Origin of the sequence: Pseudomonas sp. IT-P253 (assembly GCF_949768125.1) — a bacterium.
Lineage (GTDB): Bacteria > Pseudomonadota > Gammaproteobacteria > Pseudomonadales > Pseudomonadaceae > Aquipseudomonas.
This window is the reverse complement of record NZ_CATKPT010000027.1, coordinates 1-55,778: the sequence shown is the minus strand read 5'-3', so window position 1 is coordinate 55,778 and position 55,778 is coordinate 1. Positions and strand designations below refer to the sequence as shown.

Below are 55,778 nucleotides of genomic sequence, written 5' to 3'. Positions count from 1 at the left end.
GCGAACGCTTCGTAATCCAGCGGCGTGTCGAATTCACTTGGTGGTACCCACGCGCCGAGCGGGCCGCCGACCTGTGCGGCTTTCAGCGGCCGGCCACTGGCGGTGCCACCGCCGTAGTCTTCCACCAGTTCCCGCAGGGTCAGGCCAAAGGCCCGTTCCACCAGGCCGCCGTGACGAATATTGCCCGCCAACTGGAAGGGCATGGTGCCCAGGGAACGGCCCATGCCGTAATCGCGGTAGAACTGCGCGCCCTTGGCCAGAATCAGCGGCACCGAAGCCAGGGTCAGCACGTTGTGCACCAGCGTCGGCTGGCCGAACAGCCCCTTCAAGGCCGGAATGGGCGGCTTGGCGCGGACGATCCCACGCTTGCCTTCCAGAGAATCCAGCAGCGCGGTTTCCTCACCGCAGATATAAGCGCCGGCACCGACCCGCACTTCCATATCGAAGGCCAGGCCGCTGCCACCGACATTGGCGCCGAGGTAACCGGCGGCCCGGGCGATGTCCAGCGCTGCACGAAGTGTGTCCACGCTTTGTGGATATTCCGAGCGCACATAGATGTAGCCGTAACTGGCGCCGACGGTGATACCGGCAATGGCCATACCTTCGATCAGCAGGAACGGGTCGCCTTCCATCAACATACGGTCAGCAAAGGTGCCGGAATCGCCCTCGTCGGCGTTGCACACAATGTATTTCTGCGCCGCCTGGGTAGCGCGCACCGTGCGCCATTTGATCCCGGCCGGGAACGCTGCGCCGCCACGGCCACGCAGGCCTGAATCGAACACCTCGGTGGCGGTTTGCTCGCTGCCAATGTCGACGGCCCTTTTTAAACCCTCGAAACCGCCGTGGGTTCGGTAATCGTCCAGCGACAGCGGCCGGGTAATACCGGCGCGGGCGAACAGCAGGCGTTGTTGCGTCTTCAGATAAGGCAACTCCTCCACCAAGCCCAAGGCCAGCGGATGAGCGGACGGCTCACCTTGCAGCGCATCGAGCACGGACGGCACATCAGCAGCGGTCAACGGGCCAAAGCCGATACGGCCTTGCGGGGTGTCCACTTCCAGCAGCGGTTCCAGCCAGTACAGGCCGCGAGAGCTAGTGCGTTGCAACTCCAGAGGTACAAAGCGTCCCCGGGCATGGGTGATAAGGGCTACTGCAACCTCTTCGGCACCCACGGCACGGGCCAGCGAATCACAGGACAGATAGAAGGCCGGCATCATGCGTCCTCCTGGCAGGCGTCGAGCAAGGCATCAAGGCGTTCGGCGCTGAGCCGTGCATGCACCTGACCATCCAGTTCCAGCGCGGGCGAGCAGGCGCAGGCGCCGAGGCAATACACCGGGCGCAAACTGATGCTGCCGTCGGCGCTGCTGCCGTGGTCGTCAAGTTGCAGGCGTTCACGCAACTGCGCCGCGAGCTGCTCAGCGCCACGGCTCTTGCAGGACTCTGCCCGGCACAGACGCAGGATATGCCGGGCCGGTGGCGCGGTGCGGAAGTCATGGTAAAAGCTGATCACCCCGCGAACCTCGGCCTGACTCAGGTTTAGCGCATGGGCGATCTCGGGGATGGCGGCGTCGGGGATGTAACCGATGCCCTCCTGAATATCATGAAGAATGGGCAACAGTGCGCCCGGGGAGCCTTTATGGCGCTCCAGCAGGCTGTTGACCATCGGCAGGTGCAACATCTCATCAGGCATACAGCATTCCTCACGGTCACGGACAAACCAGGCGGTTGTCGGTCGTCCGAAAGTGTCGGCTGCGGCACTCACACCACGTCACGGAATCGTGGCATTTTCAGGCCGTTGGCCAGGGCACCCTGAATGGGCATCTTGTAGGTCCCGGTGCGGTCTTTGCCGCACCTCATAAGGGCATTAAGGCAGCTTGCCACGCTGCTTTTGATTCATCAGCACCAAAGCGACGTGTTCGGTTCTTTCTACGACCACCCGTTAAGTCTAGACGAGGCGTAGCCGAAGGCACCCGATGCAGCTGGCACTCGGGATTCACATTCAAAAAACAGGGAATAGCAAATGATTGATTTCAACAACAAAGGCTTCTTCAAGCTCAAGCAAAACGAAGAATACGCAGAACGCGTCAGCGCACTGCTGTTGGAAGGGGAGCAAGTCATTGACGCCTACAAATCCATGCGCGACGGCGTGGTGTTCACCAACAAACGCATCATCGCCGTCAACGTGCAGGGCCTCACCGGCAGCAAAAAAGACTTCACCTCGTTGCCCTACAAAAACATCGTCGCCTACTCGGTGGAAACGGCCGGCACGTTCGACCTGGATTCCGAGTTGGAGATCTACTTTTCGTCGCTGGGAAAAGTGAAGTTTGAATTCACCGGCAAGACATCAATGGTAAAAATCTCAAAGCTGATTTCCCAACACCTGCTCTGAGCTAAACAATTAAAAGCCCCGAAAACCCGGGGCTAAAATCCCTCTCAGAAAACCATAATCCCTACCTGTAGGAGCGAAGCTTGCTCGCGAAAGCGCCAGATCAGCCAACATCAATCCTCAATGCACTACCACCATCCCAAGCCACCCGCTCCCCCCATTGTTCAACCACTACCCCCCAGACTTAGCCGCCGCCCGCTTAGGCGTAACAGTGCTATCCCGATGGCGAGTCAACACCTTCACCGCATCATCAACCACCGCCTTACTCATCGCCGTCAAATAATGCGCGGCCCAGGCGTGGCGGTCAGTGTCTCTGGCGTAAGCCGCATCTTCAGTAAGCGCCTTGGCCAGAAACAGAAAATCAGAAGCCATGGCTAACGCATCGCCGAGAGGGACGTCGCGAGTGACGTGGAACAGTGGTTGATCGGAGCAGTAGATGGCGGGGGTTAGGCCGATGGTTTTGAGTTCTGATTGATCGGTCATTGGGCATCTCCGGGGATGGAGAGGCTGTGGGGGAGGGTGAATGGTGGGGCGATACGCGATTGGGAAATGCGTTGAGGGAACAGCCAAATTTCGTACGGATTCATGCTGCGCATTATCAGACTCCTTGATATGAGGAGCTGCCACGTTCGTTTCCACACGAATGGGTGACAGCTGTGCGCAGGGTGGAAAACCGGGAATCAAGGAAACCGGTACGCCCGAAGACGTCCCACGCACAGCCGCCATAACTCACGCCGCAGGCATAAAAAAACGCCGGCAAACGTGATGGGGGCGCTGTTGCGCCTTGAATTACACGGGTTTCCACACCCGGTCGCTGAATTGGCAGCGACGAAGGGAGGGTATCGTGCAGGCCCTTTTCCTGCAACCTTCGAGAGCGGTGGGTGATTATGTGGTCAGTCACTGTGGAGATTCGGGTGATGAAGGCGCGGTGGCGGGCTGGGGAAAGGTGTACTTGCGTCATGAAACGCATTGAAACAGGTCAATACCATCTGTCTGCGGGTTACATATTCGCGCTTCGGGTCGTTGCGAATTTACCTCATAATCGCGCGCTCCTACCGTCGGTAGCTCTGCTTTCCGACTAATCTGTAGTCGCTGCAACCGGACCTCAAACAGCCAAGGAGAAAGGCAATGCCAGATAACTGGAACCAGCGTCAGTCGGCTGCATCTGCCAAGGATGCTCTCGAGCGTTTGCTGGCCCCATCTGATTTGCCTGCGACCCTATGAGCCAAGCCGCCTTAGTCAATCCAAGCCTGCTCACCTGGTCTCGTGAGCGCGCAGGTCTCTCCACTGAGCAGGTTGCTAAAAAGCTGCCAGTGAAACCTGATCGAGTAGAGGAATGGGAGGCTGGCGAGACCAAACCAACATTCCTTCAGGCTCAAAAGTGGGCGAGTCTCGCTCACATTCCTTTTGGTTTCCTGTTTCTCCCGCAGCCGCCCGTCGAGCAACTTCCTTTACCTGATCTTCGGACCGTCGGTGGGATTGCGCCTCAACGTCCCAGCCTGGAATTGTTGGACACCGTCAGGGATTCCATGCGTAAGCAGGACTGGTACCTGGAGTATCTGCAACACCAGGAGCATCGGCCGCTGGCATTTGTCGGTCGCTTCAATAGCCGATCTCAAGTCGCAGAGGTGGTGGACGATATCCGCCGAATCCTCGGCGTGAACCCTGACATTGCTCGATTGGATTACGACAAATACAGCCGTGCCTTGATCGAGTCTGCAGAAGCGGCTGGCATTTTGGTTATGCGCAGTGGCATTGCGCTAGGAAATACTCATCGCAAACTTGAAGTGTGCGAGTTTCGGGGGTTTGCCATCAGTAATGCCTATGCCCCCGTTGTATTCGTCAACAGTTCCGACGCACCCACCGCCCGGCTGTTCACCTTACTTCACGAGCTGGCCCATATCTGGATTGGTAGCAGTGGAGTGTCTGACGGAAACACCGCTAATGGTCGAGACGAGGAACGATTCTGCAATGCAGTTGCAGGTGAATTTCTTGCTCCCGAAGCGCAGTTCCGCGCCCTGTGGAACGCAGATACTAACTGGGACGACAACTTGGCTCCGCTAGCCACTCGGTTTCACATCAGTAAATTGGCTATTGGTCGTCGCGCATTGGATCTTGGTTATATAAGCCAGGCTCATTACAGCGCTTACTATCGAATGATCCTCAAGGCTTTCCAGGATGAAAAAGGTGGAGCGGGTGACTATTACCGTAACGCCACCGCGAAAAACAGTCCTCGCCTAAGCAAGGCAGTGCTGACTGAAGCAATGAGTGGCCGGATGCTGCTACGCGAGGCGGGAAGTTTGCTCGGCGTGCAACCTGCTAAATTAAGGACTCTCGCCAGCAAGATTACGTGATGAATCATTTACTAGACGCTAACACGCTGATCGAAGCAAAGAACCGTTACTACGGTATGACTATCTGTCCTGGTTTTTGGCAATGGTTATTGCTGAAAAATAAAGCATTGGCTTTAGCCAGCATTGCACCTGTAATGGATGAGCTAACAAAAGGGCATGACGATCTGGCGGGTTGGGCTAAGGACAATTCTGATTTCTTTCACTCCACCACCGATCAGGATACGCAACTTGCATTCGCGCAGGTTGCGGGGCTTGTGGCTGATCAAGCGCCTAAGATGAAAACAGGCGCTATGGAAGAATTTTTAGCGGGTGCTGACCCTTGGCTAATTGCGAAAGCGATGACTACAGGGGCTATAGTCGTTACTCATGAAGTGCTGAATTTCGATGCTAAACGAAAATTCATCATTCCCAATATTTGTAAGGAGCTTAATGTTCCATTTTTAAATACGTTTGAGTTATTGCATAGGCTTGAAGCAAGATTTGTGTTGCCTGCTTGAAATAAGTGTATTGCTGAAATCGTTTGGGTTTGGAAGTTTTAGCCGGGTGAAGGGAAACGAATCCGCTCCCTTTTTCCATGGATGATTAAACCTACATGCGGATTAAGCGAACGACAGGTTGCATAGGGTCAGGGACTAGAAGCACGTTCCACCCGCCCGGAGCAGCGTAGTTATGAATGGGACGTAAAGCGGAGCTGCTAACGGCAGGTTGCAACTGGCCGGGGATGAGTTGCACGTTCCACTCGCTAGTAACAACAAAGGGGGCAGATTTATTCTTGACTAGGATGCGTCTCTAGTAGCGGAGCCCGCTTAGGAGGTAAATAAATCCTTCCCTTTTCGCAAGTTGTTAGGGGGCTTGATGGTTCACAATTGTATTACACGCACCTTTCGGCTCTCCTTTTTTGAGTCGCGCCAAACCTCTACGCGAAATTGTTGGCCAATAGGTGGTTCTGGCTTAGGGCGCGGTAAGCGCGGTTGGCGCTTTTTATCGCCGACTTGTAGAAACACATCTTGCTCAAAAGTGTTTAGAGGTAACTTTAATTGCTTTGCTAGTAGAGGCGTGTTTTCAAATGAACTTTTCATTTCATTCATGAAGTCTGGTTCGGATTTCGCTTCGTCGCCGAACATGACTTCAGCCTCAAGCATTGCTTGCTCAGCCGTAATTTTTCCTTGTTGAACTTTAAAAAATAATCGTTGTAGTTCACCTAAGGAGCCACTATGTTTTTTGATTCTTGGTTTGACTTCATTAGAAGAGAAAGGCGTAGTCGCGTGAGTAGCCAGAAAGTCGCCTATTGAGCTTATTTGGCCTTGTATTGTTTGAATTCCTGATGTGAACGAGCCATATTGGCCTATGCCCATATAAAGTGCGTAAAGAGCTGCTGCAATTTTAGCCCCGCCTTTTATTGAGCCCTCTTCAACTTCAAGCGTAAGTGCATAATCTGGGATTTTTAATACTTGCTCGACATATGCCTCCCACTCATCGAACAACTTAGTCGAATATTTCTCGAGCTCATGCCGTGGCAGGCTAGGTACGTCAATATAAAAGTCTGTGGCTCCGAGATCGATCATGTTTCATCCATGTACTGTATTGACGTACCCTTACTAAAATTAGGCGACATGCTATGTCGCATCCAAACGCGACATAGGCGACTCGATCCTTTTCGAGCATTTCTAACTGTAGGCTATCGTTTTGCCAGCATGGTGTCCACTGACGGCTCCTGCCCGGAAGCGGACTTGGCTAATGCTGGTAGGCGGTAAAAAAAACTGGGAAAGGGGATGTGAAAGGCAGTCGTGGATAAGGGGAAAGTTTTGTTATCGGATTAGAAGTGGCGACCAATGTCGGTCCAGCTGTCGGGCACTACCGCTTTTTTATGTCGCCCGCCGTCATTCATTGAATGTCTTTTAGGTAACCCTTGAGCGCGATAAGCGGGGCATCAAGCTGCTCCATGGTCCGCGCAGCACTGAAATCTGTCGCCAATCTATGCAGTTCGCGACCCAGGACGGTATCAACGCCGCCGATAGCGTTCAGCGCCAGAGTCAGGCATTCACCCACTTTCCTCTGAATCGCCTCAACATCCCCCCGACGCACCAGCAACCCAAAAACCTCCCGCTCATAATCACTCATCATCAGATCGTCACGCAGAATCGGACTTGAATCTTCCGTCTCGTAAGCGAGCTTTAGGGAGAAGAGGGCGACGGTTTCCAGCAGCAGTTCCATGAGGTGAATCCTTGAGAAAGGTCGTACCGGCCGAGGATACGAAGATCAAGAGCTCGCAGCCTTCGGCAGCTGCTACAGGACAGCGGCGGGGCGTGGTGGCTTTATTGCAGGCGAAAAAAAAGGCCTTGCTAAGCAAGACCTTTCTTAATTTTGGTGCCCCGAGGGAGACTCGAACTCCCACTCCTTTCGAAAACGGATTTTGAATCCGCCGCGTCTACCAATTCCGCCATCAGGGCTCAATGGCCGCGGAGTATAGAGATGAGATAACCGTTGGTCAATCAGGTACATGGAGAATTTTTGATATTTCCGCTAGACTTCCCGGCCCTGCTAGACGAACCCCATCATGCGCGTTGCTGACTTTACCTTCGAGCTCCCTGATTCGCTGATCGCCCGCCATCCTTTGGCCGAGCGTCGCAACAGTCGCCTGTTGACCCTTGATGGGGTCAGCGGCGCCCTGGCACACCGTCAATTCACTGATTTGCTTGAGCATTTGCGCCCAGGCGATTTGATGGTGTTCAACAATACCCGGGTGATTCCGGCACGGCTGTTTGGCCAGAAGGCTTCCGGCGGCAAGCTGGAAATCCTGGTGGAGCGGGTGCTCGACAGTCACCGTGTGCTGGCCCATGTGCGTTCCAGCAAGTCGCCGAAGCCGGGGTCGAAGATCCTGATTGATGGCGGTGGCGAAGCCGAGATGCTGGCGCGTCACGATGCGTTGTTCGAGCTGGGGTTCGCCGAAGAGGTGTTGCCGCTGCTGGATCGCGTCGGGCACATGCCGTTGCCACCTTATATAGACCGCCCGGATGAAGGCTCGGACCGCGAGCGTTATCAGACGGTGTACGCCGAGCGCCTGGGCGCGGTGGCGGCACCGACGGCGGGGCTGCATTTTGATCAGCCGTTGATGGAGGCGATTGCCGCCAAGGGCGTCGAGACCGCGTTCGTGACCTTGCACGTGGGTGCGGGCACGTTCCAGCCGGTGCGCGTCGAGAAACTCGAAGACCACCACATGCACAGCGAATGGCTGGAAGTCGGCCAGGACGTGGTGGATGCCGTTGCGGCCTGCCGCGCTCGCGGTGGTCGGGTGGTGGCGGTGGGGACCACCAGCGTGCGTTCCCTGGAAAGCGCTGCGCGCGATGGTGTGCTCAAGCCGTTCAGCGGCGATACCGACATCTTTATTTACCCGGGCCGCCCGTTTCACGTGGTCGATGCCCTGGTCACCAATTTCCATTTGCCTGAATCCACGCTGTTGATGCTGGTTTCGGCGTTCGCCGGTTATCCCGAAGCCATGGCCGCTTATAAAGCCGCCGTCGAGCATGGATACCGATTTTTCAGCTACGGTGATGCAATGTTTATCACCCGTAACCCTGCACCTACTGCCCCTAAAGAATCAGGCCCTGAGGAAACAGAATGAGTCGCACCAGTCGCATGTCCTTTGAGCTCCTTGCCACCGACGGCAAGGCTCGTCGCGGTCGGTTGACCTTCCCTCGCGGTACCGTCGAGACCCCGGCGTTCATGCCGGTGGGCACGTACGGCACGGTCAAGGGCATGCTGCCGCGGGACATCGTCGCGACGGGCGCGGAAATCATTCTGGGCAACACTTTTCACTTGTGGCTGCGTCCTGGCACCGAAGTGATCAAGAAGCACGGCGACCTGCACGATTTCATGCAGTGGAAAGGCCCGATTCTGACTGACTCCGGCGGTTTCCAGGTGTTCAGCCTGGGCGCCATGCGCAAGATCAAGGAAGAGGGCGTGACCTTCGCCTCGCCGGTTGATGGCGCCAAAGTGTTCATGGGGCCGGAAGAATCGATGCAGGTCCAGCGTGACCTGGGCTCCGACATCGTGATGATTTTCGATGAATGCACGCCGTACCCGGCTGACGAAGACGTCGCTCGCGTGTCCATGGAGCTGTCGTTGCGTTGGGCCAAGCGTTCGAAAGAAGCCCATGGTGACAACACGGCGGCGCTGTTCGGCATCGTTCAGGGCGGCATGCACCAGGATTTGCGCATGCGCTCCCTGGAAGGCCTCGACCAGATTGGTTTCGACGGCCTGGCCATCGGCGGTCTGTCGGTGGGCGAGCCCAAGCACGAGATGATCAAGGTGCTGGATTACCTGCCGGGCCAGATGCCGGCGGACAAACCTCGTTACCTTATGGGCGTTGGCAAACCGGAAGATCTGGTTGAGGGTGTGCGCCGCGGTGTGGACATGTTCGATTGCGTGATGCCAACCCGTAATGCCCGCAATGGGCATCTGTTCATCGATACCGGCGTGCTCAAGATCCGAAACGCGTTCCATCGCCATGATGATTCGCCGCTCGATCCGACCTGCGATTGCTACACCTGCCAGAACTTCTCCCGTGCTTATCTGCACCATCTGGACAAGTGCGGCGAAATGCTGGGTAGCATGTTGAATACCATCCACAATTTGCGCCATTACCAGGTGCTTATGGCTGGTTTGCGCGAGGCTATTCAACAGGGTACATTGGCCGCCTTTGTCGATGCCTTCTACGCCAAACGCGGGTTACCTGTTCCGCCTTTGGACTGAGTTTTCTGACCCCAAGATTCAACATTTGCAACTGGAGTGCTAAATGAGCTTTTTTATCTCTAATGCCATGGCTGATGCTGCTGCACCTGCGGCAGGCCCTATGGGTGGCGGCTTTGAGTGGATTTTCCTGGTCGGTTTCCTGGTCATTTTCTACCTGATGATCTGGCGTCCACAGGCCAAGCGCGCCAAAGAGCAGAAAAACCTGCTGGGCAGCCTGCAGAAAGGCGACGAAGTTGTGACCACCGGTGGTATCGCCGGCAAGATCACTAAAGTGGCCGACGATTTCGTTGTTCTGGAAGTTTCCGACACCGTCGAAATGAAATTCCAGAAGGGCGCCATTGCCGCCACGCTGCCGAAAGGCACGCTGAAAGCGATCTAAGTTCCAACTTCTACTCAATCGACGGGGCGCGCAAGGCGCCCCGCGTCATAAGCGGGCGGCGTGATGCTGAACAAATACCCTCTGTGGAAATACATTCTGATCCTGGCGGTGCTGGCGGTCGGTCTGATTTATTCCGCTCCCAATCTATATCCTGATGACCCGGCCATTCAGGTCAGCGGTGCAAGTACTGCGCTGTTGGTCAATCAGGCTGATCTGGATCGTGTGAGCACAGCGCTCAAGGAATCCGGGATCAACGTCAAGGCGGCCACTTTGGCGGCAAACGGCAAGGGCGGTCTGATTCGTCTGACCAAGGCTGAAGACCAGCTGCCTGCCAAAGACGTCGTGCGCAAGGCATTGGGTGATGACTACGTCGTTGCACTGAACCTGGCACAGACCACCCCGCAATGGCTGCGCAGCCTTGGCGCGCACCCGATGAAGCTGGGTCTGGACTTGTCCGGTGGTGTGCACTTCTTGCTCGAAGTGGACATGGACAAAGCCCTCGACGCACGCTTGAAAGTGTACGAAGGCGATGTGAAGAGCCTGTTGCGTAAAGAGAAACTGCGCTATCGCAGCCTGCCGCAACTCAACGGTGCCATTCAGCTGGGCTTCACTGATGAAGCGACCCGCGAAGAAGCCCGTGCGCTGGTCCGCAAGAACTTCAACGATTTCGACATTGTTCCGGCCGATCTGAATGGTCAGCCGGTGCTGCGTCTGGCGATGACCCCGGCCAAGCTGGCGGAAATCCGTGAATACTCCATCAAGCAGAACTTGACCACGGTCCGTAACCGCGTCAACGAGCTGGGTGTTGCCGAGCCGATTGTTCAGCGTCAGGGCGCCAACCGCATCGTGGTTGAGCTGCCGGGCGTGCAGGACACCGCAGAAGCCAAGCGTATCCTCGGCAAGACGGCCAACCTTGAGTTCCGTCTGGCCGCTGAGCCGGGTGCTTCGAAAGCCACTTCCGAAACCTTCGAGTTCCGTGAAGGCAAGCGTCCGCCGGCGCAGATCGAGCGTGGCCTGATCATCACCGGTGACCAGGTGACTGACGCCAAGGCTGGCTTCGGCGAGCACGGCACGCCAGAAGTGAACATTCGTCTGGATGGTCATGGTGGCGAGCTGATGAGTCGTGCGACTCGCAGCAACGTCGGTCGCAGCATGGCGGTGATCTTCATCGAGCAGCGTCCGGTCACCACTTACGTCAAGCAAGTGGTTGATGGCGTCGAGAAAGACGTGCCGGTCCAAAGCTTTAAAGAAGAGAAGAAGATCATCAGCCTGGCGACCATCCAGTCGCCGCTGGGTGCCCAGTTCCGCATCACTGGCCTGAACGGTCAGGGCGAATCGTCCGAACTGGCGCTGCTGCTGCGTGCCGGTGGTCTAGCCGCACCGATGTACTTCGCTGAAGAACGCACCATTGGCCCGAGCCTGGGTGCCGACAACATCACCAAAGGTATCGATGCATCGCTGTGGGGCATGCTGTTTGTCTCGCTGTTCATCATGGCCATCTACCGCTTCTTCGGCATCATCGCCACCGTCGCGCTGGCGGTGAACATGGTGTTGCTGCTGGCCTTGATGTCGCTGCTGGGTGCAACACTGACCCTGCCGGGTATCGCCGGTATCGTATTGACCATGGGTATGGCGGTCGACGCCAACGTTCTGATCTTCTCGCGGATACGTGAAGAGATCGCGGCGGGCATGACCGTACAACGGGCAATCAACGAAGGCTTCGGCCGGGCTTTCACCGCGATTCTCGACGCCAACCTGACCACACTGTTGGTCGGCGGGATTCTCTTTGCGATGGGCACCGGCCCGGTCAAAGGCTTCGCAGTGACCATGTCCCTCGGGATCTTTACCTCGATGTTCACGGCCATCATGGTGACCCGCGCGATGGTCAACCTGATCTTCGGCGGTCGTGACTTCAAGAAGTTGTGGATTTAAGGGGCTGCCATGTTACGTACAATCAACTTCATGGGCGTTCGCAACTTTGCGTTCGGCGTCACATTGTTCCTTACCGCACTGGCGTTGTTCAGCTGCTTCCACAAGGGCATGAACTGGGGCCTGGACTTCACCGGCGGTACGCTCATCGAGCTGACCTACGAGCGTCCGGCCGACGTCACCAAGGTGCGTGAGCAGCTGGTGACAGCGGGCTATCACGAAGCCATCGTGCAGAGCTTCGGTGCAACCACCGACCTGCTGGTGCGTATGCCGGGTGCTGATCCGCAGCTGGGTCACCAAGTGGCCGACGCCTTGAAAAAGGTCGGCGGCGACAACCCGGCGGTGGTCAAGCGTGTCGAGTTCGTCGGCCCGCAGGTCGGTGAAGAGCTGCGCGACCAGGGCGGCCTCGGCATGCTGATGGCGCTAGGTGGCATCCTGATCTACCTGGCTTTCCGCTTTCAGTGGAAGTTTGCGGTCGGCGCCATCGTTTCGCTGATCCACGACGTGGTCGTGACTGTCGGTATCCTGTCGTTCTTCCAGATCACTTTCGACCTGACAGTGCTGGCGGCGGTACTGGCGATCATCGGTTACTCGCTCAACGACACCATCGTGGTATTTGACCGGGTTCGTGAGAACTTCCGTGTGCTGCGCAAGGCGAGCCTGATCGAGAACATCAACATCTCGACCACGCAAACCCTGCTGCGGACCATGGCAACGTCGATCTCCACTTTGCTGGCGATCTCGGCACTGCTGTTCTTTGGTGGCGATAACCTGTTCGGCTTCTCGATCGCGCTGTTCATCGGTGTGCTGGCGGGTACCTACTCGTCGATCTACATCGCGAACGTGGTGTTGATCTGGCTGAACCTGAACAGCGAGGATCTGATTCCTCCTGCAGCTACCGAGAAGGAAATCGACGACCGTCCATAACGGCCATCGCTTTTCAGTTGTCAGCCAAAAAAGGCGCGAGTTGAACTCGCGCCTTTTTTTGTGCTCCAAGGCTGGGAGAAGCGCGGGTAAATCCCGCATGTGATGGTAAGGAGGTTCATGTGAACAAGTCGATGCTGGTTGGTGCGGTATTGGGTGCTGTTGCTGTGACTGCCGGGGGCGCTGTTGCCACCTACAGCCTGGTTAAAAAAAGCGGCCCTGAGTACGCGCAAGTTCTAGCCGTTGAACCGGTCAAGACACAAATCAAGACGCCACGTGAAGTTTGCAAGGATGTAGCCGTGACTCGGCAAGCGCCGGTCAAAGATGAACACCAGATCCTCGGTACGGTCGTCGGTGCGGTGGGCGGTGGTTTGCTGGGTAATATGATCGGTGGCGGTAATGGCAAGAAGCTTGCCACTGTCGCGGGCGCAGTTGGCGGCGGTTATGCCGGTAACAAGGTCCAGGAAGGCATGCAGAACCGTGATACCACCACCACGATGCAAACTCGCTGTAACACCGTAAATGACATCAGTGACAAGGTTGTTGGCTACGACGTCCGTTACTCGCTGGACGGCAAGGAAGGCAAAGTGCGGATGGATCGCGATCCGGGCAACCAGATTCCGGTCGACAAGGAAGGTAAGCTGATCCTGTCCCAGAACCCGCCAGCTCAGTGATTAGCTGATGCCAGGTCAAAAAAAGCACCCTGTGGGGTAATGCCAGTCAGTTAAGAAAATCTCAGGCGAAACACGCTTCCTGTAGCAGCAGGCTTCGCCAGCTGCTACAGGTCGCATTTACGGCTTAACTGATCGGCATTACCCTGTGGGGTGCCCTGCGGGGTGCTTTTTTTTTGTGCCCGAATTTAATGCCCACCACCCATCCCCTGTGGGAGCGAGCCCGCTCGCGAAAGCGTCGTCACATCCGGCAATGATGGTGACTGATACACCGCATTCGCGAGCAGGCTCGCTCCCACAGGGATCTGTGGTGTTCTTGGGCTTAAATTCCAGGCATAAAAAAAGCACCCTGCAGGGTGCTTTTTTTGTGGCCGGTCGCTTAGCGTTTCAGCGAGGCTGGCAGGTGCGGCTGAATGGCCGTCAGGACTGCTTTGAAGCACTTGGTGTTGCCGGCAACGATGTGACCTTTATCAAGGAAGTCGTGACCGCCGGTGAAGTCGCTCACCAAACCGCCGGCTTCCTGGATCAGCAGGGCGCCTGCGGCCATGTCCCACTCGGACAGGCCCGACTCCCAGAAGGCGTCGAAGCGGCCGGCGGCCACGTAGGCCAGGTCCAGGCTCGCCGAGCCCGCGCGGCGGATGCCGGCAGTCTGGCCAACCAGGGCGCGGAACATGCCCAGGTAGTTGTCGAGGTTGTCCATTTGGTCGTCACGGAACGGGAAGCCGGTACCCAGCAGGGCGCCGTCCAGGCTGGTGCGGCCGCTGACGCGCAGGCGACGACCGTTCAGTTGGGCGCCGCGACCACGGCTGGCGGTGAATTCTTCCTGGCGAACCGGGTCCAGAACAACAGCGTGTTCCAGGCGACCGCGGTATTTGCAGGCGATGCTGACAGCGAAGTGAGGAATGCCGCGCAGGAAGTTAGTGGTGCCGTCCAGCGGATCGATGATCCACAGGTACTCTTCGCCTTCGATACCGGTACCGGCGTGCATGCCGGTTTCTTCACCCCTGATCGAGTGATTCGGGTAGGCCTTGCGCAGCGCATCGATGATTTTCTGTTCGGCGGCGCGATCCACCTCGGATACATAATCCTTGGCGTCTTTTTCGTCGACCTTGATGGTATCCAGGCGCTCGATGGAGCGGAAAATCAATTCACTGGCGCTGCGGGCGGCGCGCAGCGCGATATTCAGCATGGGCTGCATGGATGTGTCACCTAAGGTTGTTAAAGAAAGCCGGGCATTCTATCAGAAAGTTTCTACAGGTGAAGGTCAGTGTTCGCTTTCATAGCTTAACGGTAGGTTGAGCTGTAAGATTCTGCTCCCCATTAAAGTGTTCGAGAGCGCCTCCCTTGCTGCAAAACATTCGTGTCGTCCTGGTCAATACCAGCCATCCCGGGAATATCGGCGGGGCTGCGCGTGCCATGAAGAACATGGGCCTGTCGCGGCTGGTGCTGGTCGAACCGCGGTTGTTCCCGCATCACGAGGCCGATGCTCGCGCTTCCGGTGCCGGTGACATCCTTGAAAACGCGCAAATCGTCGCCACCTTGGAAGATGCCTTGGTCGGCTGCAATCTGGTGCTGGGCACCAGTGCCCGTGATCGTCGCATTCCCTGGCCGTTGCTCGATCCCCGCGAATGCGGTGTGAAAGTCGTCGAGGAGGCTGCACAGGGTGCCGAGATTGCCTTGGTGTTCGGTCGTGAAGATTCCGGTCTGACCAACGAAGAGTTGCAACGATGTCATTATCACGTGCACATCCCATCAGACCCTGAGTTCAGCTCGCTGAACCTTGGGGCAGCGGTGCAGGTGTTGAGTTATGAAGTGCGCATGTCCTGGCTGGCGGCCCAAGGTCAGCCGAGCAAGGTCGAGAAGGATGAAGTGGCGTCCACCAAGAGCGGTGAACTGGCGACCATGGATGAGCTGGAGCGATTCTATGAGCACCTGGAGCAAACCCTGGTGGCCATTGAATTCCTCGATCCGGAAAAGCCACGGCATTTGATGGCGCGCCTGCGCCGGTTATACGGACGAAGCTCGGTCAGCCGGGCGGAAATGAATATTTTGCGTGGCATCCTCACGGAAACCCAAAAAGCGGCCCGTGGCGAGCTTCTAAAACGGAAGGATTGATGATGTTCGAGCGTTTGCGTGAAGATATTCAGAGTGTTTTCCATCGTGATCCGGCGGCGCGTAACGCTTTCGAAGTCCTGACGTGCTATCCGGGCATGCATGCCATCTGGATTCATCGCCTGTCGTCGGCCCTGTGGGGCATGGGCTGGAAGTGGTTGGCGCGACTGGTGTCGAACTTCGGTCGGTGGTTGACCGGGATCGAGATTCATCCGGGCGCCAAAGTCGGTCGTCGCTTCTTTATTGACCATGGTATGGGCATCGTCATCGGTGAAACGGCCGAGATCGGGAACGATGTCACCCTTTATCAGGGCGTGACGTTGGGCGGGACCAGCTGGAATAAAGGCAAGCGTCACCCGACGCTTGAAGATGGTGTGGTAGTAGGGGCGGGCGCCAAGGTGCTCGGCCCGTTTACTGTGGGGGCGGGCGCCAAAGTCGGTTCTAACGCTGTGGTGACCAAGGCGGTTCCACCGGGTGCGACCGTGGTCGGGATCCCTGGGCGGATCATCGTCAAGTCCGACGATGAGCAAGATGCCAAGCGCAAGGCCATGGCCGAGAAGATCGGTTTCGATGCCTACGGCGTCGGCGAAGACATGCCCGACCCGGTGGCTCGTGCCATTGGTCAGTTGCTGGATCACCTGCAAGCAGTTGATGGCCGTCTGGAGGGGATGTGCGGTGCGTTGAAGGATCTGGGCAGTAACTACTGCGCCAAGGATCTGCCTGAGCTGCGCGAAGAAGACTTTGCCTGTGTGAAGGGCAAGGACGAAAGCAAGGCCAGCTAAACCGCGTCGGCTTCTTCGCGGGCAAGCCTCGCTCCTACAGGATCAGCGCACCCCATGTAGGAGCGAGGCTTGCCCGCGAAGAACGATGACGCGCATTTGCTGGTGATACGCCGCCAGCCTTTGTTATGATGCGCGCGCTCTTTTGCGGGTAAACCTGACTAAAGTACTAGGTCTTATAGTTGACTTAAATACTCGGGAATTGCATACTCGCCCCATTCCGAACTCCGTGGTAATTGTCCATGCGACTGACTACAAAAGGCCGATATGCCGTAACTGCCATGCTTGACCTGGCGTTGCACGCGCAGCACGGGCCGGTGTCCCTGGCCGATATCTCCGAGCGCCAAGGCATCTCCCTGTCCTACCTCGAGCAGCTTTTTGCCAAATTGCGTCGCAGCAATCTGGTCTCCAGTGTCCGTGGGCCGGGCGGCGGCTATCAATTGTCCCGCGACATGCAGGGCATCCAGGTCGCTCAAGTGATCGACGCGGTAAACGAGTCGGTCGATGCCACCAAATGCCAGGGCCAGGGCGATTGCCATTCCGGCGACACCTGTCTGACTCACCACTTGTGGTGTGATCTGAGCCTGCAGATTCACGAATTTCTGAGCGGTATCAGCTTGGCTGACCTTGTCACTCGCCGTGAGGTGCAAGAAGTAGCCCAGCGTCAGGATCAGCGCCGTTGCAACAGCAAGGTGCCGCACCTGGACAAGATTGAAGCGTCCGCCGTCGAATGACAGCCAAAGAGCTAGCGGCACGCCAGCCAGCCTGATTTAGGAGATAGTCCATGAAATTGCCGATTTACCTTGATTACTCTGCGACCACCCCGGTTGATCCGCGTGTCGCGCAAAAGATGAGTGAATGCCTGCTGGTCGACGGAAACTTCGGTAACCCGGCGTCCCGTTCCCACGTCTTCGGCTGGAAAGCTGAAGAGTCCGTCGAAAACGCTCGTCGTCAGGTCGCTGACCTGGTTAACGCCGATCCGCGTGAAATCGTCTGGACCTCCGGCGCCACCGAATCCGACAACCTGGCAATCAAGGGTGCGGCGCATTTCTATGCCACCAAAGGCAAGCACCTGATCACCACCAAGATTGAGCACAAGGCTGTCCTCGACACCATGCGCCAACTGGAGCGCGAAGGTTTCGAAGTAACCTACCTCGAACCTCGCACTGACGGTCTGATCACGCCAGAGATGATCGAAGCTGCCCTGCGCGACGACACCATCCTGGTTTCGGTCATGCACGTGAACAACGAAATCGGCACCATCAACGACATCGCAGCCATCGGCGAACTGACCCGCTCCAAGGGCATCCTGTTCCACGTCGATGCGGCTCAGTCCACCGGCAAGGTCGACATCGACCTGTCGAAGCTGAAAGTCGACATGATGTCGTTCTCTGCCCACAAAACCTATGGCCCTAAAGGCATCGGCGCACTGTACGTCAGCCGCAAGCCGCGTGTGCGCATCGAAGCGACCATGCATGGCGGCGGTCACGAACGTGGCATGCGTTCCGGCACCCTGGCGACTCACCAGATCGTCGGCATGGGCGAAGCCTTCCGCGTAGCCAAGGAAGACATGGCTGCCGAGAACGTGCGCATCAAAGCCTTGAGCGACCGTTTCTTCAAGCAGGTCGAAGGCCTGGAAGAGCTGTACGTCAACGGCAGCATGACTGCCCGCGTACCGCACAACCTGAACCTGAGCTTCAACTATGTTGAAGGCGAGTCGCTGATCATGGCACTCAAGGATCTGGCGGTTTCGTCCGGTTCGGCGTGCACCTCGGCTTCGCTTGAGCCTTCGTACGTACTGCGCGCCCTGGGCCGCAACGACGAACTGGCACACAGCTCGATTCGCTTCACCTTCGGCCGTTTCACCACCGAAGAAGAAATCGACTACGCCGCGCAGAAAGTCTGCGAGGCCGTTACCAAGCTGCGCACTCTGTCGCCGCTGTGGGACATGTACAAAGACGGTGTCGACATTTCGAAAATCGAGTGGGCGGCACACTGATTTCAAGTCGCCGCGAACCGGCCCTGTAAAACTGCGGTTTGCAGGGCTTAAAGAGCGACTCTCTGATGAGTGAGGATTAAGAATCATGGCTTACAGCGAAAAGGTCATCGACCACTACGAAAACCCGCGTAACGTCGGCAAGATGGACGCGGAAGATCCTGATGTCGGCACCGGCATGGTCGGAGCTCCGGCGTGCGGTGACGTGATGCGTCTGCAAATCAAGGTCAACGAGCAAGGCATCATCGAAGACGCCAAGTTCAAGACCTACGGTTGCGGTTCGGCTATCGCCTCCAGCTCCCTGGCGACCGAGTGGATGAAAGGCAAGACTCTGGATGAAGCAGAGACCATCAAAAACACTCAGCTGGCCGAAGAACTGGCCTTGCCGCCAGTGAAAATTCACTGCTCCGTACTTGCTGAAGACGCTATCAAAGCGGCCGTTCGCGACTACAAGCAGAAGAAAGGCTTGATCTGAATTTCAAGATTTGGCGACGAGTAAGGAGTCACCGATGGCTATCAGCATGACAGAAGCGGCTGCTCAACACGTGCGACGCTCCCTCAACGGGCGCGGCAAAGGTGAAGGGATTCGTCTGGGTGTCCGCACCACAGGCTGTTCCGGCCTTGCCTACGTGCTGGAATTCGTCGACGAGGTGGTTGCAGAGGATCAGGTGTTCGAAAGTCACGGCGAGAAAGTGATCATCGACCCGAAAAGCCTGGCCTACCTGGATGGCACTGAGCTCGATTTCGTCAAGGAAGGGTTGAACGAAGGCTTCAAGTTCAACAATCCCAACGTACGCGGTGAATGTGGCTGCGGCGAAAGCTTCAACATCTGAGGCTGCTCGTGGGTACTCCTTGTCATTTCGCTTTATTTGAACTGCAGCCGAGTTTCCGTCTGGATCTCGAACAGTTGGCCACGCGCTACCGTGAGTTGGCGCGCGGTGTTCATCCGGACCGCTTTGCAGACGCTTCCGAGCGCGAGCAGCGGCTGGCGCTAGAGCAATCCGCGAGCCTCAACGAGGCCTATCAGACGCTCAAAAGTCCCCCAAAGCGCGCGCGATACCTGCTCGCCCTGGGCGGTCATGAGCTGCCGCTGGAGGTCACGGTGCATGATCCGGAGTTTCTTCTGCAACAGATGGAGTTGCGTGAAGAGCTCGAAGACCTGCAAGACAGCGCCGACATGGCGGGTATTGCCACGTTCAAGCGCCGCCTGAAGGTCGCTCAGGATGAGCTGAACGAAAGCTTCGCAGCCTGTTGGGATGATGCAGTGCAACGTGAACGGGCCGAACGCCTGATGCGTCGCATGCAGTTCCTCGACAAGCTCACCTACGAAGTGCGCCAGTTAGAAGAGCGCCTCGACGATTAACCCAGTGCCGCTCCGGTCGCACGCTTGATATACAGATAAGTCCTGATAACGATGGCCCTACTGCAGATCGCCGAACCCGGCCAAAGTCCTCAACCGCACCAGCGTCGTCTGGCTGTGGGGATCGACTTGGGCACTACCAATTCGCTGGTCGCTGCATTGCGCAGTGGTCTTTCCGAGCCTCTGGCCGACGCTGACGGGCAGGTCATCCTGCCGTCTGCCGTGCGCTATCACTCCGATCGTGTCGAAGTGGGCGAGTCGGCCAAGCGGGCTGCCGCTACCGACCCTTTGAACACCGTGCTGTCGGTCAAGCGCTTGATGGGTCGTGGTCTGTCCGACGTCAAGCAATTGGGCGATCAACTGCCGTACCGCTTTGTCGGCGGCGAGTCGCACATGCCGTTCATCGACACGATCCAGGGGCCGAAAAGCCCGGTCGAAGTCTCCGCCGATATCCTCAAGGTGTTGCGTCAGCGCGCCGAAGCGACGTTGGGTGGCGAACTGGTCGGTGCCGTGATCACTGTTCCGGCGTATTTCGACGATGCTCAGCGCCAGGCCACCAAGGATGCGGCCAAACTGGCGGGTCTGAACGTGCTGCGGTTGCTCAATGAGCCGACCGCCGCCGCTGTGGCGTACGGTCTGGATCAACACGCTGAAGGTCTGGTCGCCATTTATGACTTGGGCGGCGGTACCTTTGATATTTCGATTCTGCGCCTGACCGGCGGTGTGTTTGAGGTTCTGGCAACCGGTGGCGACAGCGCCCTGGGCGGCGATGACTTTGATCACGCGATTGCCGGCTGGATCATCGAGAGCGCCGGCCTTTGCGCCGACCTCGATCCGGGTGCGCAACGCAATCTGTTGCAAACTGCCTGTGCGGCCAAGGAAGCCCTGACCAATGTCGCGGTCGTCGAGGTTGCTTATGGCGACTGGAAGGCCGAGCTGACCCGCGAAGCCTTCAATGCGCTGATCGAGCCAATGATCGCCCGTAGCCTGAAAGCCTGCCGTCGTGCGGTGCGCGATTCCGGTATCGAGCTGGAAGACGTGCTCGCGGTGGTCATGGTTGGCGGCTCGACCCGCGTACCTCGCGTTCGCGAAGCGGTGGCTGATGCCTTCGGTCGCGAACCGCTGACCGAAATCGATCCGGATCAAGTGGTGGCCATCGGTGCTGCGATCCAGGCCGATACATTGGCTGGCAACAAGCGTGACGGCAGCGAACTGCTACTGCTCGACGTAATTCCGTTGTCCCTGGGGCTGGAAACCATGGGCGGTCTGATGGAGAAGGTGATTCCGCGCAACACCACCATCCCCGTTGCCCGCGCCCAGGATTTCACGACTTACAAAGATGGCCAGTCGGCCATGGCAATCCACGTCCTGCAGGGTGAGCGCGAGCTGATCAGCGACTGCCGTTCCCTGGCGCGCTTTGAATTGCGCGGTATTCCAGCGATGGTGGCTGGCGCGGCGAAGATTCGCGTGACCTTCCAGGTCGATGCCGACGGTTTGCTCAGTGTCTCGGCTCGCGAGTTGGGCTCGGGCGTCGAAGCCAGCATCCAGGTCAAGCCGTCCTACGGTCTGACCGACGGCGAAATCGCCAGGATGCTCAAGGATTCGTTCCAGCACGCCAACGATGACAAAGTCGCCCGTGTACTGCGTGAGCAACAGGTCGATGCCCAGCGCCTGATCGAAGCGGTGCAGGCAGCCCTCGACGTCGACGGCGATCGCCTGCTCGACGCCGAAGAGCGCATGGTCATCGAGTTGCAGATGCAGGAACTGGCGGAATTGATGAAAGGCACCGATGGTTACGCCATCGAGCAGCAGACCAAGCGTCTGTCGCAGGTGACCGATGCCTTTGCTGCCCGCCGCCTGGACTCGACGGTGAAAGCCGCCCTGGCGGGGCGCAACCTGAATGAAATCGAGGATAACTGATGCCGCAGGTCATTTTTCTGCCACACGAAAAGTTTTGCCCGGACGGCATGGTTGTAGAGGCTGAGCCTGGTATATCCATTCTCGAGCTGGCCCATGAGCACCATATCGAGATGGAAAGCGCCTGTGGCGGCGTCTGCGCCTGTACCACGTGTCACTGCATCATTCGTGAAGGTTTTGACTCGCTGGAAGAGGCGGATGAGCTGGAAGAGGACTTTCTTGATCGGGCCTGGGGTCTGGAAGCGCAATCGCGCCTAGGCTGTCAGGCGATCGTCGGGACTGAAGACCTGACCGTCGAAATTCCGAAATACTCGGTCAACCACGCAGCCGAAGCGCCGCACTGATTCAAGGAACTGTCATGAGTCTCAAGTGGACTGATGTGCTGGAAATCGCAATCCAGCTGGCTGAAAGCAAGCCCGAAGTGGACCCTATGTCGGTCAACTTCGTCGATCTGCGCAAATGGGTGATGGAATTGCCCGAGTTTGACGACATGCCTGAGCACTGTGGCGAGAAGATCCTGGAGGCCATTCAGGCCCGCTGGATCGAAGAACGCGACTGAGCCACGCTGCAGGTTAGGCAATACCCAAGAACCCGCGTATAATTCGCGGGTTTAATTTTTCACAAATTACCGTTTCTGGAGTTACACCATGGCTGTTCAACGTACTTTCTCCATCATCAAGCCTGACGCTGTTGCAAAAAACGTTATCGGCGAGATCACCACTCGTTTCGAAAAAGCTGGCCTGCGCGTTGTAGCTTCGAAACTGAAGCAACTGTCCAAAGCCGAAGCTGAAGGCTTCTACGCTGAGCACAGCGCTCGTGGTTTCTTCAACGACCTGGTTGCTTTCATGATCTCCGGTCCGGTTGTCGTTCAGGTTCTGGAAGGCGAAAACGCTATCGCTCTGAACCGTGAGCTGATGGGCGCTACCAACCCTAAAGAAGCTGCTGCCGGCACCATCCGCGCTGACTTCGCTGACTCGATCGACGCCAACGCTGTACACGGTTCGGACTCCGAAGCCGCTGCTGCTCGCGAAATCTCGTACTTCTTCGCAGCTACTGAAGTAACCACTCGCTAAGCATTGGCTTAAGAGTGAAGGTGAATCCATGACTACATCGACTGTAAAAACCAACCTGCTGGGTCTGACTCAGCTGGAAATGGAAAAATTCTTCGACTCAATCGGGGAGAAGCGTTTCCGTGCCGGTCAGGTAATGAAATGGATTCACCACCTTGGCGTCGATGATTTCGACGCCATGACGAACGTCAGCAAGGCCTTGCGCGACAAGCTCAAGGTTATTGCCGAGGTTCGCGGCCCCGAAGTTGTCAGCGAGGACATCTCCACCGACGGCACCCGTAAGTGGGTGGTGCGCGTGGCGTCCGGCAGCTGCGTCGAGACCGTGTACATTCCCCAGGGCAAGCGCGGCACGTTGTGCGTTTCGTCCCAGGCAGGCTGTGCCCTGGATTGCAGTTTCTGCTCCACCGGCAAGCAAGGTTTCAACAGCAACCTCACTACCGCCGAAGTCATCGGCCAGGTGTGGATTGCCAACAAATCGTTCGGCAGCATCCCGGCGACCGCCGACCGTGCCATCACCAACGTGGTGATGATGGGCATGGGCGAGCCGCTGCTGAACTTCGATAACGTCGTGGCCGCCATGCATCTGATGATGGATGACCTGGGCTACGGGATTTCCAAGCGCCGCGTGACCCTGTCCACTTCGGGCGTGGTGCCGATGATCGATGAGCTGTCCAGGCACATCGACGTCTCCCTGGCGTTGTCGCTGCACGCACCCAATGACGCATTGCGTAACCAATTGGTGCCGATCAACAAGAAATACCCGCTTAAGATGCTGCTCGAGTCGTGCCAGCGCTACATGTCGTCCCTTGGCGAAAAGCGCGTGCTGACCATCGAGTACACCTTGCTCAAGGACATTAACGACAAGGTCGAACACGCGGTCGAAATGATCGAGTTGCTCAAGAACATTCCGTGCAAGATCAACCTGATTCCGTTCAACCCGTTCCCGCATTCCGGTTACGAGCGCCCGAGCAACAATGCGATTCGCCGGTTCCAGGATCAGCTTCACCATGCAGGCTTCAATGTCACTGTCCGCACCACCCGCGGTGAAGACATCGATGCGGCATGTGGTCAATTGGTAGGACAGGTGCTGGATCGCACCCGTCGCAGCGAGCGTTATATCGCCGTGCGCGAGTTAAGCGCCGAAAACGATATCGCACAGAACGCTGCGAACAATAATTAAGAGAGGATCTCCATGTCCCTGCGCTTTGCGCTGCTGTTGCTGTTGGCCAGCCTCTGTGCTGGTTGTGTCCTGTCGGGCGATTTCAACCCGATGAAGACCAGCAAGGGCCGTGATGAAGCGCGTACTGCCTATGTGCAGTTGGGCTTGGGGTATTTGCAGCAAGGCATGACCGAACGCGCCAAGGTGCCGCTGAAGAAAGCGCTGGACCTGGATGACTCGGATCCGGACGCCAATGCGGCGCTGGGCCTGGTGTTCCAGGCCGAGATGGAACCGGAGCTGGCGGACCAGCATTTTCGCAAGGCGCTGTCTTCCCGACCCGGCGATGCGCGAATCCTGAACAACTACGGTAGCTTTCTTTTCGAAGAAAAACGTTACAAAGAGGCCTACGAGCACTTTGAGCAGGCCGCTGCCGATACTCTGTATCCTGAGCGTTCACGGGTGTTCGAGAACCTTGGCATGACCGCTTCGAAGCTTGGCCAGCGTGATCTGGCCCAGCTGCAACTGGAAAAAGCCCTGCGTTTGAATCGTCAACAGCCACGCGCATTACTGGAAATGGCTGAGTTGTCCTTCGAAGACAGGCATTATGTGCCCGCGCGTGACTATTACGACCGTTTTAGCCTGCTCACCGAACAAAATGCACGTAGTCTATTGCTCGGCGTTCGGCTGGCAAAAGTGTTTGAAGATCGCGACAAGGCCGCCAGTTTTGGCCTGCAATTAAAACGACTCTATCCCGGTACGCCGGAATATCAGCAATACCTGTCGGAGCAATGATGAAAGCGGCGCATCCCGAAGTTGTAGCAGCGAATCGCGTTAACCCCGGTGAGACCCTGCGCCAGGCCCGCGAAAGCAATGGCTGGTCGCTGGCCGAAGTGGCCCTCAAGCTCAACCTCACCGTCAATTCCCTGAGCAATCTGGAAGCCGGCGCTTTCGACAAGCTGCCTGGGCATACCTTTGCTCGCGGTTATATTCGCGCGTACGCCAAGTTGCTGGGCATGGATCAAACCGTGCTGGTGCAGCAGTTCGATCAATCCACCGGAACCGATTCCAAGGGCAGCAGTGTTCACAGCCTGGGTCGTATCGAAGAGCCTGTTCGGGTGTCCCACACCATTTTGCGAATTGTCAGCCTGCTGTTGCTGATCGCGGTGATTGGCGGTGGTTTTGTCTGGTGGCAGGATCAAACCTCGTCGCGTACCAAGGAATTGACCAGCCTGAGCCCGGAACACGTTGAAGTTGAAGGTGCCGACGGCACCACGCAGATCCATCCGCTGGACGAGCCGGAAGACCAGGCCGTCGCGGCAGGTCAGGCCGAAGGCGCTACTGCGCTCGCGTTGCCGCAAGCCGAGACTTCAACCCAGGCGCCGGCCGCCGCTGAAGCAACCCCGCCTGCTGCCGCACCGGCTACGCCTGCACCCACAGCGCCGGTTCACAGCGCTGCTCCGGTAGTCCCGGCGCCAGCGAATCCGGCTCCGACTGCTCCTGCAGTACCGGCCCCGGTCGTGACGGCTCCGGCTGCCTCGAACGCGCCTGTTTCACCTGCGGCGGCTCCAGTGGCCGGCCAGGGTCAGGTTCAACTGCAATTCACCGCTAATTGCTGGACGCAAGTGACCGACGGCACGGGCAAGGTGCTGTTGAGTGGTCTCAAGCGTAAAGGCGAAAACGTTACCGTCAGTGGCAAGCCACCATTTGCCGTGCGTCTAGGCTACGCCCGTGGCGCGCAAGTCAGCTACAACGGGCAGGTGGTTGATGTCGCTCCGTTCACCAGTGGCGAGACTGCTCGCCTGAAGTTGGGTCAATAAGTCATGCACGGCGAATCTCCAATCAAACGTCGCGAATCCCGCAAGATCTGGGTCGGTAACGTCCCGGTTGGTGGCGATGCGCCCATCGCTGTGCAGAGCATGACTAACAGCGATACCAATGATGTGGCTGCCACCGTAGCCCAGATCAATCGCCTGGAAGCGGCTGGCGTCGATATCGTGCGCATTTCGGTGCCGGACATGGACGCCGCCGAAGCTTTCGGCAAGATCAAGCAACTGGTCAAAGTCCCTCTGGTGGCCGACATTCACTTCGACTACCGGATCGCTTTGCGCGTGGCCGAGCTGGGTGTTGATTGCCTGCGGATCAACCCGGGCAATATCGGTCGTGAAGACCGCGTGCGTGCGGTGGTCGATGCCGCCCGTGATCGCGGGATCCCGATCCGTATCGGCGTCAACGCCGGTTCCCTGGAAAAAGACCTGCAAAAGAAATACGGCGAGCCGACGCCGGCCGCGCTGGTCGAGTCTGCCCTGCGTCACGTCGAGCACCTTGAGCGCCTGAACTTCCAGGACTTCAAGGTCAGCGTGAAAGCTTCCGACGTGTTCATGGCCGTCGAAGCCTATCGTCTGCTGGCCAAGGAAATCGTCCAGCCGCTGCACCTGGGCATCACCGAAGCCGGTGGTTTGCGCTCAGGCACGGTGAAATCCGCCGTGGGCCTCGGTATGCTGCTCGCCGAAGGGATTGGCGATACTATCCGCATCTCGTTGGCGGCCGACCCGGTCGAGGAAGTGAAAGTCGGCTACGACATTCTCAAATCCCTGCACCTGCGCTCCCGTGGTATCAACTTCATCGCCTGCCCGAGCTGCTCGCGGCAGAACTTCGATGTGGTCAAAACCATGAACGAGCTGGAAGGGCGCCTCGAAGACCTGCTGGTGCCGCTGGATGTCGCGGTCATCGGTTGCGTGGTCAACGGGCCGGGCGAAGCCAAGGAAGCCCATATCGGCTTGACCGGCGGCACGCCAAACCTGATTTACATCGACGGCAAGCCGTCGCAGAAACTGACGAATGACAATCTGGTGGATGAGCTTGAACGCTTGATCCGCCAGAAAGCGGCCGAAAAGGTCGAAGCCGACGCAGCAGTAATCGCTCGCGGCTGATCGAACGAATTTAAGGATTTATAGTGAGCAAGTCTCTGCAAGCCATTCGTGGCATGAACGACATCCTGCCTGAACAGACTCCCCTGTGGCGTCATTTCGAGGGCACCGTCTCGCGTCTGCTGGATAACTACGGTTATAAGCAGATCCGCATGCCAATCGTTGAATTCACCGAGCTGTTCAAGCGCTCCATCGGTGAAGTGACCGACATCGTCGAAAAAGAGATGTACACCTTCGACGACCGCAACGGCGATTCCCTGACCCTGCGCCCTGAAGGCACAGCCGCCTGCGTGCGTGCGGTGCTTGAACATGGGATCACCGGCGGTGGCCAGGTGCAGAAACTCTGGTACATCGGTCCGATGTTCCGCCACGAGCGTCCGCAGAAAGGCCGTTATCGCCAGTTCCACCAGATCGGTTGCGAAGTGTTCAACCTCGACGGTCCGGACATCGACGCCGAACTGATCGTGCTGACCTGGCGCCTGTGGGGCGAGCTGGGTATCCGCGATGCGGTCAAGCTCGAACTCAACAGCCTGGGCACCAGCGAGTCTCGCGGTCGCTATCGCGAGGCCCTGGTCGAGTTCCTGTCCGCTCACCTGGACAAACTGGACGAAGACAGCCAGCGCCGCCTGAAGACCAACCCGCTGCGCGTGCTGGACACCAAGAACGCCGACACTCAAGCGATGCTGGTCGATGCGCCGAAAATGGCCGACTACCTCGACGAAGAATCCCGCCTGCACTTCGAAGGCCTCAAGGCTCGCCTGGACGCCGCCGGTATTCCTTATGTGATCAACCCGAAGCTGGTTCGCGGGCTGGATTACTACAGCAAGACCGTTTTCGAATGGGTCACCGACAAGTTGGGCGCCCAAGGTACCGTGTGTGCCGGTGGTCGTTACGACGGTCTGGTCGAGCAGATGGGCGGCAAGCCGACCCCGGGCGTTGGTTTCGCCATGGGCATCGAGCGCTTGGTGCTGCTGCTTGAAACCCTGGAGCAAATCCCCGACGAGATCTCCCGTCAGGTCGACGTCTACCTCTGTGCCTTTGGTGAAGCTGCAGAGCTTGCCGGTCTGGCCTTGAGTGAACGTGTTCGTGATCAATTGCCCAACCTGCGCCTGCAAGTCAATGCCGGTGCCGGCAGCTTCAAAAGCCAGTTCAAGAAGGCCGACAAGAGCGGTGCGCTGTATGCGCTGATCCTCGGTGACGACGAAATGGCCCAGCAAGTGGTAGGTTTCAAACCCCTGCGTGGCCAGGGCGAGCAACAAAGCATTGCCTGGGATGCGCTTGCTGCACACCTGGCCACCTGCGTCGTGCAGGGTTGAAGCTGTCTAAACAGCCGAATTAGCGATTAAGGAGTATTGGGGTGTCGAGTACCGAAGACGAACAGCTGGCGGATTTGAAGGACTGGTGGACACGCAACGGCAAGCCCCTGGTCACTGGCGGCCTGTTGGCCCTGGTCATCGTGTTCGGCTGGCAGGCCTTTCACAAGTATCAGAGCAATCAGTCGCAAAGCGCCTCAATGCTCTATCAGCAATTGCTCGAAACCACGCTGACGCCTGACGGCAAGCCTGATGCAGCACGCGTTTCGGACCTGTCCGCCAAGCTCAACAGCGAGTTCGGCGGCACCGCTTATGCGCAATACGGCAGCCTGTTCGTGGCGAAAGTCGCAGTCGACAGCGGCAAGCTGGATGACGCAGCCAGCGAGCTGAAAGCTATTGTTGCCAAACCGGCTAACCCGGCACTGGGCGAAATCGCCCGTCAGCGCCTGGCGCAGGTATTGGCCGCGCAGAACAAGGCCGACGAGGCCCTGAAACTGCTCGAAGGTGATGCAGACAAGGCGTTCCTGGCCACTCGCGAAGAACTCAAAGGCGATTTGCTGGTGCAACTGGGTCGTACTGACGAAGCGAACGCGGCCTATCAAAAAGCCAAGGCGGCACTGTCGGATGAAGCGGCGGTCGGTGGCCTACAAATCAAGCTGGATGACCTGGCCAAAGGGGATGCGTGACGTGATTCGTTGGAAGCATGCAGCATTGCTGGCTCTGGCCATATTGGCCGCGGGTTGCAGCAGCAACGGCAAAAAAGAATTGCCCCCGGCCGAGTTGACCGACTTCAAAGAAGAAGTGGTTCTGCACAAGGAGTGGAGTCGTTCGATCGGTAATGGCCAGGGCGAGATCTACAACATGCTCGTCCCGGCGATCGATGGCGATACCATTTATGCCGCCGACCTCACCGGTATCGTGATGGCGATGGATCGCAGCAATGGTGATGTCAAATGGAAGAAGAGCCTCGACCTGCCTGTTTCCGGCGCCATAGGCGTGGGTTACGGTCTGGTCACGTTCGGTACGCTCAAAGGCGAAGTCATTGCGCTTGACGCGATCAACGGTGAAGTGAAATGGCGCGCTCGCGTGTCCAGCGAAGTGCTCGCTCCACCGGCCAACAACGGCGACGTTGTGGTGGTCCAGACTCAGGATGACCGTCTGATCGGTCTGGATGCCGCCACCGGCAACCAACGCTGGTTGTATGACAGCACGCCTGCGGTCCTGACCTTGCGCGGCACCAGTGCGCCGATCGTGACCAACCGCCTCGCGGTGGCTGGCCTGTCGACCGGTAAAGTGGTCGCTCTCGATATTTCCAACGGCGTGCCGGTGTGGGAACAACGTGTAGCGATTCCACAAGGTCGTTCGGAGCTGGAGCGCGTTGTCGATATCGACGGTGGCTTGCTGCTGTCCGGCGGTACGCTGTATGTCGCCAGTTATCAGGGCCGCGTTGCGGCACTGGATCTGCAAAGCGGTCGTCAGCTCTGGCAGCGTGATGCTTCCAGTTATGCCGGCGTCGCCCAGGGTTTCGGCAACGTTTACGTGAGCCTGTCTTCGGGCACCGTTGAAGGCGTCGATGAGCGTTCCACCACAGCCTTGTGGAGCAACGATTCGCTGGCCCGTCGTCAGCTGTCGGCTCCGGAAGTGTTCTCCAGCTATGTTGCAGTCGGTGACATGGAAGGTTACCTGCACCTGCTGAGTCAGGTGGACGGTCGTTTCGTCGGCCGCGAGCGCATCGACAGCGACGGCCTGCGTGCCCGTCCGCTGGTGGTGGGTGACACGATTTATGTGTATGGCAACAGTGGCAAGCTGGAAGCCCTGACCATTAAGTAAAGGTTTGACTATGCTTGGGTTGATCCCAAGCGGCTTCACCGTTTGTAGGACTGTAGGAGCGAGCTTGCTCGCGATGGACGTCAACGATTACACGTTGGCGACCTGGATAAACGCGGGGTCTTGGCGTTTTTCGCGAGCAAGCTCGCTCCTGCAAGAAAACACACAGTGATTGCCCCGAGCACCAGCCGCTGCCTCGCAGCGGCTTTTGTATTTTCTGAAATAACGAAGTGGAGAGCCGCATGGTTCCCGTAATCGCCCTGGTGGGCCGACCGAACGTCGGCAAATCCACCTTGTTCAACCGCCTGACCAGGACTCGCGACGCCATCGTTGGTGACTTGTCCGGTCTGACCCGTGATCGCCAATACGGTGAGGCCAAGTGGCAAGGGCGTTCCTACATTCTGGTCGACACCGGCGGTATTTCCGGTGACGAGCACGGTATGGACGAAAAAATGGCCGAGCAGTCGCTGCTGGCCATTGAAGAAGCCGATGTCGTTCTGTTCCTGGTAGATGCCAAGGCCGGTTTCACCGCCGCCGACCAGATGATCGCCGAGCATTTGCGCAAACGTAACAAGCGTTCTTACGTGGTTGCCAACAAGGTCGACAACATCGACCCTGAAATGGCCCGCGCTGAATTCGCCCCGTTGGGCATGGGCCACGCGATTCCGATCGCCGGTGCTCATGGTCGTGGCATCACCCAGATGCTGGAAATCGCCCTGAGCGACTTCCCGAAAGACGAAGAAGAACCGGAAGACGGCGAAGAAGAGGACGTTGCCGAAGGTGAGGAAGCCAAGCGCATTCCTGGCCCGAGCGAAAAAGACGGGATCAAGATCGCCATCATCGGCCGCCCGAACGTTGGCAAGTCGACCCTGGTTAACCGCATGCTCGGTGAAGACCGGGTTATCGTGTATGACCAACCCGGCACCACCCGCGACAGTATCTACATCCCGTTCGAGCGTAACGACGAGAAGTACACGCTGATCGACACCGCCGGTGTGCGCAAGCGCGGCAAGATCCACGAAGAAGTCGAAAAGTTCTCCGTGGTTAAAACCCTGCAAGCGATCAAAGACGCCAACGTGGTGATCTTCGTGATGGACGCTCGCGAAGGCGTGGTGGACCATGACCTCAACCTGCTGGGCTTTGCCCTTGAAGCAGGTCGTGCACTGGTTATCGCGATCAACAAGTGGGATGGCATGACGCCGGGCGAGCGCGACTTCGTGAAGGTCGAGCTGCAACGTCGGCTGTTCTTCGTCGACTTCGCCGATATCCACTTCATCTCGGCCTTGCATGGCACTGGCGTGGGCAACCTCTACGCCTCCGTACAGAACTCGTTCAAGTCTGCGGTCACCCGCTGGCCGACCAACCGCCTGACCCAGATTCTGGAAGATGCGGTTGGCGAGCATGCGCCGCCAATGGTCAACAACCGCCGGATCAAGCTGCGCTATGCCCACTTGGGTGGTGCTAACCCGCCGATCATCGTGATCCACGGTAACCAGGTCGAGCGCGTTCCGAAGTCGTACGTCCGTTACCTGGAAAACACCTACCGTCGTGTACTCAAACTGGTCGGTACACCGATCCGCATCGAGTTCAAAGGCGGCGAGAACCCGTACGAAGGCAACAAGAACACGCTTACTGACCGTCAGGTCAACAAGAAGCGTCGTTTGATGTCACACCACAAGAAAGCCGACAAGAAGCGCCGCGACAAGCGCTGATTATCGACTGCCTGGCTCCTGTAGGAGCGAGGCTCGCCCGCGAAGAACGATAACGCGGTGTTGCCTGATACACCGCAACGCGGCATTCGCGGGCAAGTCGGATCGCCGCACCGCTCGCTCCTACAGGACCGGGTTGAGGAAAGGGCGCTTTATGCGCCCTTTTTTTATGGGCGCCGTTTGGCTATCCTCGGGCTCTCCCGTGCCGCCGTTAGAGCCGGGTGTAGAGCAGGGAATCACCGATGATCACCAGTAAGCTGCCGAATGTCGGCATCACTATCTTCACTCAGATGTCTCAGCTGGCGGCGCAAACCGGCGCGCTGAATCTGTCCCAGGGTTTTCCCGATTTCGATGCTCCGCAGGCGCTGTGCGATGCGGTCGGTCGCCACATCGCCAACGGTCACAATCAGTATTCGCCAATGACCGGCCTGCCGGCATTGCGTCAACAGATTGCGGCGAAAATCGCCCGCAGCTACGGCGTGCATGTCGATGCCGACAGCGAAGTGACCGTCACCCCCGGCGCAACCCAGGCGATCTTCTGTGCCATTCAGGCCGTTATCCACAGCGGCGACGAAGTGATCGTGTTCGATCCGGCCTATGACAGTTACGAGCCTTCGGTCGAGCTGGCCGGTGGTCGCTGCGTGCATGTGCCATTGGGCCTGAATGATTTCAGTATCGACTTCCAAAAGCTCGGCGAAGCCCTGAGCCCTCGCACGCGAATGATCATTCTCAATAGCCCGCACAACCCCAGTGGTGCACTGATCAGTCGTGCGGAACTGGATCAGTTGGCGGCGTTGATTCGTGATCGCGATATCTATGTGATCAGCGATGAGGTCTACGAACACCTGGTGTTCGATGGCGTGTCTCACGCCAGCGTATTGGCCCATGAAGAGCTGTATCAACGCGCCTTCGTGGTCAGTTCCTTCGGCAAGACCTATCACGTTACTGGCTGGAAAACCGGCTATGTGGTTGCACCGCCGGCCCTCACGGCGGAGCTGCGCAAGGTTCATCAATACGTCAGTTTCTGCGGCGTGACGCCGCTGCAATACGCGCTGGCCGACTTCATGGCCGAGCATCCGGAACATGTTGAAGAACTGCCGGCCTTCTATCAGGCCAAGCGCGATTTGTTCTGCGATTTGTTGGCGCCGTCGCGCTTTAGCTTTACCCGCGTCACCGGTACTTATTTCCAGCTGGTCGATTACTCGCAGATCCGCCCGGACCTCAATGACGTCGAGATGGCGCTCTGGATGACCCGCGAGCACGGCGTCGCGAGTATTCCGATCTCGGTGTTCTACCAGACGCCGCCTGAAGGCCAGCGCCTGGTGCGACTGTGCTTTGCCAAGCGTGAGGAGACCCTGCGTGAAGCAGCGGAAAAACTATGCGTGATTTGAGTGCACTGCCCAAGCTTAACATTGCGCTGATCCAGACCACGCTGGCCTGGCATGATCGACAGGCGAACCTTGAGCATTTCGAACAGCTGCTGGAGCAGGCGCGCGGGGCTGACCTGATTATCCTGCCAGAAATGTTCACCACCGGTTTCTCCATGGAATCCGAGACCCTTGCCGAGCCGGAAAACGGACCAACCAGTAAATGGTTGCGGGTTCAGGCGGCGAAGCTGGAGGCGGTGATCACGGGCAGTGTGATCGTGCAGGCGGCCGACGGTAGCCATCGCAATCGTCTGTTGTGGGCGCGACCGGACGGGGAGGTCTGGCACTACGACAAGCGTCATTTGTTCCGTATGGCTGGCGAGCATAACCATTACACACCAGGCGAGCGCCAGGTGCAGTTCGAGCTCAAGGGCTGGCGAGTACGGCCGCTGATTTGCTACGACCTGCGTTTTCCGGTGTGGAGTCGCGACGCGCAGGACACCGACCTGTTGCTGTACACCGCCAACTGGCCAGGCGCACGGCGCCAGCACTGGAACCGTTTGCTGCCGGCGCGGGCGATCGAGAACCTCTGCTATGTGGCGGCGGTGAACCGCATCGGCACCGACGGCAAAGGCTTCGCCTACACCGGAGACAGTCAGGTACTGGATTTCCAGGGTGAAACATTGCTCAGCGCCGGCGACGCCGATGGGGTATTTCAGGTGGTGCTGGACGCTGCGGAACTGGTGGCTTACCGCACACGTTTTCCGGCGAATCTGGATGCCGATACGTTCGAGTTCACCTGAGATTAGCGCTACCTGTGATGGCCCCTTCGCGAGCAGACTCGCACACATTGGAATGTGATCAACTGTGGGAGCGAGCTTGCTCGCGAAGGGGGCATATCAGGCAACGCAAAAATCCCAGACAAACAAAAGGCCCCGAGGTTCTCACCCCGGGGCCTTTTGTATTTCAGCGAACGCTTACGCCGCTTTCGCTTCCGGCTGGCTCAGGGAGCGGTTCAGCGCACTGAACAGCGCCTTGAAGCTGGCGGTGGTGATGTTTTCATCGATGCCAACGCCGTGCACTGCACGCTCACCATTCACCCGCAGTTCAATGTAGGCCGCGGCCTTGGCATTGGTGCCCGCGCCGATGGCGTGTTCGTTGTAGTCCATGATTTCCACCGGGATCGGCAGACCGGCCACCAGTGCTTCCAGGGCACCGTTGCCCTTGCCGCGCCAGTGCAGGTTGGTTTCGCCCTGGCCTTGGCTGGAGACTTCCACTTCCACGGCGCTGTGACCGTTCTCTTCCTGCAGGCGATGGCTGACCAGCGCGTACGGAGTGTTGGCCTGCAAGTATTCGCTGTGAAGCAGCGCGTGGATCTGCTGGGCGGTCATCTCCAGGCCCAGGCGATCGGTTTCACGCTGCACGACCTGGCTGAATTCGATTTGCATGCGACGTGGCAAGTTGATGCCGTATTCCTGTTCCAGCAGGTAAGCGATACCGCCCTTGCCCGACTGGCTGTTGACGCGGATCACCGCCTCGTAGCTGCGACCGATGTCGGCCGGGTCGATCGGCAAGTACGGTACTTCCCACAGCGCGTCAGGTTTCTGCTGCGCGAAGCCCTTGCGGATGGCGTCCTGGTGGGAGCCGGAGAACGCGGTGTGAACCAGGTCGCCGACGTACGGATGACGTGGGTGCACCGGCAGCTGGTTGCACTCTTCGACGACTTTGCGCACGCCGTCGATGTCGGAGAAGTCCAGCTCAGGGTTCACGCCCTGGGTGTAGAGGTTCAAGGCCACGGTCACCAGATCGACGTTACCGGTGCGTTCGCCGTTGCCGAACAGGCAACCTTCGACGCGGTCGGCGCCGGCCATCAGGCCCAACTCGGTAGCGGCAACACCAGTGCCACGGTCGTTGTGGGTGTGCAGGCTGATGATCACGCTGTCACGACGGTTGATGTGACGGCCGAACCATTCGATCTGGTCGGCATAGATGTTCGGTGTGGCGCATTCGACGGTCGCTGGCAGGTTGAGGATCATCTTGTGCTCAGGCGTCGGGTTCCAGACTTCGATCACCGCGTCGCAGACTTCCTTGGCGAATTCCAGTTCGGTGGCGCTGAAGGTTTCCGGCGAGTATTCGAAGGTCCACTCGGTGTCCGGCTGCTGGGCAGCGTATTTGACGAACAGCTTGGCCGCGCTCACGGCGATTTCCTTGATCCCGTCCTTGTCCTGGTTGAAGACGATGCGGCGGAACGAAGGCGAGGTCGCGTTGTACAGGTGGACGATGGCTTTCTTCGCCCCACGCAGGGATTCGAAGGTACGCTCGATCAGGTCTTCACGGCCCTGGGTCAGCACCTGAATCGTGGTGTCGTCCGGGATGTGGTTGCCTTCGATCAAGGTGCGCACAAAGTCGAAGTCGGTTTGTGAAGCCGCCGGGAAGGACGCTTCGATCTCTTTCACGCCCACCGACACCAGGGTTTTCCAGAAACGCAGCTTCTTGACCGCGTCCATTGGCTCGATCAGCGACTGGTTGCCGTCACGAAGGTCCGAGCTGCACCAGATCGGCGCGGTGGTGATGGTCTTCGACGGCCAGATGCGATCCGGAATATCAATGGTCGGGAAGGCGCGGTATTTCGAAGACGGGTCTTTGAGCATGCTCATCGGGAATTCCTTAATGTAGGGGCCGAAAAGAGGCGGCCTGCCGGTGGATCAATTGTTCTTGGGGAAAAGCGTAGGGCGAGGCATCGCAATTCAGCCTGGCAGTCGTGCGCTGACGAGGCACAGGCTGCGGTGCTGGCGAAGCTGAATGAGGGTGTGAGAGGTTTTCATGCCTTCAACCCTAACCGCGAGGGGGAAGGATGGCAAGCAGTCGAAAAAAATTGAGAGGAATACCCGAAAAGTCGTGTTTATCGAGATTTTATTGCTCTGATGGTCGGTGATTGTCTTGATGTTTGCGCGAGGTTTGAGCGATGCGCAATTGTAGGATTTGCGCGTCGGGCCGTTTCAGCACGGCTATTCTTAAAGCCTCAGCAAGACGACTGACAAGCAGGAGTCGGCAATGAACGAGTCGGATTGGAAGCGTTACAGCGCGTTGCGTCCTTTGGCCCACGAGCGGATGTGTGTGCGGATCATGGAAGAGGTCGAGCGCACGGTGATGGACAAGAGCCTGACGCCTTATGAGCGGATAGACGCCAGCGAAGAGTTGCTCAAGGCCGGACAAAAGGAACTGTATTGGGCGTTTGGTGTTTTCAGGTTTTCACGACATGAGGCCCGCTCTCACTTGCTCGGGCTGTGTGCCCGGGAGTTGATCACGCCTGAGGAATTGACCGGATTTTCAGAGGAGACCCAAGCCTGGATCAAACATTGCCTGGCGGACCGGGAAGTGCATGGGATTGAGGACTTGGAGGCGGAATAGTCGGCGCCAGTGAGGCCGCCTTCGCGGGCAAGTCGGATCGCCGCACCGCTCGCTCCTACAGGTTTTCGGTGACCGCAAAATCACATAAATCCTGTAGGAGCGAGGCTTGCCCGCGAAGGGGCCGCTAGCCCCAACGACAGTTTATGGCTGAAACGCACCAATGAAAATCGCCGGATCCACCCGCGCATCATTCAGGCTGACGTTCCAATGCATATGCGGCCCGGTCGCGCGCCCGGTCGAGCCGACTTTCCCAACCACACTGCCGCGAGCCAGTTGCTGACCCACCTGCACGTCGATTTTCGACATATGGCAAAACATGCTGATAAAGCCCTGGCCATGGTCGACAAATACCGTGTTGCCATTGAAAAAGTAGTTACCGATCAGGATCACTTTGCCCGCCGCCGGCGTCTTGATCGGCGTTCCGGCAGGCACGGCGAAGTCCAGGCCGGCGTGAGGATTGCGTTCTTCTCCGTTGAAGAACCGGCGCACGCCAAACTTGCTCGACAGCGGCCCGTTGACCGGTTTGTCCAGTAACAGGTTGCTCGGGGTGGTCGGGCTGAAGCTGCGGTAGGCCTGGATCTGCTCGGCCAACTCGCCCTCGATGCGCTTGAGATTCTCCGGGTTCGGATTGACCTGCTGCGTATTCTTCAGGGTGATGTGCTGCTCCGGGTACTTCTTGTTGCCGACCGTAAATTTCAGATTGCGACCGCCACTGCTGACCTGCTGGATGCCCGGCTTAACCGTCAATGGCACGCCGACAATGGCCAGCCAATTGTTCTGTTCCTTGACCACCAACACGGGTTTGCCCTGGTAGCTGGCTTTCGGCGCCTGGGCGGAGGTGCCCAGGTCCACCACGGCCACGCCGCCCGGTACCGGTTTATTCAGCAGGCGCGTGATGTAGCTGTCGGCGTGGGCGTTGAACGTCAGGCAGAGCAATAACAGCGGAATTAAAAAACGCGGCATGGATCAATCCAGTAAAGAAAGGGTGACAGGCGTCAGGTGATTGTCTTCGACCCGAACGTGCAGCTCGCCGTCGCCGAGTCTGGCTTTGAGGCGTTGGCCGGTATGGGTTTGCTTGGCACTGCGGATCGCGTTGCCGCGCTCGTCCAGCAAAATGCTGTAGCCACGGCCGAGGGTCGCCAAAGGGCTGACCACATGCAGCGTCTGCACCTGGGTTTGCAGTTGCAGGCGACGGGCCTTGAGGCCTTCGCGCATTGAACGCGGCAGGCGTTCGGCGAGGCTGTCGAGGCGCTGGCGGAGCAGTGCCAGTTGCCGTCCCGGATGTTGTCCTGCGAGGCGGGTTTCCAGGCGAATCAGCCGTTCGCGACGGGTATTAAGGCTGCGTTCGAACGCGCGGCGCATGCGCATGTCCAGGTCATCCAGGCGTTGCGCTTGCTGGCGCAGACGTTCGCCTGGATGACGCAGACGGCGGGAAATGCCTTCCAGGCGCAGTCGATCACGCATTAATCGGTCGCGGATACGCATCACCAATCGACGATGCAGGCTTTCGACCCGACGCACCAGATCGCTGGAGTCCGGCGCCAGCAGTTCGGCGGCGGCGGAAGGTGTGGGGGCACGAACGTCGGCCACGAAGTCACTGATCGACACGTCGGTTTCATGGCCTACGGCGCTGACAATCGGCGTCACGCAGGCATCCACGGCGCGAGCCACGGCTTCTTCGTTGAAACACCAGAGGTCTTCCAGCGAGCCACCGCCACGGGCCAGGATCAGCGCGTCGAAACCACGGGCATCCGCCAGTTTCAGTGCGCGGACAATCTGCGCAGTGGCTTCGCGGCCCTGCACGGCCGTGGGGATCAACGTCAGTTGGATCTGCGGCGCTCGGCGGCGGAACACACTGATGATGTCTCGAATCACCGCGCCGGTGGGCGAACTGATGATGCCGATGCGCTGCGGGTGCGCTGGCAATGGCACCTTACGGTCGGCGCTGAACAGGCCTTCGGCGCTGAGTTTTTCCTTCAGCGCATCAAAGGCCAGGCGCAATGCGCCATCACCGGCCGGTTCCACGGTGTCGAGAATCAGCTGATAGTCACCACGGCCCTCGAACAGCGAAACCTTGCCGCGAACCTTGACCGCCAACCCATCCTTGAGCGCCTGACGAACCCGTGCGGCGTTCTGCCGGAACAGCGCGCAACGGACCTGAGCGCCACTGTCCTTGAGGGTGAAATACACATGGCCGGACGCCGGACGGGCGAGGTTGGAAATTTCACCTTCAACCCAGATGTTGCTGAACACGTCTTCAAGCAACACCCGCGCGCGGCCGTTGAGCTGGCTGACAGTCAGGACTTCACGGTCCAGGCCGAGTCTTGCAAAGGGATCTTTAATCATGGGGCGCAGTTTAAAGGCATTCGCACGGGAATCTCTACGTTCGCGAATTCATGTAGCAGCTGGCGAAGCCTGCGTTCGGCTGCGCAGCAGTCGCTAATCCATCCACCGCGCTGCACCTGACACAACACGCAACCTGATTTACGACTGCTGCACAGCCGAACGCAGGCTTCGCCAGCTGCTACATAGGTCGAGATACAGTTCAGCGACCTGTACAGTCACCCAAGGTATTCAAGGAAGACGTGGGGATGAATGTGTTTGAACTGTTGCATCAATGGCCATTCGGCGCGACGGATTGGCTGGTGATCGGGTTGGGCATCGCCCTGGCCTACATCGTGTTCGGCATCGCCGGGTTCGGCACCGCGCTGGTGGCCGGGCCGATTCTGATTCTGTTCATGCCGCTGTCGAAGATCGTGCCGCTGCTGGTGTTGCTGGATTTTGTCGCGGCGTTCGGCAATCTGTTGCCCTCGCGCAAGGATGTGGCCAAGCCTGAATTACTGCGGCTACTGCCGTGCATGGCGGTGGGCTGTACGTTGGGCGTGATTTTTCTGCTGAATCTGAAATCCGATGTGTTGCTGCTATTGATGGGGCTGTTTATCAGTGCCTATGCGGTTTACAGCTTGTGGGTCAAAACCCGTCCGATGCAATTGTCTGCCGGTTGGGCGGTGCCAATGGGCACGGTGGGCGGGATGTTCGGGGCATTGTTTGGCAGCGGCGGCTTTTTATATGCGATCTATTTGAACAGCCGGTTGCCCAAAGAGGCGGCCCGTGCGACCCAAAGCGCGCTGATCAGTTGCAGCACCGTGGTGCGTTTGAGTTTGTTCACCATCGCAGGTGTGTATGCCGAGCTACCCTTATTGGTACTGGCGGTGTGTTTGTTGCCCGCCATGGCGCTGGGGCTGTGGATTGGCCGGCGGTTGACCCTGAAGCTGTCCCGGGAGGCGTTCGTGCGGCTGGTGACCTGGTTGGTGCTGGCCAGCGGGATTGCCTTGATCGGGCGGTATTTGAGTACTTGACCGGATTTCGTCAGGGATTAAGCTGCCGGCCGTTCGGACGCCTTCGCGGGCAAGCCTCGCTCCTACAGGATTTATGTCGTCGCAAAATGTATCGAACGACACCGAACCCGTAGGAGCGAGGCTTGCCCGCGAAGGCGTCATCCGGCGCACCGCAGAAAATCCATTTGACGCAGCAGGCTTGCACCATGAATTCCCAAAGCATCATCGTCCCGAAAATCTCCACATTGCCGGTACACGAACCCCGGGCCCGGGCGGTCGTGCGTTGGCTGGTGCGCAAGAACATCATCAAGGAAGAGCTGACCACCTGCGGCCGCACAGGTAATCGCATGGGCCACGCACTCGCCGACGGTGCCCGCGCCGTGGTCTTGCACCCGGAGGCGCTGCCGTTCGGCGAACCGGTCAACGGCCTGGAGATCATCACCAAACGCTGCATCTACACCCCGGCCAAGGGCTTTCTGGGCGAGGCGGGCTGCGCGGAATGCCGCAAGGAAATCGGCGAGGCGCTGTTCGAAAGCCTGGAAGAGTGGATGCCGGGGCGCACCGACAACTTCACCTGCCCCGAATGCGGACATGAAGATGACATCAACGGGTTTCTGTTCTTGCAGGAATGCGGTTTTTCCAACCTGGGATTCATCTTCAACAACTGGGCCGAGGCCGGGTTCAAGCAGAGTTTTATCGATGAGTTTGCCGACTGGCTGGATCAACCCGTGAGTTGGGTCAAGGTCGAATTGTAAACCCCGTAGGAGCTGCAACAATCCCCGTATGTCAGTAATGCCAATAATAGACAGAGTTTTACATTGAACCCGAGGGGGTGTCTGACTATAATGGCGCGCTTCCATTTTCCCGCTCGGGAGCCCCCGCGATGCTGCGTATCAGCCAAGAAGCTCTGACATTCGACGACATTCTCTTAGTGCCTGGTTATTCCGAGGTACTTCCTAACGAAGTCAGTCTCAAGACCCGCCTAACCCGTGGCATCGAGCTGAATATTCCTCTGGTTTCTGCCGCCATGGACACCGTCACTGAAGCCCGTCTGGCAATTGCCATGGCTCAGGAAGGTGGCATCGGCATTATCCACAAGAACATGACCATCGAGCAGCAAGCTGCCGAAGTTCGCAAGGTCAAGCGTTACGAAGCCGGCGTGGTCAAGGACCCGATCACCATCGAGGCTGACGCCACGGTTCGTGAACTGTTCGAACTGACCCGCATGCACAACATTTCCGGCGTTCCGGTACTGCACGATGGCGACCTCGTCGGCATCGTCACTTCCCGTGACGTGCGTTTCGAAAACCGCCTGGATGCCACCGTCCGTGAAGTGATGACGCCTAGAGAGCGCCTGGTCACGGTCAAGGAAGGCGCCGACAAGAACGATGTTCGCGAACTGTTGCACAAACACCGCATCGAACGCGTGCTGATCGTCGACGACAAATTTGCCCTCAAAGGCATGATGACCGTCAACGACATCGAAAAAGCCAAGGCGTATCCGCTGGCCAGCAAGGACGATCAAGGTCGTCTGCGCGTGGGTGCTGCAGTCGGTACCGGTAAAGACACCGGTGACCGCGTAGCCGCTCTGGTCCACGCCGGCGTTGATGTGGTGGTAGTCGATACCGCTCACGGTCACTCCAAAGGCGTGATCGATCGCGTTCGCTGGGTCAAACAGAATTTCCCTGAAGTGCAGGTCATCGGCGGCAACATCGCCACCGGCGCTGCTGCCAAGGCCTTGGCCGAAGCGGGCGCCGATGCCGTCAAGGTCGGTATCGGCCCAGGCTCGATCTGCACCACTCGCATCGTCGCCGGTGTCGGCGTCCCGCAAATCAGTGCCATCGCCAACGTCGCCGCGGCCCTTGAAGGCACCGGTGTTCCGTTGATCGCCGACGGCGGCATCCGTTTCTCCGGTGACCTGTCCAAGGCCATCGTGGCCGGTGCTTCCTGCGTGATGATGGGCTCGATGTTCGCCGGTACTGAAGAAGCACCAGGCGAAATCGAACTGTTCCAGGGTCGTTCGTACAAGGCTTACCGTGGCATGGGTTCGCTGGGCGCCATGTCCCAGGCTCAAGGTTCCTCCGATCGTTACTTCCAGGACTCCTCGGCAGGCGCCGAGAAGCTTGTACCTGAAGGGATCGAAGGGCGTGTGCCTTACAAAGGCACCCTGAGCGCCATCATCCATCAGCTGATGGGCGGCCTGCGTTCCTCGATGGGTTACACCGGCAGTGCCGACATCGAAGAAATGCGCACCAAGCCTGAGTTCGTGCGGATCACCGGCGCTGGCATGGCCGAGTCCCACGTCCACGACGTACAGATCACCAAAGAAGCGCCAAACTACCGCGTAGGTTGAGCCTTCCAGCAAAAAGTTAAGTAACCGGGGCTGTTTTATTCAGCCCCGAGTTGTTTCTGAATCACGACTGTTTCTGAATTACTTAGACGAGACTGAATCATGGCCCTCGACATTCACGCTCACCGCATCCTGATCCTCGACTTCGGTTCCCAGTACACCCAGCTGATTGCCCGCCGCGTGCGTGAAATCGGCGTGTATTGCGAACTGCATCCGTTCGACATGGACGACGAAGCGATTCGCGAATTCGCGCCGAAAGGGATCATCCTCGCCGGCGGCCCCGAGTCCGTACACGTCGCCGACAGCCCGCGCGCACCGCAAGCTGTGTTTGACCTGGGCGTGCCGGTTTTCGGTATCTGCTACGGCATGCAGACCATGGCTGAACAGCTGGGCGGCAAGGTTGAAGGTTCCGAGCTGCGTGAGTTCGGCTACGCCCGTGTCGACGTCGTCGGCAAGAGCCGCCTGCTGGACGGCATCGAAGACCACATCGACGCCGATGGCCTGTTCGGCCTCGACGTGTGGATGAGCCACGGTGACAAAGTTACCAAGATGCCGCACGAGTTCCACATCCTGGCCAGCACCCCGAGCTGCCCGATTGCCGGCATGTTCGACGATGCTCGCGGCTACTACGGCGTGCAGTTCCACCCGGAAGTGACCCACACCAAGCAGGGCGGTCGCATCCTCTCGCGCTTCATCCTCGACATCTGCGGCTGCGAAGCGCTGTGGACGCCGTCGAAAATCGCTGAAGACGCCATTGCCAACATTCGTGCCCAGGTCGGCACCGATAACGTACTGCTCGGCCTGTCCGGCGGTGTGGACTCCTCGGTCGTTGCCGCGCTGCTGCACAAAGCCATCGGCGACCAGCTGACCTGCGTCTTCGTCGACAACGGTCTGCTGCGTCTGCACGAAGGCGAGCAAGTGATGGCCATGTTCGCCGAGAACATGGGCGTCAAGGTGATCCGCGCCAACGCTGAAGAGCAGTTCCTGAACAACCTGGCCGGCGAGTCCGACCCAGAGAAGAAGCGCAAGATCATCGGCCGTACCTTCATCGACGTATTCGATGCCCAGTCCAACAAGCTGGACAACATCAAGTACCTCGCCCAAGGCACTATCTACCCGGACGTGATCGAGTCGGCTGGCGCCAAAAGCGGCAAGGCTCACGTCATCAAGTCGCACCACAACGTGGGCGGCCTGCCGGAAGAAATGAACCTCAAGCTGGTTGAACCCCTGCGCGAGCTGTTCAAGGACGAAGTCCGTCGTCTGGGCCTGGAACTCGGCCTGCCGTACGACATGGTCTACCGCCACCCATTCCCGGGCCCGGGCCTGGGCGTGCGGATCCTCGGTGAAGTGAAGAAGGAATACGCTGACCTGCTGCGTCGCGCTGACCACATCTTCATCGAAGAACTGCGCAAGGCCGACTGGTACCACAAGGTCAGCCAGGCGTTTGTAGTATTCCAGCCGGTGAAATCGGTTGGCGTAGTAGGCGATGGCCGTCGTTACGCCTGGGTTGTTGCCCTGCGTGCCGTGGAAACCATCGACTTCATGACCGCGCGTTGGGCACACCTGCCTTACGAGCTGCTGGAAACCGTCAGCGGCCGCATCATCAATGAAATCGAAGGCATCTCCCGCGTTACTTACGACGTGTCGAGCAAGCCGCCAGCGACGATCGAGTGGGAATGATCCCGATCTGACTGATCGCCTGTAACACCGCAAAGGCCCCGTGAGCGCGAGTTCACGGGGCCTTTTTGTGTGACCAGTCGCCGCGCCACCCTTACTGTTTCGCAATTGCAGGTGTATCGTATTCGCCTTTTGCCGGCCCCGTGCTTGCCGCTTATACGTGAGGTAGTTGAGTTCATGTCCTTTACCCGTCGCCAAATCCTCGGTGGCCTGGCCGGTCTTGTTGTCGTTGGCGTGGGCGCCGGTGGCGCATCGCGTTACTGGTTGGGCAAGATGGCGGATGCCAACGCGGGCCACGACTATGAGCTGATCGCCGCGCCGCTGGACGTTGAGCTGGTGGCCGGGCATAAGACCGAAGCCTGGGCGTTTGGCCCGTCGGCGCCGGGCACCGAGCTGCGCGTGCGTCAGGGCGAATGGCTGCGGGTGCGCTTCATCAACCACCTGCCGGTTGCGACCACCATTCACTGGCACGGCATCCGCCTGCCACTGGAAATGGATGGCGTACCCTACGTCTCGCAGCTTCCGGTGTTGCCGGGTGAATATTTCGACTACAAATTCCGCGTTCCCGACGCTGGCAGTTACTGGTATCACCCCCACGTGAGCAGCAGCGAAGAGCTGGGACGTGGGCTGGTCGGTCCGCTGATCGTCGAAGAGCGTGAGCCGACCGGATTCAAGTACGAGAAGACCCTGAGCCTCAAGAGCTGGCACGTCGATGAACAGGGCGCTTTCGTCGCCTTCAGCGTTCCTCGCGAAGCGGCCCGGGGCGGTACGGCGGGGCGCCTGTCGACCATCAATGGCGTCTCGCAAGCGGTGATCGAGTTGCCGGCCGGGCAGATTACCCGGGTGCGCGTGCTCAACCTCGACAACACGCTGACCTATCGCCTCAATATTCCGGGCGTCGAAGCGCAGATCTATGCGCTGGACGGCAACCCCGTCGAGCCGCGCCCGCTGGGCAAGGAATACTGGCTCGGCCCGGGCATGCGTATTTGTCTGGCGATCAAGGCGCCGCCAGCCGGTGAAGAACTGTCCCTGCGCAACGGCCCGGTACGTCTGGGCACGTTCCGTTCTGTGGCCAACAGCGATTCACCCACCACCTGGCCGCCTGCGTTGCCCGCCAACCCGGTGGCCGAGCCGGACCTGGCCAATGCCGAGAAACTCAACTTCAATTTCGAATGGGTCGGCTCGGTGTCGGTGAACGTCGACAACGGCAAGCCGCCCAGCCTGTGGCAGATCAACGGCAAGGCGTGGGACATCACTGACAAGACCTGCGCCGACCGCCCGATTGCCAGGCTTGAGAAGGGCAAGAGCTATATTTTCGAATTGAAGAACATGACTCAGTATCAACACCCGGTTCACCTGCATGGCATGAGCTTCAAGGTCATCGCTTCGAACCGGCACAAGGTTATCCCGTACTTCACCGACACGTACCTGTTGGGTAAGAACGAACGCGCGCAAGTGGCGCTGGTGGCGGATAACCCGGGTGTGTGGATGTTCCATTGCCACGTGATCGATCACATGGAAACCGGCCTGATGGCCGCCATCGAGGTGGCATGATGCGTCAGATACGTCCCGCCGCAATTATCGATCGCAGCCGTGATCGAGACTTCATGCGCGAAGCGCTGGCGCTGGCCGCTCAGGGGGCGGCCCTGGGCGAAGTGCCGGTGGGCGCGGTGCTGGTGCAGGACGGTGAAATCATCGGCCGCGGCTTCAATTGCCCTATCAGCGGCAACGACCCGAGTGCTCATGCCGAGATGGTCGCAATCCGTGCTGCGGCAAAGGCCGCGAGCAATTATCGCCTGCCGGGCAGTACGCTGTACGTGACGCTTGAGCCGTGCAGCATGTGCGCCGGGCTGATCGTGCATTCGCGGATTGCGCGGGTGGTGTATGGCGCCCTCGAACCCAAGGCCGGGATTGTGCAAAGCCAGGGACAGTTTTTCACCCAAGGCTTTCTCAACCATCGAGTGTTGTTTGAAGGCGGGGTGTTGGCGGAGGAGTGCGGGGCGGTGTTGAGCGAATTCTTCAAGGCCCGCCGGGCAAAAACAACGGAATAAATACCGAACCTTATTTTGTAGGAGCGAGCTTGCTCGCGATGGTGTGTCAGTCGACATCAATGCAGCTGACACTCCATCGCGAGCAAGCTCGCTCCTACAAGGGGATCTCCATTGGTTGGAGATCGTGTTTACTTGCGGGCGACGATCACCGCGCGCATCGGCGCGGGCAAGCCTTCGATGGTCTTGCTGTGATCCTCGGGATCAAGGAAATCACTCAGCGACTGATACTTCATCCATTCCGTCCCGCGCTGCTCTTCAATCGTGGTTACGCTCACATCCACACAGCGAACATCGGTAAACCCGGCACGACGCAGCCACAATTCAAGCGCAGGCACCGACGGCAGGAACCATACGTTGCGCATCTGCGCGTAACGGTCTTCCGGCACCAACACTTGCTGCTGATCGCCTTCGATCACCAGCGTCTCCAGCACCAATTCACCGCCTTTGACCAGGCAATCCTTCAGTGCCAGCAAGTGCTCGATCGGCGAGCGACGGTGGTAGAACACGCCCATCGAAAACACGGTGTCGAAGCCTTCCAGGTTCGGCGGCAAGTCTTCGAAAGGAAACGGCAGGTGCCAGGCGTTAGGCTCGGACAGGTAGCGCTGCACGGCCTGGAACTGGCAAAAAAACAGCCAGTTCGGATCGACGCCGATCACGCTGTCGGCGCCGGCGCCGAGCATGCGCCACATGTAGTAACCGTTGCCGCAGCCGACATCAAGGATGCGTTTGCCCTTCAGGTCCAGGTGCTTCGCTACCCGCGACCACTTCCAGTCGGAACGCCATTCGGTGTCGACATGCACGCCAAACAGATCGAACGGGCCTTTTCGCCAAGGCGACAAACCCATCAACGCCGTGCGCATTTGCACACGGGTTGCGTCGTCGCAATCAGTGTCCAGCATCAGGCCGTCGAGCAAATCGACTTCGCTCGGCTGGATCTTCGGCAACGCGTCCAGTGCGCTCTGCCAGCGCTCCAGGTCGCCGTGACCTTTCTCCATCTTCTTGTCGAGTTGCGCTTGCAAGGTGTTGGCCCATTCGGCCAGCGGTGTGCCGGCCAAACGGCGGGCGAGGGGAGACAAATCAATCATGGCAAGGCAATCAACGAGGCAAAGTTAAGACACTGGAACCACGGCACGACTTTCGAGAACCCGGCGGCCAGCAGGCGCTCGCGGTGTTCTTCGAGACTGTCGGGCTTCATGACGTTTTCGATGGCACTGCGCTTCTGGGCGATTTCCAGTTCGCTGTAGCCGTTGGCACGTTTGAACGCCACGTGCAGATCGGTGAGCAACGCATGTTCTTCGGGGTCGTTGAAACGCAGCTTCTCCGAGAGGATCAACGCACCACCGGGCAGCAGCGACTGGCGAATGCGTGAGAGCAAGGCGGTGCGCTGCTCCGGGGCGATGAACTGCAGGGTGAAGTTCAGCGCCACGACAGAGGCTGGCTGGAAATCGAGCGCGAGGATGTCGCCTTCGATCACCTCGACCGGCAGCAATTCCTGGAACATCGAGTCCTGACCGTTGAGGTACTCGCGGCAACGCTCGACCATCGCAGTGGAGTTATCCACAGCAATGACGCGACAGCCGTCGGTGCGCACATGACGACGCAAGGCCTGGGTCACGGCACCGAGGGAGGAACCCAGGTCGTAGAGCACGCTGTTGGGCTGGGCAAACTGCGCGGCGAGCACACCGAGGTTTTCTACGATGGTCGGATAACCCGGCACCGAGCGCTTGATCATGTCCGGGAACACCCGCACCACGTCCTCGTTAAAGGCGAAGTCAGGCACCTGGGCCAAAGGCTGGGCGAAAAGGCGATCGGGTTCTTTGCTCACGGCAGTTCCAGCGGCTTCGGTTGAAAAGGACGGCATTTTAGCCAACTTGGCGCGTGGATGCGCGGGTTGTCTGATAAACCGCTGGACAGGCTCTGGCCTCCGCGTCGTCAGCGATACCGCTATCGCGAGCAAGCTCGCTCCCACAAGGATTGCACTGTACCTGTGGGAGCGAGCTTGCTCGCGATGAATTCAGCGCGGTTTTGGACCGAACGCCGAGGCTGTGATTCCCCATTGCCCCAGCCAGTAGCTGAGGATGATCACATAAGGTGCTGCCTCGAACGGCATTACAAACCGACTGATGCCAATTACGCTGTCCGAAAACACAAATGCCACAGCCCCCGCTGCCGCCAGCAACGCCGAGCGCTCGGGCACGTCGCTACCGAGCCTGGCCAGTGCCCGCCAAAGCATCGCGCTGATGGCCAGGCCGTAAACGATCACCGGGATCAGCAACGGTCCCAGACCGTGAGAAATCAGAATTCCCAACAGCACCGCGCCAACGCCGAGCGCCAGGATCAGTGGTACCGGCGCCAGTCGCCGGCAATCGCTCACGTACGCTTTCAGGTACGCCAGGTGGGTGACCAGAAATGCCCCGAGGCCGAACACGAACAAATCCCCCGGCCATGCGAGCAACACATCGCCGAGCAGGGAGAAAATCAATCCAAGGCTGATCCAGCGCCGATACTCGGTGGGCGGCGCATCATGCAGCCACCCGAGCAAGGCCAGCACCGGCAACGGTTTGACCAGCAGGCAGAGCAGCGCGGCATGCACGCTGACACCATAGAGAAAGGTCACTGCACCCATCAGCGCCAGGATCAGCCAGCCCATCATCAGTTAACCGAGATTGCGCAGTCGAAGGTTTCTACCGGCAGCACTTCCGGGGCCCACGGTTGTTGTGAGGTCAGACGCAAACGGCCTGTGCCGGTAGCGAACGCCTGAAAGCGCCAGGTCGAGATCCCGGCCGCACCCACCACACCGGCATCTTGCGGGTTGCTGTAAACCTCAGGGCTGAGCGCGCGCAGCACGCCACCGGCGGAATCCTGGATTGCCCAGCGATAACCCGTGGTCGGGTTGCTTGGCAGTGTCAGGATCAGGTTCTGCCCGTTGTGCAGGATCGCCGGGCACTCGCTTTGTTTTTCCACGGTCACGTTCTGTTTGGGGGGCGTGGCACACGCGGCCAGCAAGGCGAGGGCAAGGGGGACAAACAGGCGGGTGGGGGACATAAGGTCAGCGGCTCCGGCATTCACGACGAACGGCGAGCATAACTGAAGATGAGACGAAGTGTGACGGCGCCGGGAATTGGCGGTGTTAGTGCCGACGTCTTCGCGAGCAGGCTCACTCCCACAGGGGACAGTTATAACCCTGTGGGAGCGAGCCTGCTCGCGAAAGCGATCATGCAGGCACTGCATCACCGTCAGAACAGAATCTTCGCCACATCCGCAAAGCGCTTGGCGAAATGCACGGTAATCCCTTCCTTCAGGTACTCGGGCAGTTCTTCGAAGCTTCCGCGATTGGGTTCCGGCAGGATCAACTCGAAGATCTTCTGCCGCCGCGCCGCAATTACTTTCTCGCGCACCCCACCAATCGGCAGTACATGCCCGGTCAGCGTCAATTCGCCGGTCATGGCGACGCCTTTCTTCGGCGGTTGATTGCGCGCCAGCGAAAGCAGGGCGCTGGCCATGGTCACGCCGGCGCTCGGGCCATCTTTCGGGGTGGCGCCTTCGGGTACGTGCAGGTGCACAAAGGCTTCGTCGAAGAACTTCGGATCACCGCCAAACGACTTCAAATTGGAGCTGACATAGCTGTAGGCGATTTCGGCCGACTCTTTCATCACGTCACCCAGTTGCCCGGTGAGTTTGAAACCACGGTTCAGCGTGTGAATACGTGTGGCCTCGATCGGCAAGGTCGCGCCGCCCATGCTGGTCCAGGCCAGCCCGGTGATGACGCCGGTGCCGGAGAGGACTTGCTCATTGCGGAACACGGGATGCCCGAGTGACGCTTCGAGGTCTTTCGGGCCGAGTTTAATCACCGCGTTCGGCTCATCGATCAACTTCACGACGGCTTTGCGCACCAGTTTGCCCAGTTGTTTTTCCAGCTGGCGCACGCCGGCTTCGCGCGCGTATCCGTCGATCAACGCCTTCAACGCGCTGTCGCTAATGGACAAGCTGGCTTTGGACACTCCAGCCTTTTCCAGCTGCTTCGGCCATAAGTGACGCTTGGCGATGGCGATCTTTTCTTCGGTGATGTAGCCCGACAGACGGATGACTTCCATCCGGTCAAGCAACGGACCGGGGATCGAGTCCAGGGTGTTGGCGGTGCAAATGAACAGTACTTTCGACAGGTCGAGACGCAGGTCCAGGTAATGGTCGAGGAATTCGACGTTCTGTTCCGGGTCCAGGGTTTCCAGCAGCGCCGAGGCTGGGTCGCCCTGGTAGCTCTGGCCCATCTTGTCGATTTCGTCGAGCATGATTACCGGGTTCATCACTTCGACGTCTTTCAACGCCTGCACGAGTTTGCCCGGTTGTGCGCCGATGTACGTGCGGCGGTGGCCCTTGATCTCGGCTTCGTCGCGCATGCCGCCGACGCTGAAGCGGTAGAACGGCCGGCCCAGGGATTCGGCGATGGATTTGCCGACGCTGGTTTTACCCACGCCCGGCGGGCCGACCAGCAGCACGATGGAGCCGCTGATCTCGCCTTTATAAGCACCGACCGCAAGGAATTCGAGGATCCGGTCCTTGATGTCGTCAAGGCCTGCATGGTGTTTGTCCAGCACCTTGCGTGCGCGCTTGAGGTCGAGTTTGTCGTCGCCGTACACGCCCCACGGCACCGAGGTTGCCCAGTCGAGGTAGTTGCGGGTTACCGCGTACTCCGGCGAGCCGGTCTCGAGGATCGACAGCTTGTTCATTTCCTCTTCGATGCGCTTTTGCGCCTGGGCGGGCAATACCTTGCCTTCCAGGCGCTGCTCAAACTGTTCGATGTCGGCGCTGCGGTCATCTTTGGTCAGGCCCAACTCTTGCTGGATGACCTTGAGTTGTTCCTTGAGGAAGAACTCGCGCTGATGCTCACCGATCTTGCGGTTAACTTCGGCGGAAATTTCTCTTTGCAGGCGCGCGACTTCGACTTCCTTGCGCAGCATCGGCAGGACTTTTTCCATGCGCTTGAGCATGGGGACGCAGTCGAGCACTTCCTGCAGTTCACTGCCGGTGGCCGAGGTCAGGGCGGCGGCGAAGTCGGTCAACGGCGAGGGGTCGTTGGGGCTGAAGCGGTTGAGGTAGTTTTTCAACTCCTCGCTGTACAGCGGGTTGAGCGGCAGCAGTTCCTTGATCGCGTTGATCAGCGCCATGCCATAGGCCTTGACCTCGTCGGTCGGCTCGGTGGGCTGGTGCGGGTATTCGACTTCCACCAGGTACGGTGGGCGATGGTGCTTGAGCCAGGTGCGGATGCGCACGCGGGTCAGGCCCTGGGCGACGAATTGCAGTTTGCCGTTTTCGCGGCTGGCGTGATGCACCTTGACCAGTGTGCCGTAGAGCGGCAGGGCCGAAGTGTCGAAATGCCGTGGGTCTTCCTGGGGCGTGTCCATATAGAACAGGGCCAGGGAGTGGTGATCGGATTTACTGACAAGGTCGAGGGTTTCGGCCCACGGTTCTTCATTGACGATGACCGGCAACACTTGGGCCGGGAAGAACGGGCGGTTGTGGATCGGGATGATGTAGACCTTGTCCGGCAGGTTCTGGCCTGGCAGGGCGAGGCCTTTGCCGGTGGAGTGGTGTTCGGCGTTCTCTGGGTCGGCGTATTCGCTCGGGTCTTCGGGGAATTCTTGCTGGTCGCTCATGGGGCACCTGCGCAATGGAGTATGGGTCTTAGATGGGGCAGGTTGGCGGTGGTTTCAATGATGACGTGGGGATAACGGATAATTCGAAAGCGTGTTCAGTGCAGAGACAGGTTAGCTGGGTCTGCGTGAATACCTTCATTTTTGGAAGGCCCTTTCGCGAGCAGGCTCGCTCCCACACTGACTCGCGCTACACGATCCAATGTGGGAGCGAGCCTGCTCGCGAAGAGGTTTGTCAGTATTGCGGATGCTGTTGTGGCGGGGATTACGGGCGGATTTCGATCATCGTGCCATCTGGCACCAGGCCCCAGACTTCACGCATGTCCATGTTGCGCATGGCGATGCAGCCGTCGGTCCAGTCCAGAGTGTGGAACAGGTCTTCGGGGGTGTCTTCAGTGTCCGGGGTGCCGTGGATCATGATCATGCCGCCGGGTTCGACGCCTTCGCGCCGCGCGCGGGCGGAGTCGCTGATGTTCGGGTAGGAGATGTGCATCGCCAGGTTGAAGCGATCACTGACTTTGCGCCAGTCCACCCAATAGAGACCTTCCGGCGTGCGTTTGTCGCCTTCCATCAGCTTCGGCCCCGTGGGGTGTTTGCCCAGGGAAATGCGATAGGTCTTGAGCGGCTTGCCGTCGTTGATCAATTGCAATTGGTGGGCGGATTTCAGAATCAGTACTTTTTCGATGACTTTGCCGTCCAGGGTTTCCGCTACAGAAGCCTGGGAGACAGCGACGAATGACAAGCAAAACAGGGCAAGCAACCAGCGCATTGAAACGATTCCCGAAAAGTGTCGCGACTATATATTTATAGATGTTTGTTTTAGGTGCTGCCGCAGGTTGCGATCTTTTTGCGACGGTAAGTCTACCGACGTTGAGATTAAGTGATGGCAGGCTGGGCAAGCGGCGGGATCGATTCGGACCGCACGGGGTAGACCTCGGCCCGCCGGTCAGCGAAGAAGCATTCTAAGGTACGGCCCACCGTGCGGAAAGCCAGCTCGGACCAAGGGATGTCGGCTTCTTCGAAAAGCTGCACTTCCAGGCTCTCGGGGCCGGCGGAAAAATCCAGGTCGACCAGCTCGGCACGGAAGAACACATGCACCTGGCTGATGTGCGGCACGTCGATCAAGGTATAGATGCTCAGATTGCGCACCCGGGCGCAGGCTTCTTCGGCCGTCTCGCGAATAGCCGCCTGCTCGATGGTTTCACCGTTTTCCATGAAACCGGCGGGCAGGGTCCAGTAACCAAGTCGTGGCTCAATGGCACGTCGGCACAGCAACACTTTGGAGCCCCAGGTCGGCACGCAGCCGGCAACGATATTGGGGTTTTGATAGTGGATCGCGTGACAGCTGTCGCAGACAAAACGCAGGCGCGAATCGCCTTCGGGAATGCGCTGGGTCACCGGGTTGCCGCACTGACTGCAAAATTTCATGCTTGGGTTCCTGAATGCTGCGCCTATCTTGGCGTGCAGCGGTGTCAGTCGGCAAGTTGTCGTTTAGCGACACACAGCAGTTCGGGGGTTGGGCGGTCGGTTCGATTGGTGCATGATGCAATGTAAGGCACAGATCGAGAACACTCATGCTGGACGAGCTACTGCATAGGGTAAGCAATCACACACCGCGCACGCTGGAGACTGACCGACGTTTCCCGGAGGCCGCGGTACTGGTGCCCATCACCCGCAGTGAAGAGCCGGAACTGGTTCTGACCCTGCGTGCCAGCGGGCTCTCGACCCATGGCGGCGAAGTCGCCTTTCCCGGTGGACGTCGCGACCCCGAAGACCCGGACCTGATTTTCACTGCGCTGCGCGAAGCCGAAGAAGAAATCGGCTTGCCGCCAGGGCTGGTCGAAGTCATCGGCCCGCTAAGCCCGCTGATTTCCCTGCATGGCATCAAGGTCACGCCTTATGTCGGGGTGATCCCGGATTTTGTTGAATACCTGGCCAACGATGCCGAGATCGCCGCGGTGTTCAGCGTGCCGCTGGAGTTCTTTCGCAAGGATCCTCGGGAACACACGCATCGCATCGATTACCAGGGGCGCAGTTGGTATGTGCCGAGTTATCGTTTTGGCGAATACAAGATCTGGGGCCTGACGGCGATCATGATCGTCGAGTTGATCAACCTGTTGTATGACGCCGACATCAGCCTGCACCACCCCCCAAAAAGCTTTATCAATATTTGAAGCCATCGTTCGTATGGCGTGACCCTTGCTTTTGCTAGAGAGCCGGCCTGGCCTTGAGGACAATAAGATGAAATATCGCCTGGGCGACGCCCGCGTCGAAACCCATCCGCAGAGCTGGGTCGCCCCCAACGCTGTACTGGTGGGCAAGGTCAAACTGGAAGAGGGCGCCAACGTCTGGTTCAACACCGTGCTGCGGGGCGACAACGAACTGATCCTGATCGGCAAGAACAGCAACGTCCAGGACGGCACCGTCATGCACACGGACATGGGCTATCCGCTGACCGTCGGCACCGGCGTGACCATCGGCCACAACGCCATGCTCCACGGTTGTACCGTCGGCGATTACAGCCTGATCGGCATCAACGCGGTCATTCTCAACGGCGCGAAAATCGGCAAGAACTGCATCATTGGCGCCAATTCACTGATCGGCGAAGGCAAGGAAATTCCGGACGGTTCGTTGGTCATGGGTTCGCCCGGCAAAGTGGTGCGCGAGCTGACCGAGCCGCAGAAGAAGATGCTGGAAGCCAGCGCCGCCCACTATGTGCATAACGCTCAGCGTTATGCACGCGATCTGGTCGAGCAGGAAGAATGAGCACGCCCGAACGTCCCGTACGATCGCCCTGCGTGAATGTGTGTGCGCTGGACGACGATGACATTTGCATTGGGTGTCAGCGTACGGTGGAAGAGATCACGCGCTGGAGCCGGATGGAAAACGAAGAACGGCGCAAGGTGTTGGGGTTGTGTCACGAGCGGGCCAAGTCGAGTGGGTTGCTCTGGATGCCAGGAAAAACACCGGACCTGTAGCCGCTGGCGCAGCCTGCGTTCGGCGGCTACAAGGTGAGTGTTTGAGGTTTGGCGCTTGTTTGTGTCTGAAGTACTCCGTTGTCAGCTGAAGCCAAACCCTGCGGTTCATGTAAAATGCCGCGCTTTCTCCCCATGGGAAGCGCGCGTGGCGCTGCATCCCTCGATGATCCGCTCCTTTGAGGACCTGAGATGACCCGTATCGGAACTCCATTGTCGCCAACCGCGACCCGCGTATTGCTGTGTGGCTGTGGTGAGTTGGGCAAAGAAGTGGTGATCGAGCTGCAACGCCTGGGCGTTGAAGTCATCGCCGTCGACCGCTATGCCAACGCTCCGGCCATGCAAGTTGCGCATCGCAGCCATGTGATCAACATGCTCGACGGCGCCGCCCTGCGTGCGGTGATCGAAGCCGAGAAACCGCACTTTATCGTGCCGGAAATCGAAGCCATCGCCACCGCGACCCTGGTCGAACTGGAAGCCGAAGGCTTCACCGTGATTCCGACCGCGCGCGCCACGCAGCTGACCATGAACCGCGAAGGCATCCGTCGCCTGGCCGCCGAAGAGCTGGACCTGCCGACCTCGCCGTACCACTTTGCCGATACCTTCGAGGATTACAGCAAGGCGGTTCAGGACCTGGGCTTCCCGTGTGTGGTCAAGCCAGTGATGAGCTCGTCGGGCAAAGGCCAGAGCCTGCTGCGCAGCGCCGATGACGTGAAGACCGCTTGGGATTACGCCCAGGAAGGCGGCCGTGCTGGCAAAGGTCGCGTGATCATCGAAGGCTTCATCGATTTTGATTACGAAATCACCCTGCTGACCGTGCGTCACATCGGTGGCACCACGTTCTGCGCGCCAGTCGGTCACCGTCAGGAGAAAGGCGACTACCAGGAATCCTGGCAGCCACAAGCCATGAGCCCGATTGCCCTGGCCGAATCCGAACGTGTGGCCAAAGCGGTCACCGAAGCCTTGGGCGGTCGTGGCCTGTTTGGCGTCGAGCTGTTCATCAAAGGCGATCAGGTGTGGTTCAGCGAAGTGTCGCCGCGTCCGCACGACACCGGCCTGGTCACCCTGATTTCCCAAGACTTGTCGCAGTTTGCGCTGCACGCACGGGCGATTCTGGGCCTGCCGATTCCGTTGATCCGTCAATTCGGGCCGTCGGCTTCAGCGGTGATCCTGGTGGAAGGGCAATCGACCCAGACTGCTTTCGCTAACCTGGGCGCTGCGTTGAGCGAGCCAGACACGGCGTTGCGTTTGTTTGGCAAGCCTGAGGTCAATGGCCAGCGCCGGATGGGTGTGGCGTTGGCGCGTGATGAGTCGATTGAAGCGGCTCGTGCCAAGGCGACCCGTGCTTCTCAGGCTGTCGTCGTAGAGCTGTAAACCGAGGCGCACCCTTCGCGGGC

General features: G+C 58.7%; 57 protein-coding genes and 1 tRNA gene (1 of these 58 running past the window's edge). 41 read left to right on the top strand and 17 right to left on the bottom strand.

Annotated features, from left to right (window positions below; genetic code table 11):
- On the bottom strand, positions 1-1,214 hold the 5' portion of the coding sequence (locus tag ACM6IR_RS16005; protein WP_414908629.1) for a formate dehydrogenase beta subunit. 349 nt of this gene lie to the left of the window's left edge; the window shows 1,214 of its 1,563 coding nt (coding positions 1-1,214); it begins with the start codon at positions 1,212-1,214; its stop codon lies off the left edge, out of view.
- Entirely contained in the window at positions 1,211-1,687 is a 477-nt protein-coding gene (locus ACM6IR_RS16000) for a formate dehydrogenase subunit gamma (RefSeq protein WP_414908628.1), read from the bottom strand. Before ACM6IR_RS16000 ends, ACM6IR_RS16005 begins: the two co-directional genes overlap by 4 nt.
- A 330-nt stretch (positions 1,688-2,017) precedes the next feature.
- On the opposite strand from ACM6IR_RS16000, the gene ACM6IR_RS15995 reads away from it, so the two are divergent.
- On the top strand, positions 2,018-2,386 hold the full coding sequence (locus ACM6IR_RS15995; RefSeq protein WP_414908627.1) for a PH domain-containing protein: 369 nt from the start codon (positions 2,018-2,020) through the stop codon (positions 2,384-2,386).
- A 168-nt stretch (positions 2,387-2,554) separates the two neighbouring features.
- Here ACM6IR_RS15995 and ACM6IR_RS15990 read toward each other — a convergent pair whose 3' ends face one another.
- Positions 2,555-2,866 (bottom strand): DUF3077 domain-containing protein, encoded by a 312-nt coding sequence (locus tag ACM6IR_RS15990; protein WP_414908626.1) that lies wholly within the window; start codon positions 2,864-2,866, stop codon positions 2,555-2,557.
- A gap of 737 nt (positions 2,867-3,603) precedes the next feature.
- Here ACM6IR_RS15990 and ACM6IR_RS15985 point away from each other — a divergent pair.
- Positions 3,604-4,737 (top strand): ImmA/IrrE family metallo-endopeptidase, encoded by a 1,134-nt coding sequence (locus tag ACM6IR_RS15985; RefSeq protein WP_414908625.1) that lies wholly within the window; start codon positions 3,604-3,606, stop codon positions 4,735-4,737.
- On the top strand, positions 4,737-5,234 hold the full coding sequence (locus ACM6IR_RS15980) for a DUF4411 family protein (protein ID WP_414908624.1): 498 nt from the start codon (positions 4,737-4,739) through the stop codon (positions 5,232-5,234). Before ACM6IR_RS15985 ends, ACM6IR_RS15980 begins: the two co-directional genes overlap by 1 nt.
- 363 nt (positions 5,235-5,597) lie before the next feature.
- On the opposite strand, the gene ACM6IR_RS15975 is transcribed toward ACM6IR_RS15980, so the two are convergent.
- From ACM6IR_RS15975 to ACM6IR_RS15965, 3 genes are all read right to left on the bottom strand, one after another.
- Positions 5,598-6,302 carry a hypothetical protein gene (locus ACM6IR_RS15975; RefSeq protein WP_414908623.1) on the bottom strand — a complete coding sequence of 235 codons (705 nt, stop codon included), beginning with the start codon at positions 6,300-6,302 and terminating at the stop codon, positions 5,598-5,600.
- Between the two features lie 319 nt (positions 6,303-6,621).
- Positions 6,622-6,951 (bottom strand): hypothetical protein, encoded by a 330-nt coding sequence (locus ACM6IR_RS15970; RefSeq protein WP_414908622.1) that lies wholly within the window; start codon positions 6,949-6,951, stop codon positions 6,622-6,624.
- 151 nt (positions 6,952-7,102) lie between these two features.
- Positions 7,103-7,187 (bottom strand) — tRNA-Leu (locus tag ACM6IR_RS15965).
- A 107-nt stretch (positions 7,188-7,294) separates the two neighbouring features.
- On the opposite strand from ACM6IR_RS15965, the gene queA reads away from it, so the two are divergent.
- The 6 genes from queA (at position 7,295) to ACM6IR_RS15935 (ending at position 13,395) form a co-directional block, all read left to right on the top strand.
- Entirely contained in the window at positions 7,295-8,359 is a 1,065-nt protein-coding gene (gene queA, locus ACM6IR_RS15960) for a tRNA preQ1(34) S-adenosylmethionine ribosyltransferase-isomerase QueA (RefSeq protein ID WP_414908621.1), read from the top strand.
- Positions 8,360-8,373: 14 nt separating this feature from the next.
- Positions 8,374-9,489, top strand: a complete 1,116-nt coding sequence (gene tgt, locus ACM6IR_RS15955; protein WP_162491076.1) for a tRNA guanosine(34) transglycosylase Tgt — start codon at positions 8,374-8,376, stop codon at positions 9,487-9,489.
- Between the two features lie 43 nt (positions 9,490-9,532).
- Entirely contained in the window at positions 9,533-9,868 is a 336-nt protein-coding gene (gene yajC / locus ACM6IR_RS15950) for a preprotein translocase subunit YajC (protein WP_053214538.1), read from the top strand.
- Between the two features lie 63 nt (positions 9,869-9,931).
- On the top strand, positions 9,932-11,800 hold the full coding sequence (gene secD, locus ACM6IR_RS15945) for a protein translocase subunit SecD (RefSeq protein ID WP_414908620.1): 1,869 nt from the start codon (positions 9,932-9,934) through the stop codon (positions 11,798-11,800).
- A 9-nt stretch (positions 11,801-11,809) separates the two neighbouring features.
- Entirely contained in the window at positions 11,810-12,724 is a 915-nt protein-coding gene (gene secF, locus ACM6IR_RS15940; RefSeq protein WP_414908619.1) for a protein translocase subunit SecF, read from the top strand.
- Positions 12,725-12,843: 119 nt separating this feature from the next.
- Entirely contained in the window at positions 12,844-13,395 is a 552-nt protein-coding gene (locus ACM6IR_RS15935) for a glycine zipper 2TM domain-containing protein (RefSeq protein ID WP_414908618.1), read from the top strand.
- 376 nt (positions 13,396-13,771) lie between these two features.
- Here the strand turns inward: ACM6IR_RS15935 and suhB are convergent, their stop codons facing one another.
- Positions 13,772-14,590, bottom strand: a complete 819-nt coding sequence (suhB, locus tag ACM6IR_RS15930; protein WP_414908617.1) for an inositol-phosphate phosphatase — start codon at positions 14,588-14,590, stop codon at positions 13,772-13,774.
- Between the two features lie 146 nt (positions 14,591-14,736).
- On the opposite strand from suhB, the gene trmJ reads away from it, so the two are divergent.
- The 21 genes from trmJ to ACM6IR_RS15825 all read left to right on the top strand — a co-directional run bounded on the left by trmJ (position 14,737) and on the right by ACM6IR_RS15825 (position 33,731).
- A complete protein-coding gene (gene trmJ, locus ACM6IR_RS15925) occupies positions 14,737-15,507 on the top strand; it encodes a tRNA (cytosine(32)/uridine(32)-2'-O)-methyltransferase TrmJ (RefSeq protein ID WP_414908616.1) in 771 nt (256 codons plus the stop codon).
- 2 nt (positions 15,508-15,509) lie between these two features.
- Entirely contained in the window at positions 15,510-16,286 is a 777-nt protein-coding gene (gene cysE / locus ACM6IR_RS15920; RefSeq protein WP_222588336.1) for a serine O-acetyltransferase, read from the top strand.
- 239 nt (positions 16,287-16,525) lie between these two features.
- Complete coding sequence (gene iscR / locus ACM6IR_RS15915) at positions 16,526-17,017, top strand: Fe-S cluster assembly transcriptional regulator IscR (protein WP_414908615.1); 492 nt, start codon at positions 16,526-16,528, stop codon at positions 17,015-17,017.
- Between the two features lie 50 nt (positions 17,018-17,067).
- Positions 17,068-18,282, top strand: coding sequence for an IscS subfamily cysteine desulfurase (locus ACM6IR_RS15910; protein ID WP_414908614.1), 1,215 nt, complete (start codon positions 17,068-17,070; stop codon positions 18,280-18,282).
- An 85-nt stretch (positions 18,283-18,367) separates the two neighbouring features.
- Complete coding sequence (iscU, locus tag ACM6IR_RS15905; RefSeq protein ID WP_003443374.1) at positions 18,368-18,754, top strand: Fe-S cluster assembly scaffold IscU; 387 nt, start codon at positions 18,368-18,370, stop codon at positions 18,752-18,754.
- 34 nt (positions 18,755-18,788) lie between these two features.
- Positions 18,789-19,112, top strand: a complete 324-nt coding sequence (iscA, locus tag ACM6IR_RS15900; protein ID WP_007903589.1) for an iron-sulfur cluster assembly protein IscA — start codon at positions 18,789-18,791, stop codon at positions 19,110-19,112.
- A gap of 8 nt (positions 19,113-19,120) precedes the next feature.
- Entirely contained in the window at positions 19,121-19,642 is a 522-nt protein-coding gene (gene hscB / locus ACM6IR_RS15895) for a co-chaperone HscB (RefSeq protein ID WP_414908613.1), read from the top strand.
- 51 nt (positions 19,643-19,693) lie between these two features.
- Positions 19,694-21,559, top strand: coding sequence for a Fe-S protein assembly chaperone HscA (hscA, locus tag ACM6IR_RS15890; protein WP_414908612.1), 1,866 nt, complete (start codon positions 19,694-19,696; stop codon positions 21,557-21,559).
- A complete protein-coding gene (gene fdx, locus ACM6IR_RS15885) occupies positions 21,559-21,900 on the top strand; it encodes an ISC system 2Fe-2S type ferredoxin (protein WP_201183164.1) in 342 nt (113 codons plus the stop codon). The genes hscA and fdx overlap by 1 nt, the downstream gene beginning before the upstream one ends.
- Before the next feature lie 14 nt (positions 21,901-21,914).
- Complete coding sequence (iscX, locus tag ACM6IR_RS15880; protein WP_414908611.1) at positions 21,915-22,115, top strand: Fe-S cluster assembly protein IscX; 201 nt, start codon at positions 21,915-21,917, stop codon at positions 22,113-22,115.
- A gap of 88 nt (positions 22,116-22,203) precedes the next feature.
- Positions 22,204-22,629 (top strand): nucleoside-diphosphate kinase, encoded by a 426-nt coding sequence (ndk, locus tag ACM6IR_RS15875; protein ID WP_007903599.1) that lies wholly within the window; start codon positions 22,204-22,206, stop codon positions 22,627-22,629.
- A 28-nt stretch (positions 22,630-22,657) separates the two neighbouring features.
- Positions 22,658-23,806, top strand: coding sequence for a 23S rRNA (adenine(2503)-C(2))-methyltransferase RlmN (gene rlmN, locus ACM6IR_RS15870; protein ID WP_414908610.1), 1,149 nt, complete (start codon positions 22,658-22,660; stop codon positions 23,804-23,806).
- A 12-nt stretch (positions 23,807-23,818) separates the two neighbouring features.
- Complete coding sequence (gene pilW / locus ACM6IR_RS15865; RefSeq protein WP_414908609.1) at positions 23,819-24,577, top strand: type IV pilus biogenesis/stability protein PilW; 759 nt, start codon at positions 23,819-23,821, stop codon at positions 24,575-24,577.
- Positions 24,577-25,602, top strand: a complete 1,026-nt coding sequence (locus ACM6IR_RS15860) for a RodZ domain-containing protein (RefSeq protein WP_414908608.1) — start codon at positions 24,577-24,579, stop codon at positions 25,600-25,602. Before pilW ends, ACM6IR_RS15860 begins: the two co-directional genes overlap by 1 nt.
- A gap of 3 nt (positions 25,603-25,605) precedes the next feature.
- Positions 25,606-26,715, top strand: a complete 1,110-nt coding sequence (gene ispG / locus ACM6IR_RS15855) for a flavodoxin-dependent (E)-4-hydroxy-3-methylbut-2-enyl-diphosphate synthase (RefSeq protein WP_007944259.1) — start codon at positions 25,606-25,608, stop codon at positions 26,713-26,715.
- A gap of 23 nt (positions 26,716-26,738) precedes the next feature.
- Positions 26,739-28,028, top strand: coding sequence for a histidine--tRNA ligase (hisS, locus tag ACM6IR_RS15850; protein ID WP_414908607.1), 1,290 nt, complete (start codon positions 26,739-26,741; stop codon positions 28,026-28,028).
- A 41-nt stretch (positions 28,029-28,069) separates the two neighbouring features.
- Complete coding sequence (locus ACM6IR_RS15845; protein ID WP_414908606.1) at positions 28,070-28,711, top strand: tetratricopeptide repeat protein; 642 nt, start codon at positions 28,070-28,072, stop codon at positions 28,709-28,711.
- Complete coding sequence (bamB, locus tag ACM6IR_RS15840; RefSeq protein WP_414908605.1) at positions 28,704-29,855, top strand: outer membrane protein assembly factor BamB; 1,152 nt, start codon at positions 28,704-28,706, stop codon at positions 29,853-29,855. The genes ACM6IR_RS15845 and bamB overlap by 8 nt, the downstream gene beginning before the upstream one ends.
- A 239-nt stretch (positions 29,856-30,094) precedes the next feature.
- A complete protein-coding gene (der, locus tag ACM6IR_RS15835; RefSeq protein ID WP_414908604.1) occupies positions 30,095-31,564 on the top strand; it encodes a ribosome biogenesis GTPase Der in 1,470 nt (489 codons plus the stop codon).
- A gap of 239 nt (positions 31,565-31,803) precedes the next feature.
- Positions 31,804-32,952, top strand: coding sequence for a pyridoxal phosphate-dependent aminotransferase (locus ACM6IR_RS15830; protein WP_414908603.1), 1,149 nt, complete (start codon positions 31,804-31,806; stop codon positions 32,950-32,952).
- On the top strand, positions 32,940-33,731 hold the full coding sequence (locus ACM6IR_RS15825) for an amidohydrolase (protein ID WP_414908602.1): 792 nt from the start codon (positions 32,940-32,942) through the stop codon (positions 33,729-33,731). The genes ACM6IR_RS15830 and ACM6IR_RS15825 overlap by 13 nt, the downstream gene beginning before the upstream one ends.
- 174 nt (positions 33,732-33,905) lie before the next feature.
- On the opposite strand, the gene leuA is transcribed toward ACM6IR_RS15825, so the two are convergent.
- Entirely contained in the window at positions 33,906-35,585 is a 1,680-nt protein-coding gene (gene leuA / locus ACM6IR_RS15820; protein ID WP_414908601.1) for a 2-isopropylmalate synthase, read from the bottom strand.
- A 397-nt stretch (positions 35,586-35,982) separates the two neighbouring features.
- On the opposite strand from leuA, the gene ACM6IR_RS15815 reads away from it, so the two are divergent.
- A complete protein-coding gene (locus ACM6IR_RS15815; protein ID WP_414908600.1) occupies positions 35,983-36,339 on the top strand; it encodes a hypothetical protein in 357 nt (118 codons plus the stop codon).
- Positions 36,340-36,480: 141 nt separating this feature from the next.
- Here ACM6IR_RS15815 and ACM6IR_RS15810 read toward each other — a convergent pair whose 3' ends face one another.
- Positions 36,481-37,302 (bottom strand): peptidoglycan DD-metalloendopeptidase family protein, encoded by an 822-nt coding sequence (locus ACM6IR_RS15810; RefSeq protein WP_414908599.1) that lies wholly within the window; start codon positions 37,300-37,302, stop codon positions 36,481-36,483.
- A gap of 3 nt (positions 37,303-37,305) precedes the next feature.
- The gene (xseA, locus tag ACM6IR_RS15805; RefSeq protein ID WP_414908598.1) at positions 37,306-38,685 is read right to left on the bottom strand and encodes an exodeoxyribonuclease VII large subunit; all 1,380 of its coding nucleotides are present in this window, start codon (positions 38,683-38,685) and stop codon (positions 37,306-37,308) included.
- A gap of 245 nt (positions 38,686-38,930) precedes the next feature.
- Here xseA and ACM6IR_RS15800 point away from each other — a divergent pair, with 245 nt between their 5' ends.
- The 6 genes from ACM6IR_RS15800 (at position 38,931) to tadA (ending at position 45,755) form a co-directional block, all read left to right on the top strand.
- Positions 38,931-39,698 (top strand): sulfite exporter TauE/SafE family protein, encoded by a 768-nt coding sequence (locus tag ACM6IR_RS15800; RefSeq protein WP_414908597.1) that lies wholly within the window; start codon positions 38,931-38,933, stop codon positions 39,696-39,698.
- A gap of 185 nt (positions 39,699-39,883) precedes the next feature.
- Positions 39,884-40,432 (top strand): sugar ABC transporter ATPase, encoded by a 549-nt coding sequence (locus ACM6IR_RS15795; RefSeq protein WP_414908596.1) that lies wholly within the window; start codon positions 39,884-39,886, stop codon positions 40,430-40,432.
- Between the two features lie 128 nt (positions 40,433-40,560).
- Positions 40,561-42,030: an IMP dehydrogenase gene (guaB, locus tag ACM6IR_RS15790; protein ID WP_414908595.1), complete on the top strand. Its 1,470-nt coding sequence runs from the start codon at positions 40,561-40,563 to the stop codon at positions 42,028-42,030.
- A gap of 99 nt (positions 42,031-42,129) precedes the next feature.
- Positions 42,130-43,707, top strand: a complete 1,578-nt coding sequence (gene guaA, locus ACM6IR_RS15785; RefSeq protein WP_414908594.1) for a glutamine-hydrolyzing GMP synthase — start codon at positions 42,130-42,132, stop codon at positions 43,705-43,707.
- A gap of 174 nt (positions 43,708-43,881) precedes the next feature.
- Positions 43,882-45,258: a multicopper oxidase family protein gene (locus tag ACM6IR_RS15780; RefSeq protein ID WP_414908593.1), complete on the top strand. Its 1,377-nt coding sequence runs from the start codon at positions 43,882-43,884 to the stop codon at positions 45,256-45,258.
- Entirely contained in the window at positions 45,258-45,755 is a 498-nt protein-coding gene (tadA, locus tag ACM6IR_RS15775) for a tRNA adenosine(34) deaminase TadA (protein ID WP_414908634.1), read from the top strand. Before ACM6IR_RS15780 ends, tadA begins: the two co-directional genes overlap by 1 nt.
- A 128-nt stretch (positions 45,756-45,883) precedes the next feature.
- On the opposite strand, the gene cmoB is transcribed toward tadA, so the two are convergent.
- From cmoB to ACM6IR_RS15740, 7 genes are all read right to left on the bottom strand, one after another.
- On the bottom strand, positions 45,884-46,840 hold the full coding sequence (gene cmoB / locus ACM6IR_RS15770; protein ID WP_414908592.1) for a tRNA 5-methoxyuridine(34)/uridine 5-oxyacetic acid(34) synthase CmoB: 957 nt from the start codon (positions 46,838-46,840) through the stop codon (positions 45,884-45,886).
- Positions 46,837-47,616, bottom strand: coding sequence for a carboxy-S-adenosyl-L-methionine synthase CmoA (cmoA, locus tag ACM6IR_RS15765; protein ID WP_414908591.1), 780 nt, complete (start codon positions 47,614-47,616; stop codon positions 46,837-46,839). The genes cmoB and cmoA overlap by 4 nt, the downstream gene beginning before the upstream one ends.
- A 153-nt stretch (positions 47,617-47,769) precedes the next feature.
- The gene (locus ACM6IR_RS15760) at positions 47,770-48,405 is read right to left on the bottom strand and encodes a lysoplasmalogenase (RefSeq protein WP_414908633.1); all 636 of its coding nucleotides are present in this window, start codon (positions 48,403-48,405) and stop codon (positions 47,770-47,772) included.
- A gap of 2 nt (positions 48,406-48,407) precedes the next feature.
- Complete coding sequence (locus ACM6IR_RS15755) at positions 48,408-48,800, bottom strand: protease inhibitor I42 family protein (RefSeq protein ID WP_414908590.1); 393 nt, start codon at positions 48,798-48,800, stop codon at positions 48,408-48,410.
- Between the two features lie 191 nt (positions 48,801-48,991).
- Positions 48,992-51,409, bottom strand: coding sequence for an endopeptidase La (gene lon, locus ACM6IR_RS15750; protein ID WP_414908589.1), 2,418 nt, complete (start codon positions 51,407-51,409; stop codon positions 48,992-48,994).
- Between the two features lie 262 nt (positions 51,410-51,671).
- A complete protein-coding gene (locus tag ACM6IR_RS15745) occupies positions 51,672-52,175 on the bottom strand; it encodes a L,D-transpeptidase family protein (RefSeq protein WP_414908588.1) in 504 nt (167 codons plus the stop codon).
- Positions 52,176-52,282: 107 nt separating this feature from the next.
- Positions 52,283-52,834, bottom strand: coding sequence for an NUDIX hydrolase (locus ACM6IR_RS15740; RefSeq protein ID WP_414908587.1), 552 nt, complete (start codon positions 52,832-52,834; stop codon positions 52,283-52,285).
- A 146-nt stretch (positions 52,835-52,980) separates the two neighbouring features.
- On the opposite strand from ACM6IR_RS15740, the gene ACM6IR_RS15735 reads away from it, so the two are divergent.
- The 4 genes from ACM6IR_RS15735 to purT all read left to right on the top strand — a co-directional run bounded on the left by ACM6IR_RS15735 (position 52,981) and on the right by purT (position 55,755).
- Positions 52,981-53,580, top strand: a complete 600-nt coding sequence (locus ACM6IR_RS15735; RefSeq protein ID WP_414908586.1) for a CoA pyrophosphatase — start codon at positions 52,981-52,983, stop codon at positions 53,578-53,580.
- A 67-nt stretch (positions 53,581-53,647) separates the two neighbouring features.
- Positions 53,648-54,172: a gamma carbonic anhydrase family protein gene (locus ACM6IR_RS15730; RefSeq protein WP_414908585.1), complete on the top strand. Its 525-nt coding sequence runs from the start codon at positions 53,648-53,650 to the stop codon at positions 54,170-54,172.
- Entirely contained in the window at positions 54,169-54,384 is a 216-nt protein-coding gene (locus ACM6IR_RS15725; RefSeq protein ID WP_414908584.1) for a DUF1289 domain-containing protein, read from the top strand. The genes ACM6IR_RS15730 and ACM6IR_RS15725 overlap by 4 nt, the downstream gene beginning before the upstream one ends.
- Positions 54,385-54,573: 189 nt before the next feature.
- Positions 54,574-55,755 (top strand): formate-dependent phosphoribosylglycinamide formyltransferase, encoded by a 1,182-nt coding sequence (gene purT / locus ACM6IR_RS15720; RefSeq protein ID WP_414908583.1) that lies wholly within the window; start codon positions 54,574-54,576, stop codon positions 55,753-55,755.
- Positions 55,756-55,778: the final 23 nt, after the last annotated feature.

Excerpts from the sequence above, each read along its gene's own strand:
- ACM6IR_RS16000 (WP_414908628.1), bottom strand. The coding sequence starts at position 1,687 with ATGCCTGATGAGATGTTGCACCTGCCGATGGTCAACAGCCTGCTGGAG.
- ACM6IR_RS15995 (WP_414908627.1), top strand. The coding sequence starts at position 2,018 with ATGATTGATTTCAACAACAAAGGCTTCTTCAAGCTCAAGCAAAACGAA.
- ACM6IR_RS15990 (WP_414908626.1), bottom strand. The coding sequence starts at position 2,866 with ATGACCGATCAATCAGAACTCAAAACCATCGGCCTAACCCCCGCCATC.
- ACM6IR_RS15985 (WP_414908625.1), top strand. The coding sequence starts at position 3,604 with ATGAGCCAAGCCGCCTTAGTCAATCCAAGCCTGCTCACCTGGTCTCGT.
- ACM6IR_RS15980 (WP_414908624.1), top strand. The coding sequence starts at position 4,737 with ATGAATCATTTACTAGACGCTAACACGCTGATCGAAGCAAAGAACCGT.
- ACM6IR_RS15975 (WP_414908623.1), bottom strand. The coding sequence starts at position 6,302 with ATGATCGATCTCGGAGCCACAGACTTTTATATTGACGTACCTAGCCTG.
- ACM6IR_RS15970 (WP_414908622.1), bottom strand. The coding sequence starts at position 6,951 with ATGGAACTGCTGCTGGAAACCGTCGCCCTCTTCTCCCTAAAGCTCGCT.
- queA (WP_414908621.1), top strand. The coding sequence starts at position 7,295 with ATGCGCGTTGCTGACTTTACCTTCGAGCTCCCTGATTCGCTGATCGCC.
- tgt (WP_162491076.1), top strand. The coding sequence starts at position 8,374 with ATGTCCTTTGAGCTCCTTGCCACCGACGGCAAGGCTCGTCGCGGTCGG.
- yajC (WP_053214538.1), top strand. The coding sequence starts at position 9,533 with ATGAGCTTTTTTATCTCTAATGCCATGGCTGATGCTGCTGCACCTGCG.
- secD (WP_414908620.1), top strand. The coding sequence starts at position 9,932 with ATGCTGAACAAATACCCTCTGTGGAAATACATTCTGATCCTGGCGGTG.
- secF (WP_414908619.1), top strand. The coding sequence starts at position 11,810 with ATGTTACGTACAATCAACTTCATGGGCGTTCGCAACTTTGCGTTCGGC.
- suhB (WP_414908617.1), bottom strand. The coding sequence starts at position 14,590 with ATGCAGCCCATGCTGAATATCGCGCTGCGCGCCGCCCGCAGCGCCAGT.
- cysE (WP_222588336.1), top strand. The coding sequence starts at position 15,510 with ATGTTCGAGCGTTTGCGTGAAGATATTCAGAGTGTTTTCCATCGTGAT.
- iscR (WP_414908615.1), top strand. The coding sequence starts at position 16,526 with ATGCGACTGACTACAAAAGGCCGATATGCCGTAACTGCCATGCTTGAC.
- ACM6IR_RS15910 (WP_414908614.1), top strand. The coding sequence starts at position 17,068 with ATGAAATTGCCGATTTACCTTGATTACTCTGCGACCACCCCGGTTGAT.
- iscU (WP_003443374.1), top strand. The coding sequence starts at position 18,368 with ATGGCTTACAGCGAAAAGGTCATCGACCACTACGAAAACCCGCGTAAC.
- iscA (WP_007903589.1), top strand. The coding sequence starts at position 18,789 with ATGGCTATCAGCATGACAGAAGCGGCTGCTCAACACGTGCGACGCTCC.
- hscA (WP_414908612.1), top strand. The coding sequence starts at position 19,694 with ATGGCCCTACTGCAGATCGCCGAACCCGGCCAAAGTCCTCAACCGCAC.
- fdx (WP_201183164.1), top strand. The coding sequence starts at position 21,559 with ATGCCGCAGGTCATTTTTCTGCCACACGAAAAGTTTTGCCCGGACGGC.
- iscX (WP_414908611.1), top strand. The coding sequence starts at position 21,915 with ATGAGTCTCAAGTGGACTGATGTGCTGGAAATCGCAATCCAGCTGGCT.
- ndk (WP_007903599.1), top strand. The coding sequence starts at position 22,204 with ATGGCTGTTCAACGTACTTTCTCCATCATCAAGCCTGACGCTGTTGCA.
- rlmN (WP_414908610.1), top strand. The coding sequence starts at position 22,658 with ATGACTACATCGACTGTAAAAACCAACCTGCTGGGTCTGACTCAGCTG.
- pilW (WP_414908609.1), top strand. The coding sequence starts at position 23,819 with ATGTCCCTGCGCTTTGCGCTGCTGTTGCTGTTGGCCAGCCTCTGTGCT.
- ACM6IR_RS15860 (WP_414908608.1), top strand. The coding sequence starts at position 24,577 with ATGAAAGCGGCGCATCCCGAAGTTGTAGCAGCGAATCGCGTTAACCCC.
- ispG (WP_007944259.1), top strand. The coding sequence starts at position 25,606 with ATGCACGGCGAATCTCCAATCAAACGTCGCGAATCCCGCAAGATCTGG.
- bamB (WP_414908605.1), top strand. The coding sequence starts at position 28,704 with ATGCGTGACGTGATTCGTTGGAAGCATGCAGCATTGCTGGCTCTGGCC.
- der (WP_414908604.1), top strand. The coding sequence starts at position 30,095 with ATGGTTCCCGTAATCGCCCTGGTGGGCCGACCGAACGTCGGCAAATCC.
- ACM6IR_RS15830 (WP_414908603.1), top strand. The coding sequence starts at position 31,804 with ATGATCACCAGTAAGCTGCCGAATGTCGGCATCACTATCTTCACTCAG.
- ACM6IR_RS15825 (WP_414908602.1), top strand. The coding sequence starts at position 32,940 with ATGCGTGATTTGAGTGCACTGCCCAAGCTTAACATTGCGCTGATCCAG.
- leuA (WP_414908601.1), bottom strand. The coding sequence starts at position 35,585 with ATGAGCATGCTCAAAGACCCGTCTTCGAAATACCGCGCCTTCCCGACC.
- ACM6IR_RS15815 (WP_414908600.1), top strand. The coding sequence starts at position 35,983 with ATGAACGAGTCGGATTGGAAGCGTTACAGCGCGTTGCGTCCTTTGGCC.
- ACM6IR_RS15810 (WP_414908599.1), bottom strand. The coding sequence starts at position 37,302 with ATGCCGCGTTTTTTAATTCCGCTGTTATTGCTCTGCCTGACGTTCAAC.
- xseA (WP_414908598.1), bottom strand. The coding sequence starts at position 38,685 with ATGATTAAAGATCCCTTTGCAAGACTCGGCCTGGACCGTGAAGTCCTG.
- ACM6IR_RS15800 (WP_414908597.1), top strand. The coding sequence starts at position 38,931 with ATGAATGTGTTTGAACTGTTGCATCAATGGCCATTCGGCGCGACGGAT.
- ACM6IR_RS15795 (WP_414908596.1), top strand. The coding sequence starts at position 39,884 with ATGAATTCCCAAAGCATCATCGTCCCGAAAATCTCCACATTGCCGGTA.
- guaB (WP_414908595.1), top strand. The coding sequence starts at position 40,561 with ATGCTGCGTATCAGCCAAGAAGCTCTGACATTCGACGACATTCTCTTA.
- guaA (WP_414908594.1), top strand. The coding sequence starts at position 42,130 with ATGGCCCTCGACATTCACGCTCACCGCATCCTGATCCTCGACTTCGGT.
- ACM6IR_RS15780 (WP_414908593.1), top strand. The coding sequence starts at position 43,882 with ATGTCCTTTACCCGTCGCCAAATCCTCGGTGGCCTGGCCGGTCTTGTT.
- tadA (WP_414908634.1), top strand. The coding sequence starts at position 45,258 with ATGCGTCAGATACGTCCCGCCGCAATTATCGATCGCAGCCGTGATCGA.
- cmoB (WP_414908592.1), bottom strand. The coding sequence starts at position 46,840 with ATGATTGATTTGTCTCCCCTCGCCCGCCGTTTGGCCGGCACACCGCTG.
- cmoA (WP_414908591.1), bottom strand. The coding sequence starts at position 47,616 with ATGCCGTCCTTTTCAACCGAAGCCGCTGGAACTGCCGTGAGCAAAGAA.
- ACM6IR_RS15760 (WP_414908633.1), bottom strand. The coding sequence starts at position 48,405 with ATGGGCTGGCTGATCCTGGCGCTGATGGGTGCAGTGACCTTTCTCTAT.
- ACM6IR_RS15755 (WP_414908590.1), bottom strand. The coding sequence starts at position 48,800 with ATGTCCCCCACCCGCCTGTTTGTCCCCCTTGCCCTCGCCTTGCTGGCC.
- lon (WP_414908589.1), bottom strand. The coding sequence starts at position 51,409 with ATGAGCGACCAGCAAGAATTCCCCGAAGACCCGAGCGAATACGCCGAC.
- ACM6IR_RS15745 (WP_414908588.1), bottom strand. The coding sequence starts at position 52,175 with ATGCGCTGGTTGCTTGCCCTGTTTTGCTTGTCATTCGTCGCTGTCTCC.
- ACM6IR_RS15740 (WP_414908587.1), bottom strand. The coding sequence starts at position 52,834 with ATGAAATTTTGCAGTCAGTGCGGCAACCCGGTGACCCAGCGCATTCCC.
- ACM6IR_RS15735 (WP_414908586.1), top strand. The coding sequence starts at position 52,981 with ATGCTGGACGAGCTACTGCATAGGGTAAGCAATCACACACCGCGCACG.
- ACM6IR_RS15730 (WP_414908585.1), top strand. The coding sequence starts at position 53,648 with ATGAAATATCGCCTGGGCGACGCCCGCGTCGAAACCCATCCGCAGAGC.
- ACM6IR_RS15725 (WP_414908584.1), top strand. The coding sequence starts at position 54,169 with ATGAGCACGCCCGAACGTCCCGTACGATCGCCCTGCGTGAATGTGTGT.
- purT (WP_414908583.1), top strand. The coding sequence starts at position 54,574 with ATGACCCGTATCGGAACTCCATTGTCGCCAACCGCGACCCGCGTATTG.